This window comes from Mucilaginibacter sp. P2_A4 (assembly GCF_056405015.1).
On sequence record NZ_JBFUCX010000003.1, the window covers coordinates 1 to 57,671 of the forward strand.

The following is a 57,671-nucleotide window of genomic DNA, read 5'->3' on the forward strand; positions in this document are numbered from 1 at the left end:
GGTGAAAGATTGGTGAAAGATTGTTCCTGGGATGATAAAGTATTGAGGAAAAAAGCGGTGATCTGGCTGGCTGACACCATCGGCAAACCGGTATTGAAACTCACCGAAGAGGATTACAATAACCATGGCATGGCACAGCTTGCCGTGGAGCAGGGACCCGTTTACAACATCAACATCGATATTTTTAACCAGATCCAGCATACCATTACCGGCTGGCCGGGGGGTAAACCGGATGCGGATGATTCCCAGCGCCCGGAAAGGGCTTTGCCGGCCAAGAAACGCTCGGTGATCTTTTCCCCGCATCCCGATGATGACGTGATCTCTATGGGAGGTACGTTTATCCGCCTGGTGGACCAGGGGCATGATGTGCATGTGGCTTACCAGACCTCGGGCAATACCGCCGTTTGGGATGATGATGTACTGCGTTACATGGAATTCGCCATCGATTTTACCCACAGTATTGGTGAGGATAATGGGCATCTGACTTCCTTATACGAAGAGATGCGCGCCTTTTTCCCGCAGAAACAGCCTAACCAGATCGATACCCGCGAAATCCGGGATGTGAAAGGTTTTATCCGTAAAACCGAGGCCATCTCGGGTGCCCGTTATGCGGGTTTAAGCGATGACCATATCCATTTTATGGCCCTGCCTTTTTACGAAACGGGCAAAACCAAGAAAAACACGGTTGGCGAGGAAGATATCCAGTTAACCATCGACCTGCTTCAAAAGATAAAACCGCAGCAGATCTTTGCTGCCGGTGATTTCGCTGATCCGAATGGTACGCACCTGGTATGTTTCAACATTATCCTGGCCGCCCTTAACCGTCTGAAAGCAACCGAAGACTGGGTAAAGGATTGCTGGCTGTGGATGTACCGCGGGGCATGGCACGAGTTTGAAACCCACGAGATTGAAATGTCGGTGCCTTTATCACCCGAAGAGGTGATCCGCAAACGGAACGCCATCTTCAAACACCAGTCGCAAAAAGACCGCCCGGTATTCCCCGGTGATGATGCACGCGAGTTTTGGGTAAGGGCTGAAGACAGAACACGTGATACCGCAAAACGGTATGACCGTTTAGGGCTTGCTGAGTATGAAGCGATGGAAGCGTTTAAACGATATATATTTTAAAAACATTCTATTACCCCATCTGCAGTGTCATCACAGCCGATTTACTTTAACAATTCATAATGGAAGCTCCCTGGGCAACGGGGAACCAATGTAATATTAATAGCGCATAGCGATGGGTTTAAAAACTCATCGCTATATTTATAAAATAACAATCGCAGACTATGAGTGCAACCATTACTACCGAAAAGCCGGCAAGGCTTCTCTCTTTAGATGTTTTTAGAGGCCTCACCATAGCTGCCATGATCCTGGTTAACGACCCCGGCGATTGGGGCCATATCTATGCACCATTAGAGCATTCCAAATGGAATGGCTGCACACCTACCGACCTGGTGTTTCCGTTTTTCCTGTTCATGGTTGGGGTATCGGTGGTGTACGCTATGGAGAGTAAGAAGGCGGCTATGCCCCATGGAAAGTTAATTTTAACGGCCCTTCGTCGTACGGCAATCTTGATCGCTATTCCCTGGATCACTCAATTGATATTTCATCCCGATGGGGGCTTCGCACATTTACGCATGCCGGGGGTACTACCTCGTATAGCGCTGGTTTATTTTATCTGTACGGTACTCTATCTAAAAACATCCCAAAAAACACGCGATTGGATTTTTGCCGGCGCATTAGTTGGATACTTTATCATCATGACCTTTATCCCTGTACCGGGCGTAGGTTACGCCAACCTGGAGCCAGAAACCAATATGGGGGCGTGGATAGACAGATTGGTATTTACCACAAACCACCTCTGGCGCGAATCGCATACCTGGGATCCGGAGGGCTTGCTGGGTACTTTGCCGGCAATGGCTACCGGCCTGTTTGGTATAAGAGTTGGCACCTGGCTTAAACGTAAAGACCGTGATGACCAGGTTAAGGTAAGCTGGATGTTTACCTATGGCGTATTAGCCGTTATAGCAGGATTGGCCTGGGACTTGTTTTTCCCCATCAATAAAGCCTTATGGACAAGCTCGTTTGTGCTTTACACCGGCGGGCTTGCCACAATAGCACTCGCCTTAAGCTATTGGCTTATTGATGTACAGGGGCATAAAAAATTTACGTATTTCTTTGTGGTTTTTGGAGCAAATGCCATTACCGCATATGTGCTATCAGGTTTCATTCCTCATTATATGGGTATGATAAAAATTGGCGGAGGATCAATTTATCATACTTTTTTCGCCCCTTATTTTTCACCAATAAACGCGTCGTTGGTCAGCGCCATATTTACAGTCATTATTTTATGGCTGGTGATGTGGATACTGTATATTAGGAAAATATTTATCAAAATATAATAAATGAAACTTAACCTTACCTTTTTTGCCCTTGTTGGCATTATCTTTTTATCAACTACCAGCCTAAAGGCACAAACAACTACCGATTCATTTACGCCATCGCATTTAAAAGCAGCACAGCAATATTTAATTGCAACCGGTATAAACACGCAGTTTGAAGGAATTATAGATAATATGATCAGCGCATCAAGTGCGCAAATTCCAGAAGCACAACGACCAACATTTTTAAAAGTAATGAGAGTGTTTATGAGCAAATATTACACCTGGGATACGCTGAAAGATCGCTTTGCCAAACTGTATGCATCTGAGCTTTCTGAAGTGGAACTTAATCAACTATCTACCTTTTATAATTCACCAATTGGTAAAAAAATAAGCTCAAAAACACCCCTCTTAATGCAAAAAAGCATGGCTATTGGGCAACAAACAATTGCTGTTCACAGGTCAGAACTTGAGCAAATGATGAAAGACGCCTTTCAAACGATAGAAGCCCCTGCTAAACAATAAATTAACCGGCAACAATTTGTAACTAATAATTTCGTTTAGCATCTTAGCATAAAATATTCCCTAAACAATATATGAATTTAAACAAACAACTTTCTGTAGCAGCTATAGCTTTGCTTATAGCCTCGGGAGGTGCTTTTGCACAAGTAAAAAAAAGGCCGGCTCCATCGCCAAAAAGCAAACCCGTTGCAGCACAACTACTTGCAAAAGGCGATGTTTTACCTATTGATAAACAGGTGATCATTGGCAAATTACCAAACGGATTAACTTATTACATCAGGCAAAATGTTGAACCCAAAAACAAAGCCGAACTTTACCTGGTAAACAAGGTAGGATCGGTGTTGGAAACCGACGATCAGCAGGGGCTGGCGCATTTTACAGAGCATATGGCTTTTAATGGCACCCGCGATTTCCCCAAAAATCAAATGGTTGATTACCTGCAAAAATCAGGCGTGAAATTTGGCGCCGATTTAAATGCCTATACTTCATTTAACGAAACCGTTTACCAGTTACCTATACCAACAGATACCGCTGCAATTTTCAACAATGGTTTTAAAATACTGGCCAACTGGGCAGGCTATGTAAGCTTTGATCCTACGGAGATAGATAAAGAGCGTGGCGTTGTTTTAGAAGAAGAACGCTTACGCGGAAAAAATGCACAGGAACGCCTGCAACAACAGGTACTTCCCGTACTGCTTAATAACTCGCGTTATGCTTTACGCCTGCCAATAGGGAAAGAAGATATCCTTAAAAACTTTAAACCGGAAACCATCAAGAGCTTTTACCATGATTGGTACCGCCCAGATTTGCAGGCGGTAATAGCCGTTGGTGATTTTGACCCCAAACAGGTTGAAGCGCTCATCAAACAAAACTTTTCTGGCTTACAAAATCCAGCTGGCGAAAAACCACGTGTAAAATATACAGTACCTGCTACGCCAGGCACCGTTGTTAAAATAGCTACGGATAAAGAGTTCCCTTACACACTTGCTCAAATTGTTGTAAAGCATCCGGGCACAACTGTTAAAAACACTAACGACTATATGCAGAGCGTTAGGGTACAACTATTTAACCAGATGTTAAATTCCCGCCTAGGCGAATTGTTGCAAAAACCAAATCCGCCGTTTTTATTTGGCCGTTCAAGCTATGGTGGCTTTTTAGGGGAGCAGGATGCATTTACATCTATAGCTGTAGCAAAACCGGGTGAACTGGAAGGTGCAATTAAAGCTGTAGTAGCCGAAACTGAAAGAGCACGCAAATTTGGTTTTACACTTACCGAATTGGAGCGCGCCAAGCAAGATGCTTTGGTACAAATGGGCAATGCCTATAAAGAACGTGATAAAACAAGATCGGCAAACTTTGTACGTGAGTACCAGCAGCACTTTTTAGAGGGTGAAGCCATACCGGGTATTGATTTTGAATACAATTTTTACGTAAACAACATTGGTAAAATTACCCTGGCCGAAATGAACGCCCTTGCAGGCAAATTTATTGGCGATCAAAACAGGGCAGTGATTGTTGAAGCTCCCGAAAAAGATAAGGCTACCTTACCATCGGAAAGCACTTTATTGCAATGGATCAGCAGCGCTGGCCAAAATGTTACTGCTTATGTTGATAATGTATCGTCGGACCCATTATTAAGCAAATTACCGGAAGGCACTAAAGTGGTTAACACCGCGGCCGATTCGGCTATTGGTACAACAACCTTAACTTTGGGTAATGGCCTTAAGGTAGTACTTAAACCAACCGACTATAAAAACGACCAGATCCTGATAAACGGCTACGCATTTGGCGGTTCGTCATTGGCCAGCGATGATGATTTTACATCAGCCAACCTGGCGTCGTCTATCATCAGTAACAGCGGTGTTGCCCAGTTTAACCAGGGTATGCTTGATAAAAAACTGGCCGGCAAAAATTTAAATATCAGTCCTTACATCAGCGAGTTTGCACAAGGCATTACCGGGAGCTCATCACCTGCCGATTTTGAAACCGCGTTACAACTCATCTACCTCTATTTTACGCAACCACGTAAGGATAATGATATTTGGCAATCAACAATTTCCCAAACCAAATCTGTACTGGCCAATAGAGGTCTTGATCCGCCGAGTGTGTTCCAGGATACCGTATCGGCCGTTTTAAGTAGCTATAATTTTAGGGGGATGGTAACTAAGCCCGAAAGACTAAACGCCGCTACGCTTGATAAAGCATATACTTTTTATAAAAACAGGTTTGCCGATGCCAGCAACTTTACCTTTACATTGGTGGGTAACTTTGATGTGGAAATGGTGAAACCATACCTGGAGCATTATTTAGGGGGGCTGCCATCAACCAACAGTAAAGAAACTTATAAGAACCTTAAAATTCAACCGCCTGCTGGTGAGATCACCAAAATAGTAAATAAAGGTGTGGCCGAAAAAAGCAGTGTTCAATTGGTTTTTAGTGGAGATTATGACTACAACGATGCTAACAACATCCAGATGGATGCGCTTGAAGAAGTGTTGAACATTAAACTGATTGAGCGTTTACGCGAACAGGAAAGCGGCGTTTACGCTCCTGGTGTAAGGGCGGGTTATCATAAAATTCCTGGCGGCCGATATTCAATCACCGTTTATTTTGGATGCGCTCCTGAAAATGTTGACAAAATGATAGCATCTACTTTAGATGAGATAGCCAAAATTAAACTAAACGGCGCCCAGCCTGCAGATATCCAGAAATTTGTTGCCGAAGAAGCCCGCACAACCCGCGAGCAAATGAAGGAAAACATTTTTTGGGCCGGATACCTTGCTTCATCATCACAAAATGGCGAAAACCCGGATGAGATCCTGAAACATGTAGGCAATCTTGAACAGGTAACCGTTCAAAGCACCAAAGATGCCGCCAACAAATACCTTAGCGGTAAAAACCTGATTAAACTAATACTAATGCCCGAGAAAAAATAACCCTCGCGCTGATACTTAAAAACGCCCTGCCGGATAATCCTGGCAGGGCGTTTTTTGTTGGTCGGTATTTTACGTTAAGCCTGTTTTCTTACTGGCCATTTGTCTCATTAACTATTGCCTACCCTATCCTTCTCATCCGCGGCGCTGCCGTCTGATCGTTTAGCCACCTTGTATGATTTGCCAAAACGATAGGTAAAGGCAAGTGTAAACACCCTTGTATCTCTTCGTAATTTAAAATATTCGGTAGCGTTAGGGAACTGGGTTAGCCCTTCCATCGCATTGGTATAAAAAATATCCCGCGCGCTGAACTTTAAAGTGGCCTTCTTTTTTAACAAGGGCCTTGATATGCCCAGGGATAACTGCCCGGTGGGGGATAATAATTCCTGCACATCGTTGCGGGCCTTTGTGGTATAAAAACCAGAGATCTCGGCGGTATAAATTTTGGCTATGGTAAACTGGTTATTAGCATTAAGATTAAGTTGATCTATTTTACTGGTATAAGTATTGCCGTTAAAGCCTTTCAATTGCTTGTGATTATACAGGGCCTCCATGGTTACATTCCACCAGTTAAACGGCGATACCGAGAGTGTGGATGACAGGCCCAAATTATAAGTACTGCCAACATTGCCTTGCGTATACAAAAGTATTCCCTTGGCGGCATCGTTAAGAAACAGCTGCGAAAAGTAATTTTTGATATTGCTGTAAGATATACTTGTAGTAAGCAGGTTTTTATATTGGTGGCTTAGCTCAAAATTCCAGCTGTACTGCGGCAAAAGGTATGGGTTACCTGTTTGGTAAGTATACTTGTTAATGATAATATAAAACGGATTCAGGTTTTGAAATACCGGTCTGTCAATCCGCCGGCCAGCCGTTAATGTGACGCTGTTGGAAGAATCAGCCTGGTAACTAATGTAACCACTGGGGAAAAAGCCGCCGTAATTGCGGGAGAAGGCCGAATCCTTTTGAATAGCATTCCCCAGCTGATGGGCTTTGTAACTGATATACTCGTACCTGATACCAGCCTGAACAGTTAACTTCGAATACTTCTTTTCAAAAGTGCTGTAAACGGCATTGATATTCTCTTTGTATAAAAAATGATTGCTTTTACTGTAGTCTTCCGTCCACTGCAAATCATCAAGATTTTCATACAATGCTGTATTATCGGTATTACTATAAGATGATTTGTAGCCCGACTGAAATGTGCCACTTTTATCCGTACGCAAGGTATAATCAACCTTTCCCGAAACAATGTTTATGATTGTAGGCACGTTGCCGCGGTATATATCCTGGTACCCGCCTGGAGCAAGCAAGGTATTGTTGAAGCTTTGTTGAGTAAGGAAATTATAATGCAGCCAATCAATATCAGCCCCAAGATCCTGCGAGGGAGATATACTGTGCTGGGCATTTAAATTTATAGAACCGTTTTTAAAATGGGTATGGCTTTTGTTGGTGGTTGCTATGGCAGAATCAACTGCGTTATCAGTATTTAACCAGTTGGCTATCGCCCTGTTATTGCCATGCCTGCCAACAAGAGTACCACTCAATACAATACCTAAAGTTGTTTTAGGGCTAACATAATAATCAAGCCCGGTTTTAATAGTATTGTTTAAAGACGTACCTGATAAGTAAGACGACTGATCAAGCTTTGCTGTTAATATATTGTTGGCATCGTAATATTTTCTGAGCGCATACAGATCTAACAGGTACTCCACAAAATTCATGTTGTAATTAAAAAAGGTATTGATCTTCCCTGTGCGATAATTTAAAACCAGGCTATTGCTGTTTTTGGGATAAACACCTTGCCCAACCGAAGTTGTAAAAGAGCCGTTGAAGCCCTTTTGTTTATTCTTTTTTGTTTTAATGTTGATAATCCCCGCATTGCCGCTTGCATCATACCTCGCAGTAGGGTTGGTAATAAGTTCTATCTGCGCCACCTGTGCCGAGCTCATACTGCTCAGCAAGTTGTTCAGGTCGGCACCGGATAGGTAGGTAGGTTTATCATCTATCATAACCAAAACGCCGGCTTTACCTTGCAAGGCTATGCCTCCGTTCCGATCAACAGTTACTCCCGGCGATTTCTCCAAAACCTCCAGTACGGTTGATCCTATACTGGTAACAGAAGCATCCACATTCAACACCGTTTTACCCTCTTTTTGCTGAACAAAGGAGGTATTGGCAACAATGCTCACTTCCTGCAATGCTGTACTTGATGGTTGTAATATCACGGTATCGGCATATACGTTAACAGGGAAGTGGTAAACACGGGTACTTTGGGGCTTATAGCCTGTATAGGTAATTAAAAATGTATATGCACCAGCCGCAATGTCGCTAAATGAAGCCTCTCCCATTATATTGCTCATGATAGTCTTTACAGGCTTATCACCCTGTACCAATTTTACCGTAGCCCCCGCTGCCGGCTGCGACTTTTCATTTAAAACTGTAATTACAAATTCAGACTTATCCGTATATGCCGGTTGACTATAAACACCTGAACAAAGAAATAACAACAAAATAAAGCAGTACCTTTTTAACATCATATCAACTAATGTAATCAGAAATTCATAACTAAGACGCATACTGTCTTTAAGTGTTACATCGGTTATATGCCGCCCTGCGTAAATGCAATATCTTACGGTACTCCTTTGATCAAATGGCCAATGCGCATTTACAATTGGAAAGCGGAAGGGCTTTAGGGAAGGTAACGCTGGCATTTTAAGTCAACACATCAGGGGGTGATCACCTGCTTTGCCCCTTAAATTTCCTTTTATATATTTGAGTTAAATGCATCTTCTTTCCATCAGCCAACAAATTCTGCAGGGAATTAAGCAAACCAGCTACCTGGAGTGGATAGGGGCTATTACAGGCATTGCCTGTGTTTACCTGGCTGCCAGGCAAAATATCTGGAACTGGTTAACCGGCATCATCAGCGTAACGGCTTACCTCATTGTTTTTTTTGAGAATGGACTGTTTGGCGATGCTTACCTGCAGATTTATTTCCTGGGTACAGGGATTTATGGCTGGTATTTTTGGTTGCGAAAAAAAGAGAGACACGAAAAACCGGTGAGCAGCCTTAGTCCAAAAGAATATGGATTGGTGATCCTGGCTACATTGGCTTTATCATTATTATTGGGCTTATATCTTCAAAAATTCACCTCGAGTACCGTTCCTTATATCGATGGCTTTTGTACAGCAATAAGCTTTGTGGCGCAATTGCTCATGACCCGGAAGATACTCCAAAACTGGGCGCTTTGGGTATTTGTTGATATTTGCTATGTGCCGCTATACATTTATAAAAGCCTGTATCTAACTGCCATATTATATATTGTGTTGCTGATATTGGCTACTATAGGTTATATTGACTGGTATAAGGAATATAAAGCAATAAAACCTGCCGAAGAAGTATAACTTCTACTCAAAAACCATCTCGTCATCAACCCATCCATCCAGTTCATATGGATTATGGCTTACTATGAGGGTTGTTGTGCCCAGTTCCTGCAAAATCATTTTTAATTCGGCTATCAGTTCCGTTTTCATTTTAGGGTCGAGCGCGGAGAAGGGCTCATCCATTAAAAGCAGTTTGGGTTTGGTAGTCAGGGCTCGCAGGATAGCCAGGCGTTGTTGTTGCCCACCAGATAAATACTCCGGCTTATGCGTTTGTAACGTTTCCAGCTTGCCTAATAATAGTAATCGTTTTATCCATTGTGCATCAGTGGTGGCATATTCCAGGTGCTGCCTCACAGTCATATTGGGGAACAGGGCATATTGCTGAAATACAAAGCCCAGATTCCTTTTTTGAGTAACTAAATTAACCTTTGCTGCTGTATCAAACCAGGTAACACCATCGGCAATAATTGTTCCTTTTTCGGGCTTGATTAAACCTGCAATCAATTTAAGGAAAGTGGTTTTACCGGATCCAGAAGGCCCATATATTTTGGTGATACTGCCTGTAATGAATTGCTTATCAATCCGCAATACCTGCTGGCCATGGTAGGCTTTCAATCTTTTTTCGATAGCTATACTGATCATCCTAAAGGGCTTTTGGCTCGATACCTGTTAAACACAAAAACAGCTATTACCAGTACAAACGTAATGGAAAACAAAATGAGCGAATAATTATTGGCCGCCGCATAATCCATTTTCTCTACCGAATCATATACCGCTATGGAAGCTACCCGGGTAACGCCGGGTATGTTGCCACCTATCATCAGCACCACCCCAAACTCGCCCAGGGTGTGGGCAAACGTGAGTACAATAGCTGTTAATAACGATGGCTTAATATTGGGCAATAAAACGCTTTTAAATGTTTGCCACTGGGTTTTACCTAAAGTATACGAAGCCTCTGATAAAGCAGCGGGTAATTGCTGCAAAGCAGATTTTACCGGACCAACCATAAAGGGCATACTGTAAATTACCGAAGCCAGCACCAGGCCCTGGAACGAGAATACAAACTGTACATCAAAACTATCATGCAACCATTTACCCAGGCCGTGCTGCGGACTAAAAGCCAGCAACAAGTAAAACCCCAATACCGATGGCGGCAATACCAATGGCATGGTAATAATAGCTTCAATAATAATTTTAAAAAAAGATGTTCCCCGCGAAAGCCACCAGGCAAACGGCACACCAATAACCAGCAGCAAAGCTGTTGTAATACCGGCCAATTTTAAAGTAAGCCATATTGGGGAAAGGTCCATCAACAAAAATAGGGGTTATTGCATATGGTAACCATAGCTTGTAAAAATACTTTTAGCTGCCGGGCTTAAAATATACCTGTAAAATTTTTCGGCCCCAGCGTTGCCTGCTCCATGTTTTAATATTACCATACCCTGCAATATAGGTGTATAATCCTTAGGGTTGATAACCTTATAATATAAAGCGGTTTTATGTTCTGTTTCCTTAATAAATGATTGTGTGGTAAACCCAATATCGGCAACCCCGGTTGTGATGTAGGTATTTACCTGCGATATACTTTCACCATAAACTGTTTTAGACTTTACATCATCCAAAATGCCCTTCTTTTTTAATACTTCTTCGGCTGCTTTGCCGTAGGGCGCTATTGCCGGGTTGGCTATTGCAATCTTTTTTACCCTGGCGGTTAATAAAAGCCGTTCCCAATTATTAAAGCCGATATTTTGCCAGCTACAGATAATGAGACTACCCTGGGCGTAAACGACCGGTTTATCTGTAGCGAAGCCATTTTTAAACAAAGTTTCGGGGAAACTCATATCGGCAGATAAAAACACATCAAAGGGAGCACCATTACTGATCTGCGCCACCAACTTGCCCGATGAGCCGATGACAGGTTCAATTACAATTCCCGTTTTTTGCTTGAAATCTTTTTGCAATGCCTCAATAACCGATTGCAGGTTGGCTGCAGCCGCAACCCGCACATTTTGCGCATATCCGGGCAAATGTGCCATTATGCTCAAAGCAATAAAAAAAAATATACTTTTTAATGGCTTGCTATTGTATTGTTCGTGCTTCATGGTTTTTTATTTTTATCTACTAAGCCGGCGTCGGTTTCTATTGGTATTAAAGCGTATCAGAAATAAAAAAACAACGGGCTCAACGGTATAACAGCACAAATATATACTTGTTATGCCGTTTATTGATTTATATATTAGTGGAGTTCCGCAGTTAAATAAACCAATTTTACATCAATTTAAAACAAAAAAGCTTTAATAAAGACCTGCCTTTCTATGAAAAAAAATTTCAGTAAAGCCCTTCTGGTACCCCTTATTACACTTGCCATTTTAGGTGCCGAAGCCTGTAGCAAAAAAACTACTGTTGCTACGCCCTCGCCCGTTACACTGGTAACGCCAACACCCTCTTTAACCAGCGATGTTGCCATGTGGCTTACCACTGCAGATCAATCTCAGGCTTTTACTAAACAAAACGTAGCTATAAACTTTGGCACCGGCACAACAGCCGGTACCGTCATTAATATAGATGCCGCTACAACTTACCAAACCATTGAAGGCTTTGGCTATTGCCTTACCGGGGGCAGCGCACAGGTTATTAACCTGATGAACGATGCACAAAAAACCGAGCTGTTAACAGACCTGTTTGCAACAGATGGCACACACATCGGCGTAAGTTACCTCAGGATCAGCATTGGCGCATCAGACATGAGCGCCTTTGATTATACCTATGATGAAGTTACGCCCGGCCAAACCGATATCGACCTTAAAAGCTTCTCTATAGTTCAGGAAAAAACAGATCTGATCCCTGTATTAAAAAAGATCCTCGCTATCAATCCAAACATAAAAATTCTGGCCTCCCCATGGACCGCCCCAACCTGGATGAAAAGCGCCGTAATTGGCGATGGCGGTTTTAAAGGCGGAAGTTTAAACACTGCTTATTATGATGCCTATGCCCGCTATTTTGTAAAATACATACAGGCCATGAAAGCCGAGGGTATAGCCATTGATGCCATTACCCCGCAAAATGAGCCGCTAAATGCCTATAACAACCCCGCGATGACCATGCAGGCCAGCGAACAGGCCGATTTTATAAAAAACAACCTGGGGCCGCAATTTAAAACAGCGGGGCTAAGCACCAAAATTATAGCCTATGACCATAATGCCGACCATACCGATTACCCTACGGATATTTTTAAGGATGCTGTTGCCAGCGCCTATATTGATGGTTCTGCATTCCATTTGTATGCGGGCAATATTAATTCGCTTTTGGCCCTGCATGATGCCTATCCCAACAAGAACCTTTATTTTACCGAGCAGTACACGCCATCAGAAGGAGGTTTTGCCGGCGACCTTTCCTGGCATTTTACCAACTTAATTATTGGGGCTACCCGCAACTGGTGCCGCAATGTATTGGAATGGAACCTAGCCACCGACCCAAGTTACGGCCCTCATACCGGCGGTGGCTGCAGTACCTGCCGTGGCGCTATCACCGTTAACGCATCATCGGGTGTTACCCGCAATGTATCCTATTATATAATAGCCCATGCATCAAAATTTGTAAGGCCCGGCGCAGTGCGGATAGCCTCAGATTACCTATCGGCATTACCTAACGTAGCATTCAAAAACACCGATGGATCAAAGGTGCTCATTGTTTTAAACCCCGGCAGTACACCACAAACTTTCAGCTTTAAAATTGATGGTAAATCAGCGTCTACAACGCTTGCAGCAGGCGCAGTTGCTACTTATGTGTGGTAATTTTCAATACTTTATAAAAGTTTCATTAAAGTTAATTTACTTCAAAAAAATCTTTAAATAACTGTATTATATACTTTTAATAGGATTATAAAAAGAAATATACTATTATTGTATCCGGCCTGACGCTAACCAAACTAACCAGCTTTCGTACCTGCAAAACCAAGCTGCGGGTACGAAAGAAAATTACCCCGTTACCTGCGTATGTATAAACTTTTATCGAGATATTTTACCCTGGCTTTACTGTTATTTTTTTGCCTCATCAATAGCGTATCTGCACAAACTGCCGTACCGCTAAATGATAAAGTTAAGCAGCACATATTTGAATACAAGCAGGTGTATTATTTTGAAGATACTACAGCTCAGTTAAAATTCAGCGAGGCCGATATCTCCGCTTTTGACAAACATTTCCGGGTAAATCCAGAACCTACCCCGGTTACCCGGAACGTTAAATCCGCCTATTGGTACCGTATAAAAATAGGCCATACCGCCGGCACTAAAAACAACTGGCTGCTGGAGTTTTTTGATCAGACGATAGATAGCATTACCGTTTATTCGCCCACCGCTCCCAATAAATATACCCCAACACTTTTGGGCAGCAGCCGTCCCTTTTCGGATAGGTTTTATCACCATAAAAATTTCAGTCTGAATTTAAATACCCCTAAAGACGCGGATGCCATCTATTACATCCGCATCAGATCGCACCATTCTGTAAACGTAATTATGGTTTTGCGTACGGTGAGCTGGTTTATCAGCTACGCGCTTGATGAGTATTTCTTTTTTGGGGTGTTTTATGGAATGATACTGGTTTTCGGCCTGTATAACCTCATGATGTTTATAGCTATGCGCAAGGTGCAGTACCTGTACTACATCGCCTATAACATCAGCATTGGCCTTTATGAAATGTGTGCCGATGGCATAGCCTATCAATACATCTGGCCCAACAATCCGGGCTGGAATCAGTATGCTTATGGCATAGCCTTGTTTGCCGCCAGTATTTTTGCTGTGCTGTTTACCCAAAGTTTGCTCAATTTAAAGGTAAACGCGCCCCGTTTACATCAAGCTACCAGTTTGGTAATAGTATTGCGTTGCTTGTATTTCCTGGCTTGCATCACCATAAACAACAGTTGGTTTAACTATAAAATTATTGAGTTTATACCCCTGCTGCTGGCCTTTTATGCGGGCTGCTATACCTGGGCTACCGGGTATAAACCAGCCCGTTTTTTTGTTATCGGTTATTGCTTTTTGCTGATAGGCTTTGTTATTAAAAGCTGCATTGCCTTAAATATGTGGTTTTTGCCGGTTACCGAGTTTGATTACTATAGCCTGAGCGTTTGTTTTATTACCGAAATGCTTTTCATCTCCTTTGCCATTGGCGATAAAGTGAGGATCCTGAAGAAGGAAAAGGATGATGCCCAGCAGGATATTATTCAACAAATGAAGCAGAATGAGGAATTAAAAGACATTTTGAATAAACGCCTGGAAGAGCAGGTACAGCAACGCACCAAAGAGCTGGTTGAAAAATCATCCATGATTGCCGAGCAGAACGAGGAGCTGCGATCAGTGAACGACCTGCTGCAGCACCAGGCCGAAGAAATTTCGCGCATGAATGTGCTGCTCGAAAAAGACAATGTTACCCTGCATAACAACATCGAGAAGGTAACTCACGACCGTGTAATGTCGGCCGAGGTAGATTTTGAGGAGTTCAGCAGGATTTATCCCGATAGGGAAACCTGTTTCAAATTCTTGTCCGATCTGAAATGGGAGAACGCTTACGCCTGCCGAAAATGTAGTGGTACGCATTATGGCGGCGGGCATTTACCTTATAGTCGCAGGTGTTCAAAATGCGGTTACGAAGAATCGGTGATAGCCTATACCATTTTACAAAACACCCGCATCCCTATCAACAAAGCCTTTTACATGATTTTTTTAATGTACTCTACCAAAGGCAAGATCTCATCCCATAAACTATCCGAAATCCTGTCTATCCGTCAAAGTACCTGCTGGGCCTATAGCACGCGAATTAAAAAGGCAATGGAGGCCCGCAAAAAGGAGATCAAGAACGCAGGGTCAAAGGGCTGGAGTAAATTGGTGATTGATAATTCGGTGGATTGAACGAAGATTAGGTCTTAAAGTGCTAAAAATGCACCTTAATTATGGTGAAAAATACATTTTCCATGATCTAAGGGCTTGATTTTGTGATGTCCCCCGGTCGGGTAACCTCTCCGAGACAAAATATCTTATAACCATCTTTTTCTACAAGCAGGTTATCTCTACGGGATATTTTTTCGTCGATTTACAATTTCTCAGCAATTTCAAATGCCTCGGAGAGGCTACATATTTGTAGAAAAACATCAGAAATATTCTTTTGCTCCATGGGAGCTACCCTAATTTCGTTGTCATTGTACCACTTCCTGAGGTTATCGCTTTAGTCTTTTTCCATTGTTTGTGTCCTCAAACAACGATGAAGATAAATCGATTCTAAGAAAAACAAGCGACCTGACATGGCGTCTTTGCGCGAAACCTATTAACTTAATGGCATCTCAATTATCTTGCTTATAAACACTGCAGTCCTATCGGTCGCGATCATATTTTTTTTCTTTAAAATTAACTGCGACACAAGCGTATCACAAAAAAAATACATCTCCTAAAAATCCTTTAACAAATCATCTAATGGCATATTTTTCAGTTTTATGCCTGCGTTCCAACCGTATTAAAATATACATAATATACTATTAATCAGTTATTTACGAACATTGCTATTGTTATTTACGTTTAAAATAACATAGATTTGTTTTACAATTATAAACCAGACATAAGCCTGTCTTCCTGAAAAACTATTTTGAGCTATGCTATTTTGCCTGCGTTCAAACTACTGTATTTTAAGCATTGATTAAATCAATAAAGCGATTTAGCAGATGCGTAGACAGCTTTTTGCCATGGAATTTTGTGTGCAATCAATTAAACCAAATAATAATTTTATGAAGATCAATTACAAATTCAAGTGGCTGGCAGCCCTCACCCTGCTACCTGCTGTCCTGTTATTTTCCTGTAAAAAGGATGCCAACACCGGAACGGCAAACGCCCAGACAAAAACCGGAACAATAGCCCGTGCCGCCAATGAAGTGGTGAATGCATGGGTAACCACATCCGACCAATCGAAGCTTTTGCAGGCACAAACCAGTTTTAATTTCGCCGCGGACGCGGGCACAAATGCCACAACTGTAACAGTTGACGAGAATACCACTTACCAGGGTATTGATGGTTTCGGTTTTACTTTAACTGGCGGCAGCGCCGGTTTATTAAACGGTCTTGGCGGCAACCAGGCCGCTGTTTTAAGCGAGCTTTTCGGCACAGCGAACGGGCAGATCGGCATCAGCTATCTACGGATCAGCATTGGCGCATCAGACCTGAGTTCCAGCGATTTTACCTACAACCAGGTAGCGGGCGATGTGAATATGACCAATTTCAGCATCAGCCAGGAAAATCAGGATATGCTGCCCATCTTGAAAAAGATTATCGCCATCAATCCATCCATCAAAATTATTGCCACCCCCTGGACAGCCCCAACCTGGATGAAAGTTAACACCACAGGCAACAATGGCTATACAGGCGGTAGTTTAAATACGGCCTATTATGATGCCTATGCCCGCTATTTTGTAAAATACTTACAAGCCATGCAGGCACAGGGTATTACCATTGATGCCATTACCCCGCAAAACGAGCCGCTAAACCCCTACAACAACCCAAGTATGGAGATGCAGGCAACAGAGCAGGCTACTTTTATTAAAAACAATCTTGGTCCGCAAATACGGGCGGCAGGCTTCGCCACCAAGATCATCGCTTATGATCATAATGCCGATGTGCCCAGCTATGCCACCACTGTTTTAGGCGATGCCGGCGCCAATGCTTATGTTGATGGTTCCGCTTTTCACCTGTATGCAGGTGATATCAGCGCGTTAACAACTGTTCATAATGCCTACCCCAATAAAAACGTTTATTTCACCGAGCAGTGGGTTGGCGCGCCAAGCAATTTTGGCGGCGACCTTTCATGGCATGTAAATACCCTCATTATTGGCGGTACCCGTAACTGGAGCCGAAACGTATTGGAGTGGAACCTGGCTGCCGACCCCAATAATAACCCGCATACCGCAGGCGGTTGCAGCACTTGCCTGGGTGGTATAACCGTAAGCGGAACTTCTATTACCCGCAATGTTGGTTATTATATTATTGGTCATGCCGCCCGTTTTGTTAGACCGGGGGCTATGCGTATTTCTTCCAACCTTTCTGGCAGTATCCAAAACGTAGCCTTTAAAAACTCCGATGGCAGCAAGGTGCTAATCGCGCTTAATAATGGCTCATCTGCAGTTAGTTTTAAAGTTAAATGGGGTACAGAATCATTCACTTATTCTTTAGCAGCCGGTGCCGTGGCAACCTTTAAATGGAGTGGTACCCAATCAAGCGGATCATCATCCGGTGCTCCCATTGGCTCTGTTATTACATTGAAAGGCATCAACAACCAATATGTAAGCAGCGAAAACGGCACCGTGGCCATGAATTGTAACCGTCCAACCGCTTCTGCATGGGAGCAATTTACCGTAGTTGACGCCGGCGCAGGCAAGATAGCCTTACAAGGCATGGGCAAATATGTATCATCAGAAAACGGCACACAAGCCATCACCTGTAACCGCGCTACTTATGGCGATTGGGAGAAATTTGACTGGGTGGTTAATGCCGATGGTAAAATATCACTGAAAGGCAACAACGGCAAATATATCTCGAGCGAGAACGGCACACAGGCCATGACCTGTAACCGGGCCACCATATCTGGCTGGGAAGCTTTCGGGGTAAATCAATAATTAAACTTATGTAATTAAAAAAAATGTCATTTCGATAGAGCCAGAGGGGGAAAAGAGTGACGGGGCGAAAGAGAAACTGTTTCTTGAGCGATAGCGAAAAATCTTGTGCAACTTTTCTTGCAAACTTTGCAGATGAGTTTTGCAGAGCGCAGAAGATTCCTCCTCGTACCTCGTTCGGAATGACTTTTTTTTGGGAAGAGTAGAATTAATCATCAAAAATCGCAACCCACCAATTTTATAACACAAAATACCAACCTTATGAATCAATTCTTAAATTATGCAAAAGGAGCCTTTACAATAATGGCCCTTGCCACTTTGGCCATTGCTTGTAAAAAGGACGCGAACAAGCAAGCACCCGCAACCGCGAACACCCAAACCAACCAGGGCACCACCCCGAGGGCGGCAACGCTGGTATGGAGCGATGAGTTTAATGGAACCAGCGTAAACACCGCCAACTGGAACCTGGACAACGGCAACCCAAACGTGAATAACGAGAAGGAATATTACCAATCAGCCAATGCCACCGTATCGGGGGGATATTTAACCATTACTGCCCGCAAGCAAACAGTGGGCGGTCAGCCTTATACATCGGCCAAACTAACCACTGCCGGTAAATTCCAGCCAACTTACGGGCGTATTGAGGCCAGCATTAAGCTGCCTGCTGTGCAGGGAACCTGGCCCGCTTTCTGGATGCTGGGCGCCAATATAGGCACAGCAGGCTGGCCGCAATGTGGCGAAATTGACATTATGGAGCAGGTAAATACCTCGAACACCATTTTAGGCACCATGCATTGGTATGTTAATGGGCATAGTCAATACGGTGGCAGCACTACTACTACACCAACAGGCTTCCATACCTATGCAGTGGAGTGGGATACCAATTCTATCAAATGGTATGTTGATAATACACTTTATGTAACCGGTAATATTGCCAACAACATCAATAATACAGGGGCTTTTCATAATCCATTTTTCATCATCCTTAACCTGGCTATAGGTGGCGATCTGCCGGGCAATACCATTAACGATGGTGCTTTGCCTTGCAACATGGTGGTTGATTATGTACGCGTTTATGATCTTTCGGGCAGTACAACTTCTCCTCCTATCGGTTCAAACATCACCCTTAAAGGTTTCAATAACCAATATGTAAGCGGCGAAAATGGCACACAAGCCATGAATTGTAACCGCCCTACAGCTTCGGCATGGGAAACATTTACGGTTGTTGATGCCGGTGGCGGCAAAGTTGCCTTGCAAAGTATGGGTAAATATGTATCATCAGAAAACGGCGTACAGGCCATTACCTGCAACCGCGCCACTATTGGCGACTGGGAAAAGTTTGACTGGGTGCCCACAACCGATGGTAAAGTAACCCTGCGGGGCAATAATGGCAAGTTTATCTCCAGCGAAAATGGCACACAGGCCATGACCTGCACCCGTGCAACTGCTTCGGGTTGGGAGTCATTTGGGATCAATCAATAGTTATCAATTATATTTAGCCTGCCTTCAACTGCAAGGCAGGCTAATTTTTACCTGATGAAGAAGCTTATAGTTTTTGTTTTAATACTGATGTGCTGCATTAAGCCCCTGCATGCCCAGATGATACAAAAAAAACTACAGGTGGATATATCAACAGGTTACCAGCAGGAAAACTTTCACTGGTCCATATCCGGCAACATCAGCGGGCAAAATCCAAATGTTCTTTCTGAACTTAAATGGACAAAAGTTGCAGGGCAAAATATTGCGGCATCCGCGAGCTGGAATTTTTACAAACGATTAGTTATCTATGCCGATTACTCCCGGCAATTTATATCATCTGGCACGGTAAACGATGTTGACTATAGCGCAGATAACCGAAGCAATTCCACCTATAATGAAACTTTTAATGCCAACAGGGGCAACACCAGTTTATGGAATCTGGGGGCTGGCTATATTATTTTTAATTCGGGTCGCTTCAGCCTTACCTCAGTTTTAGGCTACACCGAAAGTAAAGAGTTACTGCGCCTGCTTGATCGCGGCAACATGTTCCCCAATCTTAATAGTTCCTACTCACCGCGTTGGAAAGGCGGTTTCCTTAAATTGACACCCTCTGTATCGATCATCAAAAAGCTTGAATTTAAAGCTGACATGACTTATCAACAGGTAAGCTACAATAGCAACGGCAACTGGAATTTGATCACCAACTTTCAGCACCCCATCAGCTACCAACACCACGCGAATGGTTACGGCATACAAGCGGGCGGCAAATTAAGTTACCATATTACCAACAATACCGCTATAAACCTTTGCGGCGGCTATTTTACCTGGCAAACCGGTAACGGCACCGATGTACTTTACCTCAGCACTGGCGAGGTTGACAAAACCCAACTGAACAGCGTGTCCCGAAATGGTTTCCAGGTATACGGTGGGCTTAGTTTGATGTGGTAGAGCCAAAAAAGCCTGCCTATTTCTCATCACAATTTGTAGGGAATGCATTATCCTATAACTGAATTTTTGTTTAGTTTCGGATAGAATAAACCACGCTGTTTTAAACCATAACACCTTTCCTGATGAAGATTAAGTTTTTACTCTCGCTTTGCCTGTGTTTTCCTGCTTCGCTATTATTAGCACAATCGGCCAAAAACTATCATGTAAAATCACCTGACGGAAAAATTGACCTGGGCATCACCACCGGCACTACTATCAGCTGGTGGGTAAAGCATCAGGATGCGGAGGTTATCACACCCTCAACCATATCAATGACTTTGGCTGGTGGTGACATATTGGGTAAAAGCACGGTAGTAAAATCGGCAAAGACTTCATCTGTAAATCAGTATTTTAATACCCCCATCTACAAAAAAGACAAAGTACACGATCAATACAACCAGGTTACCCTCAGTTTTAAAGGCGATTACAGCGTGGTGTTCCGGGCTTATAACGATGGCGTAGCTTACCGCTTTATCACCCAAAAAAAGGGAGATATCACCATAGTTAACGAGGAAGCCAACTTTAACTTTAAGGATGATGACAAAGCCTACCTGCCCTTTGTAAACGATTTCAGGAACAAAGATAAATGGACCACCTCCTTCGAGGCCCTGTATGATAACATCAATATATCCGCAGTAAAGAAAGACACATTGGCCTTTTTACCAATTTTGGTTGATGTCGGCAGCCCCCGCAAAGCTGCAATTTTGGAGGCCGACCTGGAAAACTACCCAGGCATGTATTTAACCAGTGATGGTGTAAATGGCAAAAGCCTAAAAGGTGCATTTGCTAAATACCCTACAGTGGAGCAAACCGGGGGCTACGCCAATATGAACTATGTGGTTAATGGTCGTGCAGATTATATTGCCAAAACTACCGGCAGCCGCAATTTCCCATGGCGTGTAGTGATCATCAGCACCGAAGACAGGCAACTGGCCAATAGCGACATGGTGCAAAAACTCGCATCACCCTCACGCGTAGCGGATTTATCATGGATTAAACCGGGCAAAGTAGCCTGGGACTGGTGGAACGATTGGAATATTACTCATGTGGATTTTAAGGCCGGCATCAATAACCCAACCTATAAATACTATATTGATTTTGCATCAGCCAATAAAATAGAATATGTAGTGTTGGACGAAGGATGGTCGAACATTGTGGATCTTAACCAGATTTCGCCGGAGATCAACCTGCAGGAACTGTTAGATTACGCTAAACAAAAGAATGTTGGCCTTATTTTGTGGACCAGCTGGTATGCCCTTACCCGCCAAACGGATGCAGCCTTTGCCAAATTTTCGCAAATGGGAGTGAAGGGGTTCAAGATAGATTTTATTGACCGCGACGATCAGAAAATGGTTTCATCACTATATGAAATAGCACAAAAAGCTGCCGACCACCATCTGATGGTTGATTATCATGGCATGTACAAACCCAGCGGCATCCAGCGAACATTTCCAAACATCATCAATTTTGAGGGGGTAAAAGGCCTGGAGAATGTAAAATGGGGCGTAACCAACCATCCCGGCTATGATGTAAGCATCCCCTTTATCCGCATGCTATCCGGCCCTATGGATTATACGCCCGGTGCTATGAGAAACTCAAGTAAAGCTAATTTCCGCCCGGTTAATGGCAATCCCATGAGCCAGGGTACACGCTGCCACCAATTGGCTATGTATACCATATTTGAAGCGCCACTGCAAATGCTGGCCGATAACCCTACCATATACACCAAAGAGCAGGAAAGTACCGATTTTATAACCTCAGTACCTACCACATTTAATGAAACCGTAGCCCTTGATGGTAAAGTTGGCGAATTTGTAGCCATTGCCCGCCGCAAAGGCACTACCTGGTATACAGGCGCCATGAGCAACTGGGATGCGAGGGAACTGAGTATTGACCTCGCGTTTTTAGGTGATGGCGACTATAAGGCAACCATATTTGAAGATGGCGTTAATGCCGATAAGGATGCCACCGACTATAAACGAACAGTGGTGAACGTTACATCGAAAGATAAATTACCGGTTAAGCTGGCACCTGGCGGTGGCTGGGCAGCGAGGTTTGAGAAAGTAAATTAAAATACATAAGTAACTAATATTCAATGCGATTAAAACTTAGATTAAGCACTTAACGACTACCGTAGTTTAAAAGATGTTTTATAGTTTATAATTAAAGTGCTTATTTTGCGCCAATCTATAAATTATGATTAGGAGAATACATCGGCATGTGAGGACTGCCCGTTTCATTGTTTATAAAGAAACGCTTGTTGATTATAAAGAACATCTGTGGACTTTTATCGGTTCGTTTTTAGGAATAGGAATTATAGGCTTTTTTAGCAGTTTTTATTTTAGCGCTGCAGATAATTTATTCCTCATCGGTTCATTTGGAGCATCGTCGGTATTAATTTATGGCATTATTAATAGCCCGCTGGCGCAACCGCGTAATTTAATTGGCGGGCACGTGATATGCGCGCTTGTTGGTGTTACCATGCATAAGCTCATTCCACATGAAATATGGCTGTCATCGGCCCTGGCGGTGTCTGTTTCAATCGTATTAATGCAGATCACCAAAACATTGCATCCCCCGGGCGGGGCTACGGCTTTGATTGCCAATATTGGTTCGGCTAAAATTCAGGCTTTAGGATACCTGTATGTATTAAGTCCGGTATTATCTGGCGCGATAGTATTATTACTTGTTGCCCTGCTTGTTAACAACATGACAAGCCACCGTAAATATCCAAATAATAAAAAATGGTATAAGGTATGGCGCAGGTACCAGCGATAGTTGAAACTAAATGCTTGTTTCCTCGGTAAGCTTAATCAACATATTTTCGTTTTTTATGAGGATGCTTTTCCCGGCAACTTCTATGATTTTTTCTTCAATCAGGTCGTTAATGGTACGGAATAGTGATTCATACGCGGCGCCTGTAAAAGCAGCCAGGTCCTGCCTGCTGAGGTCGATATTTAAAAAACCTTCCCCATTTAAACCAAATTTATTTTTCAGTGATATCAGTGCCTGTGCAACACGGCCTTTAACCGGCATGTGGGCTAAATTCCGCATTCTCTTTTCTGACTCCTGCAGCTCATTGGCAAAAAATCGCATGAGTTTTATCACAAAGTTATTGTTAACGTTCAGGGTAGATTCCAGGAAATCCATACCAATATAACAGATCATCCCAGCCTCGATAGCCGTTGCCGATACCGGGTAAAAACCGGTATCGCCCAGCCCAAGATGACCAACTATATCGCCTTTTTGTGCAAAACGTAATATCAGCTCCTTTTCGGCATCCCACTTTTTATGAACCTTTATTTTGCCCTCATAAACAAAGTAGATTCCCGTAACAGGGTCGCCTTCCTTAAAGATCACCTCCCCTTTTTTTACCACATGGTTTTCCCTGCGGGCCGCAATAACGGGGCTCCAATCACTTAAACAATGCATGCATAAAAAGCAGCTTTTTAAATCACAGATGTTTTTACTTTTCGCCATTTATGAATGCCTGTTGTCGGGGTGTAATTAAGTATGCTAAATTATTAAAAGTAACGGCCTTTTGGTTGCTCCCATGTAGCCATGTTAAAAATAGCTCCCAATATCACAATTACCGATCCTGCAAATACCGGCCATGGGAACGATCTTATCCCATTAATATAAATTGTCCACCTGTGGGAGTCAACGGCGTTAACGGTATTTAAATTGGTAAAGGTTAAAAAACCTATAATAATGATAATAACTCCTACAGCCATTAATACAAAACTGAATTTCCTCATGATGCTACCCTCGTCATATTTTTAATGAATAAAGGCCCAAATCTTGCAATAAAATATTGCACATGCAATATAAATTTGAAAAAATAAATTTAAAAAATCATTTTTTTATTACCTTTGCAATAAAATAGCAATTAATTACAAAAGCTACTATCATTCCAGGTGTTGGTCATGAAACAAAAAGAAACAGGTATCCCAATCTCTCCCTCCTTAAATTACATCAGTAAAGTATCCATAAGTCACGCCGCCAAAAAAAGGCTTTTTTATATATCCATCTTATCGGTTATTGTGGCTATGGCCATAAGTATCATAGCCAAAGGATTAGTTTTCCTCATCAACATAGTAACCAATATTTCATTTTACGGATTACTGGATATTCATTTTCATAGCCCGGCTGCAAATCATTTAGGGTTATGGGTTATTTTAGTACCCGCAATAGGGGGCATCGCAGTAGGTATAATGGCACTATATGGTTCAAAAGCCATCAGGGGGCATGGTATACCCGAGGCCATGGAGCAAATACTGGTAAATCAAAGTAAAATAAAGCCTTCTATCACTTTTTTAAAGCCTATATCGTCGGCAATAGCCATTGGTACTGGTGGCCCCTTTGGCGCTGAAGGACCTATAATTGCAACAGGTGGCGCGCTGGGTTCTACCCTGGGCCAGTTACTAAAAATCACCGCTAACGAACGTAAAGTTATACTGGCAGCAGGCGCAACAGCGGGTATGTCGGCAATATTTGGTACACCTATAGCGGCAGTGTTACTGGCCATTGAGTTGTTGCTGTTTGAGTTTTCGCCAAAAGCGATTTTACCAGTCGCGTTGGCTTGTATAACAGGTGCCGCGGGGCATCATTTCCTATTTGAATCCGGCCCGGTTTTCCCTATGCCCAATTTGACTGCACCCACAAATGGCGCATTGGCTATTTACAGTGGCATTGGTTTGGTGATTGGTTTTTTATCACTGGGGGTAACCAAAATTGTTTATTTGATAGAAGATTGGTTTGAAAAATTGCCCATACACTGGATGTGGTGGCCCGCTATAGGCGGTTTAGCCGTAGGTTTGATTGGCTATTTCGCACCACATACATTAGGTGTAGGCTATGATAATATTATCAGCATTTTATCAGGAACGCTCTCGCTTGTACTGATAATCCGGCTGTGCTTTTTTAAGTTTCTTTCATGGGCCATTGCCTTGGGCAGTGGAACATCTGGCGGAACACTGGCTCCCTTGTTAACTATAGGCGGAGCAACGGGGGCTATATTAGCCGCTGTTATTTTAATGTTTTTCCCTAACGCAGGCATCACCATCCCTATGGCAGCGTTGCTGGGCATGTCGTCTATGTTTGCCGGGGCATCAAGAGCTTATTTAACCAGCATCACTTTTGCCCTGGAATCAACCATGCAATCAAACGCCTTACTTCCATTGCTTGGCGCTTGCACAGCATCCTACCTGGTATCGTTCTTTTTAATGGAAAATACCATCATGACCGAAAAAATAGCCCGCAGAGGAGTAGCTACCCCTGTTTCATTTGAGCCGGATGTGCTTAGTAAACTTTCTCTTGCAGAAGTAATGAACAAGGATGCCATTATATTAAGTGCCGAAAACTTGATCAGGGAGGTAAAAGAACGGCTATTGACCAATAAGCCAGGCGTCAACGATTTTATTGTTGTAGATAGCCAAGGAACTTTTATGGGAACCGTTAAACTGGCAGATATCTATAACAACGAACAGGGCAATAAATTAACCATCGGTAACATTATAAATTCGCCCGAACTGGTTATAAACAGCGAAACAACGTTACGGCATGCGGTAGAATTAATGGCAAAACATAAAGTAGACCTTGTACCTGTTATATCGGCAGATCATAAGATCACCGGCACTTTATCTTATAAGGAGATAATTGCTGCATATGGTTCGCATATTCATGACGGGGATAAAACCGGGTTATCTATCTCCCTAAAACGACAACGATTAAAGATCCTGATCAAAGGGCGCAAAATATTGAACATCGAAAATTAACGTGCCCTTTAATTAAATGTTTAAGCGTTATTCGTTCTTCTGTCCTAATAATATTATCTGTTATATTGCACAGGTTATTTCCGCAGTCCTGAGCATATATAAATGAAGAGAATACTTCCTGTAATTGTAATATCGCAGTTTTTTTGCACATCGTTGTGGTTTGCAGGCAATGCCATCATGGGCGATATTGCTAAACAATTACAACTTGAGCCAGCTTATTTAGCCCATGTAACAAGCGCTGTACAATCAGGATTTATTATTGGAACATTATTGTTCGCGGTTCTAAGCATATCTGATCGTTTTTCATCTTCTAAGGTTTTCTTTGCCTGCGCCATCATAGCGGCGGTCATCAATTTAGGGATATGCGCAACAGGCTTAACACCAGCCATGTTATTAACCTTTAGGTTTATGACCGGTTTTTTCCTGGCAGGCATTTATCCTGTTGGGATGAAAATCGCTTCAGATCATTATCAACAGGGGCTCGGAAAATCCTTAGGGTTTTTAGTAGGTGCTTTAGTTATCGGCACAGCATTTCCGCATTTGCTAAAAAGCATAACAGCAACTTTACCCTATAAATATGTCATATTTTCAACCTCATTGCTATCCGCAATTGGGGGGCTGGCTATGCTTTTGCTGGTACCCGACGGCCCATATCGTAGCCCCTGTCAAAAATTAAAACCGAGTGTTTTTTTGAAAGGATTTGGTAACAGAAAATTCAGGGCTGCTGCTTTTGGTTATTTTGGGCATATGTGGGAGCTGTATGCCTTTTGGATGTTTGTACCGATAATATTAACTACCTATAAAAGCCATTACCCTTTAGCAGATTTTAATATTCCGTTTTTATCATTCCTGATCATTGCAGCCGGATCTGTATCCTGCGCTTTTAGCGGAATTTTATCGCAATACTTCGGGGTAAAGAAAACGGCAACCGTCGCGTTGTTTTTATCATGTACCTGTTGTTTGATCTCTCCCTTGTTGTTGCTTACCAAATCGGCAATTATATTGATCGTATTTTTATTTATCTGGAGTATGGCTGTTATAGCCGATTCGCCTATGTTTTCAACATTAATTGCCCTTAATGCGCCGCAGGAATCAAAAGGTACTTCGCTAACTATTGTAAATTGTATAGGTTTTTCTATCACCATTATCAGCATTCAATTAATTACGGCTTTATTGAATGAAGCAAATGCCCGGTACATTTATATGCTATTGGCAATAGGACCAATACTGGGACTGCTTGCATTGATGCCAAGGAAAAGTGCCGGGCAGAGCAATCCAATATAAAACTAAATTATGGATCCAATTACAACAAAAAATGGAAGCCCAGGTCATTTGACCCAGGCTTCCATTTTTGTTACTTTAATTTGTTGGCTTAATTAAATCTCAAATTAATGTTTCCGCTGGATGCGTCTGCGGTTACCGGTATGCCACCGCCATTTACGCTTCCCTTTATGTGATCTTTATCCCATTGACCACTAAAGCCACTTATTTTTGAGGGATGCTGGTTGATGGCATCAGCCCGGATATCCAGATCAAGTCCTTGTTTAAGCGGCAACTCCAGATCGATATTGCCCGAGCTTACATCCAGTTTCAGGTATTTACCTACCTTATTAATTTGTGCATGCAGGCTACCCGCGCTGGTGGATGCACTCAGGCTACAGTTCATCTGTTTAAGATCAATACCTCCGCCAGATGTACTGGTGATCAATTCGCCTTCTATATTATTGCCTTCAACCCCGCCACCACTGGTTTGCGCATTAATGGTTCCTTTTAAATTTTCCAGGCGCAACCCGCCACCGCTGGTTTCAAGTTTTATTTTGCCGGTACAGTTTTTTGCAATAATGCCGCCACCGCTGGTCTGCAGGTTGATGTCATCGCCAGAGTTGGATACAATTATGCCTCCACCCGATGTATTACCGCGAATGGTGCCGAAAAGCTTATCAACTTGTAAACCGCCGCCACTGGTAGTAAACTTTTCATTCCCCTTTAGGTTATCTAACATGATACCGCCGCCGCTGGTTTTCAGATCTGTAGCTGTTTGCGCCGGCACATATATTTTAAACGAAATACTGATCGACCGTTTCCAGTTAAAATTTTCGTGTTTGTTTTTTGCGATAGCCCGTACCTCATGGCCGGTAACAGCAATACTCAGATCGTAATCTTCATCCAAGCGTTTTTTAACCTCTTCCTTTGAAAGCTCACGCCCGTTATTCCCCCTGATGTAAACCTCTACTCTTGGTGTTTCACCGCTTCGGCCACTTACAGATATACCACCTGCAGATGTGTTTACAACTACACTATTGATAGCATCATTTGCCAATGATTTGGTAAGATATGGTGTTTTGCCTTCACTATCCTGTGCTAAAGCAGCAACAGTTTGGCCGGCAAGGAAAAATAATAAAAGATACTTTTTCATATGCATTGAATTGGTTTGTATATAAGACATATACATAATCCAATTCGTTGCAGAGACAGCCAATTTTATTTGTGATATAACCGGACAGAAAGCTTCTTAGTTCAAATCCAGGTATCCTTATTCCTTATGCCTTTTTATTTGTGGCCCGTACTTTTGCTACTTCGGTCGCCTTTACAGCGCTCGCCTTATTACCAAAACTACTCCTTACATAAGTAAGCACATCGGCAATTTGTTGATCTTTTAAATCATCATGAGGCGTCATCGCATTTGAATAGGTATTCCCGTTTATTTCCACATCTTCATTAAACCCGTTCAATACAATTTTTATCAAGGTGGTTTTATCCCCAAGTACGTAGGATGTTTTAACCAAGGGCGGATTTAAGTTTTGCACCCCGCCACCGTCGGCCATGTGGCAGGGCAGGCAAACACTTGTATAAACAATTTTACCGCGCAAAACAGATGTTCCCGAAACCGGGCGATGCTGTGCTTTTTTTACCTGTGCCAGCGAACAGTTTATGGATAGGGGTATTAATGCCAATAATATGCCAACTACTTTGATCTTCATTAATTATTTTTTATAGGTGATTTTATAAATTGTTCCTCTTGAATCGTCGCTTACATATAATGATCCGTCGGCGCCTTGAGCCAGGCCGCATGGGCGGTGTTCTGCTCTGCCGGCGGCAGCCTGTTCAGGTGTACCTGCAAAACCATCAGCAAAAACTTCCCATTTACCATCGGGCTTACCATTTTTAAATGGCTGAAAAACAACAAAATATCCAGCTTGAGGCTCCGGTGCCCTATTCCATGATCCGTGGAATGCGATAAAAGCGCCATTTTTGTATTTTTCTGGGAACTGGTTGCCTGTATAAAACAACAATCCATCAGGCGCAAGGTGGCCAGGGTAAGCTGCTACGGGATCTAAGTATTTAGCATCCGCCTCTTTTTCGCCATCGCCGCCGTACTCGGGGCCCATCATTTTTTTATGCTTTACATCGTCATAATAAAGGTATGGCCATCCGGCATTATCACCTTCTTTTAGCGCATACATACATTCGGCAGGCAAAAGAGCCGATTGTTGAACGGTATAATATTTAGGGAAAAGATCATGCAATGCATCTCGGCCATGTTGCATTACAAAAAGCTGATTATTCTCCTGGTTCCAGTCCAGCCCTACAACATTACGTAAGCCGGTCGCGAAACGCACGCCGTCACTTTGTTTTTGGTTTAATTTGTCGGTTTTAAACCTCCAGATCCCTCCGGCCGAATCTAAAATGGGGCAGCCCTTTTTCTCCGGGTCAAACTCACTGCAAATGTTTGAATATGCGCCTATGTTCACATATAAATTTCCATTATCATCCAATGCAATTGCCTTGGGCCTGTGCCCTCTTTTGGTAACCAGGTTACCAACCACTTTTTCAGGATGTTCGGGATCTATAACCTCGTTGTTACTGTTTAGTTTAAAACGGTAAACATCCCTATCAGATGATGCATATAAATACCCGTTCTTAATGCGGATGCCGGTTCCGCCAAATGCGCCGAAGCTTGTTTTTATAGCAGCCTTATCGCCATTATCGTGTAGCACAACTATACCCTTCCCATCTTTGGGTCTATCAAGATGTACATAAATATCCCCTTGTGGAGTTGCAACAAGATGCCTTGCGCTGCCCAAATTATCGGCAATGATACTGGCGCTAAAGTTATCCGGAAGTGTTAAACCTCCATTCACTAAATCACCTTTATGTTTTACGGTGCCTTTCTTTTCAATTTTGAACGATTGCAGCCCCACCGCTACAATAACGCTAAGGCAAAAGGCAATAGTTGTTTTTCTTTTCATGACAGGTTGAATTTTCAAGGGTAAAAATAACTTTTAGCTTCATCAGTAAAAAGCATGCATTAACTAATAAATCAATTAGTGTAATACAACGCAATTTAAAGCCACAATGACTCAAATTTGTGAGCAATTTAAAGGACTTAAAAATGTAGATGTAATATGTGATACCAGCTTTGCATCTGCATAATCAGGTATCGAACTGATTTTTTTCCATTCAGCATCGCCGCCAAAAGCTTTCCAGTTACGGTCATGGGCTGCCATATCATCAAACGTAACCATATAAATAAGGTTGGGCCTGTGATCACCAATGATAGTTTCGCCAAAAAATACCGGGTTAAAACCCAGGCGTTTAAAAATATCTATCTCCCCGGCATCATTAAACATTTCCAGCTTTTTTTTACCGGCGCTTTCCGTAGCATGTTCATAACGGCGCAGTTCAAACAGGCGTTCTTTTTTTGCAGGCACATTCATTTTTGGCATGTGGGCAAATGCCGTTAACAGCGAGCTTTCTATCCTGTCATAAGCAGGTTCGGTAGCCGGCGCATTTAAATAAGCAGCGCCTGCATCCATGTACGCTTTATCAGTTTCAAGTTTTTGATTTATTGCGATAAACGAGTCTATTGAACTGTACGGAATAAGTGCATATATTTTGGTTTGTCCTGCCGGTTTAAGCTCTTTAAAAACACCAACATTGGTTACACCAATCCTGTTCAATGCCGGAATTGCCGCTTTTTCAAAATAGTCTTCTACCAGTTTCTGCTGTCGTTCGCTACTCAAATTATAAGTCCTTAGTTCATAAAACTCCGAACTGTTTTTCTTTAAGCTGTCGGCCGACATGGCAATTGATGGGAGCATGGCACCAGAAGTTGTAATTATTGTTGTTGCTAAAAATGAGCGTCTTTTCATAAATTCAATTGTTTATCAGGTTGAAATCGACACAAGCTAAACAATTAAAATTTATCATCATTAACTTCTATCCAATAATTATCAGGATCCTGCAGATAGATCTGCTTTATACCGTCGGGTCTTATTTGCGGAGATTGTGAATCGCCTTTCCAATTTCCATACTTGATTTTCATTTGATCGAGGTGCTTTGCAAAATTTGGAATATTAGTTACAGCATATGCAAAATGACTATTTATATCATGATCGGTAACGGCAGCGGCTCCTTGTATAATGTGCAACTGGCTATGCTCGCCTGTTCTGAACCATACATGTTTACCATCATGAAATGGTTCGGGTATTACTTTAAGTTGCATAACATCCCTGTAAAACACCTCACTTTTACTTAAATCCTTTACATAAAGAGCAACGTGATTTGCCCGCGGCCCGGTTTGGCCAAATACATTTACACCTGCTATTAATAATAGCGTTAAAAAAGTTATTCTCTTTATCATGATTATTGACTTGTTATAGATATGGAACTGAATTTTGGACCATTTTATAAACGGGTGTTAAACATTATGGCTCCGCCTGTTTAACATTCTATTAAACATTTAGTACATAAAGTAAACTTAGGCAAATTCTTTATCAGAAAAAAAATGCGGTTAACTAATAAATAAATTAGCTGCCTAAAAAGCATTTCAAAATGGCACGGGTAAATCTGTAAAAAAAGAGACGCTGGATTTTACACCAGCATCCCTGCATTCATAGGTAATTAAGTTGTTAAGTTATATCATTAAGATACCAGCTCCAGTTGGTTAAGATATCCGGAAATTATGGCCAGTTCGTCCTCTGTCAGTTCGATATCAAGTGCGCGGGCATTTTCAATAGCCTGCTCACTATTTCTGGCCCCTACCAGGGCAATGGTAATTCCGGGTTGTTGTAAGGTCCATAAAATAACCAGTTGGCTAAGTTTAATTTGCCTTTCTGCAGCAATTGGCTTTATCATGCCCAGGAAATCATCAGTCCTTTTTATATTTTCATCTTTAAAAAAAGACACATCTTTACGGTGATCGCCGCTGGCAAACTGATATCCGGGTTTTATTTTGCCGGTAAGCAAACCGCGCTCTAACGGGCTATACGCTAAAATAGATTTTTGATTGCGAAGGCAGTAGGGCACCAACTCATCTTCAATACCACGTTTTACCATGCTATACGGAACCTGGTTAGATGCCAGTGTAACGTATTTTTCAGCTTCGGCCATTTGGGCGGCATTATAATTGCAAACCCCGGCATAGCGTACTTTTCCCTGTTCAATTAACCGCTCAACCGCTTCCATGCTTTCAGCAATGGGCGTGGTTGTATCTGGCCAGTGTATTTGGTACAGATCTATGTAATCGGTACCTAATCTTTTTAAGCTGTCTTCACATTCTTTAATGATGCTTTCTTTTCCGGCATATTTATAAATGTCAATATCATCTCCATTATTCATTTTACTGCTAAAAGCAAAATCGCCCCTTTTAAGGTCCCAGCGCATGCCATACTTTGTTAATAGCTGAAACTTATCGCGCGGTAAACCTTTTATCGCCTCGCCAACAATATCTTCGCTTACACCCTGGCCATAAATAGGCGCAGTATCAATAGATGTAACACCAAGCGTATAAGAAGCCCTGATGGCATCAATGGCTTCCTGACGTTCGGTACCTCCCCACATCCATCCCCCGGCCGCCCATGCACCAAAAGTTACTTCAGAAAGCCATAGGTCTGTGTTTTCTAATTTGCGGTATTTCATAGTTGTTCTTTAATTAAATTCCTTTTTTGTTTATTGCGTACAATAAACCATTTACATTCCCGTACATAATGTATTATGTTACAAGGGACTCAAAGGAACAATAAATGATTTTTTATTTCAATATCTTATCAAGTAATTAGTACCTCATTAATAAGTTAGCATGACCGGAAGAAAACTTAGTTCAACCAATTTTCACAATCAATCATTCCTGGAAGAGAAATGTGCCTTAAATGAACTTATCTATTTATTAAGCAAAAGGTGGATGACCGAGGTACTTTTCAGTGTAGAGGAGGGCAACTCGCGTTTTACCACTTTAAAGGAAGATTTAGAGCACATCAGCGATCATATTCTTGCCGATAGGTTAAAGTTTTTGGAACAACATGAGCTTATACATAAAAGCTATATTCCGGCAAATCCTCCAAGAACCGAGTATACCCTTACGCCTAAAGGAGCAGAGCTCAGTTCATTGCTGGAAGGCTTATGCCAGTTTTCGGAAACTAAAATGCACTTTTAACAATCCCCTCCCGCAAAACAGCTAATTGATTTGTTAGCTGCGCTGCTTTTTGTTCCTTTATTCAATAAACTTACTTTTACCGGCATACATCTCTTACTACAGAGGTAGTGTTTAATAATTATTAACCGTTTAATTGCCTAAAAAATTTGATTATGAAATCTCAATCGTTCCGATTTGCTTTGTGTTCCTGTTTATCTGTACTCTCGCTTTTTGCATCTGCTGCGGCATTTGCAAAGTCTCCCACCAGGAATTATTACCAAATAAAAATATATCATTATAAAACACAGTTGCAGGAAGAAAAAATTGAGCATTATTTGCAAAACGCCCTTATGCCGGCATTGCACCGGGCAGGTGTAAAAGCAGTTGGCGTATTTAAGCCCGTTGCGCAGCAGGATACGAGCAGACTAATCTATGTTTTTACTCCTTTTAGCTCCCTGGAAAAACTTTCAGCTAACGAGCGTGAATTACAAGAGGATGCTAAATTTTTAGCAGATGGCTCAGATTATATCAACGCGGATTATAAGGATATCCCTTACACCCGGATAGAAACTATAGTTTTGGAAGCTTTCCCGGGAATGCCCGGCACTGCAGTGCCCCAACTTGCAGCCAGTAAAAACGAGCGGGTTTATGAACTGCGCAGTTATGAAAGCGCTACCGAGAAATATAATGTTAATAAGGTAAAGATGTTTAATACTGGCGACGAGATCAGCATTTTTAAAAACCTGGGATTTAACGCTGTTTTTTATGCCGAAGTTATTGCTGGCAGCCACATGCCCAACCTCATGTATATGACTACCTTTAACAGTAAAGAAGATAGGGATAAGCACTGGGATGCATTTAATAATGACCCACTATGGAAAGCCCTGGTGAAAAAAGCAGAATACCAGCACAATGTTTCGCATGCTGATATTATTTTTCTTCGTCCGGCTACTTACTCAGACTTTTAAACCATTATCAACAATTGATTTTACCCGATCATTATTGATAGTTTTAAAACTTACATTATTTAAAAATTGCAAGCGCTTGTTTAATTTCACAAGCCATATATTAAAACATGACCGATTACAAAGTAGAGGCTGCAAAAGCAGCCATGGGATTTATACAAGCCGGACGAACGATTGGCCTGGGAGCCGGCACTACGGTTTCGCACTTAGTAGCTTTGATATGCCAGGATAAAGACCTGGCCGACTCCCTCATTTTTACGTCATCCTCCTTTAAAACAACAAACTTATTGTTGGAAAATAAATTAAGGGTACAATCGCCTTCACTGTTAAAGCATGTAGATATCTATTTTGATGGATGTGATCAGTTTGATACCGAACTTAATGCTTTAAAAAGCGGAGGGGGTATCCATACTACCGAAAAAATACTGGCTTCAATGGCCGATGAATTTATTTTAATGGGCGATGAGGGAAAGTTTGCGGATAAACTCGATAATACTTACCCTGTTGTAATTGAAATATTACCCCAGGCTTTACAGGTTGTACTTCATCAATTAAAATTATCATACCCCGGCGTTGAAGTAAAACTGCGTATGAGTACTCAAAAGGATGGGGCAGTTATCTCAGAAAATGGCAATTTACTTGCAGATGTGCATTTTGCCATTATTATGGAGCCCCAAAAATTGAACATCCAACTAAAGTTAATCCCCGGAATTGTTGATCATTCCCTGTTTTATAGAATGGCGACCAAATCTATAATTGCAGGAAAACTTGGCGTAAGCATCATAACACCGGTTTATTTATAATGCGTAAATATCCTCCACCCACGGGTGGAGGCTTTAAATAAATCATAAAACCTATTGCTTTTTTTGTTCCTTATCTTCGTTGCCTACAGCTTTCAAAAATGGCATGCCTTTACCTGTTGCCAGGTAAGTTTGTAAACTCACCAGAAACGTATCCCAGCCTGCTTCGCACACGTTGTAACATTCAAAATTTTGATTTAAGCCCTCATGCAAAAAAGTTAAGGTAGCACCCTGGTCGGCAGCACTTAATGTCCAAATCAGCTTAGTACCTACCCATTCTGCCTTGTTGTTCAGAGACGGCAGGTCGATATAAGCTTTAACACATTTCCATACTACTTGCTTATTGGGTATTGCTTCCACAATATTCATTGTTTTTCGGGTTTCGCCAAACGAGATGGTAAAACTGTCGCCCGCGCTGATCGCAGCCCCGGTCAGGTCATCGCTCCACCAGTCCGAAATATGTTCGGTAATAGCGGCGTAGACTTCCCTTAATGGTTTGTTTACTGTAATGCTTTTCTGATAATCGTTCATGTGGATCTTTTTTGGTTTTAATATAGTTTACTGTTAGCGTTGGGCTGCCCTGTGGTAACCAAACTGTCAAACTGTTGTTATCATCTGTTAATCAATATTATTACTCCAGTTTCCATTTTTGAGCCAGCTCTGCATTGTAGCCATCATCTTCTTTAGGGTTGGGCTGCCCTTTGCCGGAAGTGATCAGATCTCGTAAACTGACGGTTATATAATTAGTCCATGCTTCTCTGCAGATCTCATAACATTCATATTGAGGAACCAAGCCTTCATGAGTGAATCTGACCTCTGTTTGATTACCTTTTTCTGTAACATCAAATACAATTTTGGTGTCTTTCCATTCGCTTTTGTCCTGAGTGAATTTGAAATCATTATCCAGCACCAGCCAAACCGCTTTTTGATTCGGAACCAGTTTAATCAACCTCATTTTACAGTAATGAATATCTTTATAGTGATAGATAAATTCATCATTAAGTTTGTCTGTACCTCCTTCAATTTCTTCCGACCACCATCCGCGAACATTAGTGATGGCATCGAAAGCTTCTTCCGGGGTTTGGTCTACCAATATTGTGGCAGTGAAATCTGATGTTTTCATTTTTTATGAATTTAAATTTTAAAAGTTTAACTTTTAATAAATCAAAAATAAACGGATTTGCAGAGATATCGGCGTGGCGGAAATGACAATTAAATTAGTTGATATTGCCATGTGAGTAATACCTTTATAAGTATTTATTGACCACCTTTTACCTCAAAATAATTTTATGCGTATAGCAATACTTAATTACGAACACGCCGTGGCTACTTGTGTAACCGGACCAGCGGAAATATGGAGTACATTAAATTATCTGCGGCCGCTACTTACTGATACCTCTTTAAAACACAATATCGGGATTGACTATGTAAGAGAGCATAAAAAAAAGTTATGGCGCAAACCATTAGATACAGGCAAAGAAGAACAACTGGCCGTTGAAGAGGTATATGACCTGGTGATCATTCCAGCTATGCGTTCCGCCAAAATTGATGATGTTATAAATCGTGAGCGTATGCTTGTTGACTGGTTAAGCCAACAGCACAAAAAAAATGCTGATGTAGCCAGTATTTGCATAGGGGCTTTTTTACTTGCAGAAACCGGATTACTTAGAGGTAAAAAAGCAACAACAAATGTAAGATTTGCTGATCTGTTTAGACAAAGGCACCCGGAAGTAGAGGTACAGGATGATAAAATTATTGTTGACCTGGGTAATATTTACACTTGCGGCGGGGCTTTCGTTTTTACAACTTTTATGATTTACCTTATTGAAAAGTTTTTTGGACATGAAGAGGCTATGATGGTGTCAAAAATTCTGATGATTAATACCCATCAGCAACCCCAGTATACATTCTCCGTTTTTCAGCTTCAACGAAATCATTCGGATGAAAAGATTATGGAGGCGCAGATTTTTATTGAAAAAAATTATCAGCATACCATATCTATCGAAAAATTAGCTGGAAATTCCTACATGAGCCCCCGGAATTTTATTCGCCGTTTTGAAGGGGTTACCAGTAATACCCCTCTTGAATATTTGCAGCGTGTACGCATAGAAGCGGCAAAAAAAATGCTTGAAAACAGTAATGATAGTATTGAGCAAATAGCAATGAAATGCGGTTATGATGACACTGGGTTTTTCAGAAAGATATTTAAAAGACATGTTGCCATAAACCCAAAGGAATACCAGAAAAAATATGGGAAAGGGGGATTAACGATAAATGCATATACGTAACATTGGCGCAAATATAGATAGCCAACCTCCGGTTTGGGGGTAATGGCTTTTCAGATGAACAATTAGTATTTCCGCTTTAAATGAAAAAAGCCTTTGTTTTAAACCAAAGGCTTTGGAGCTGGCAGGAGGCAAATCCTAACCTTGATACTGTGTTTTTTGCGACCTGAAAGAATGTTAAATAACTGCTGCGTACGCAAAAGCATTAAGGTAAAAGTATTATTATTTATAAGTCATCATTCTTTCTTATAACCTTTCGGAATAATCAAGTAAGGTATCGGCTGCCAAAATAGATGAGGCAGGATTTTGCCCTGTTATGAGTAAACCTTCGCGTGTTACAAAAGGCAACCAGTCTTCTCCTTTTTGAAAATTGGCACCTCTCTCTTTCAGCATATCTTCTAGAAGGAAAGGCACCACCTTTGTCAGCTGGACGGCCTCTTCTTCCGTATTGGTAAATGCGGACACTCTTTTCCCCTTGATGAGCCATTCGCCATCAGGAGTCTTTACATTTTTTAAAGCTACCGGTGCATGGCAAACCAGCGTAACGGGTTTGCCGCTATTATAAAAAGATTCGATGAGTTTTATGGAGTCCTTATCATCAGGAAGATCCCACATCGGGCCATGTCCTCCCGGATAGAAAATTGCATCAAAGTCACTTGCAGAAACAGTACTCAACAATACTGTATTGCTTAGCTTTTCCTGTGTCTCCTTATCACTATAGTATCTCCTTGTGGCTGCCGTCTTATTTTCGGGAAGATCGCTCTTGGGATCAATCGGGGCCTGCCCCCCTTTAGGCGATGCGATAACAATTTCTTTTCCAAGATCATGAAACTTGTAATAAGGTGCTGCAAATTCCTCAATCCACAGACCTGTTTTTTTGCCGGTGTTGCCCAACTCATCATGAGAAGTGACGACGAATAGAATTTTGTCGATTTTCATAATTGTTACATTGATAGTTTAATATGTTATTTATTAAATTTTAGTAGCCCACATACCTGTTGTAAAGATTACTCTCCAATACTTGGCCGAATTAGCCGAATGTGAAATCGTAGACTTCCACCTCCTGATCTAAAAATTCAATTTGAAATTCCCGGTCAATAATAGGTCCCTGCTGGCGAATCAGCTGGTACATACGCTGCTCAGTTACGGTCCCATTCCCACTGCTGTCAACATCCAATCCATGCGCTGTACCGGGAGGGTTCCCATCAATGAGCACACGAAATTTTATCGCAGTTCCTGGCATTGCCGGCCCCATAATTAAGTGAAGGTCGCGGGCATGAAAACTATAAATGATCTTGCCCCGTGCTTTGTTTAAGAAAAGACTCTCTTTTTTCATGCTCCACTCTCCCGAAAGTCCCCATTGATTAAGTTTCAGCTGTTTTGGTGCAAAATAAAGTACCTGCTTATCTGTATCCAACTCCACAGGGGATGCAAAACCATGCGTACGATTATAGCCAACATAATTTTCGGCCGATTCAAGATTACGCCAGTCGGCGGCGGCTTCAAATCCCTGAGGCTGAAGTGCCACTATTTTGTTAGAAACAGTTTTACCAGAAACTTCTTTTAATAGGTGCTGAATTTGCAATTCAGATTCATGATAATCACCCTCGCCAAATTTTTGATACCGGATCCGCCCCTTCGCATCAATCAGATACAGCGCCGGCCAATACTCATTTTGGAAAGAATTCCAAATTTCAAAATTGCTATCTACCGCTACGGGATAGCCTATATCCATTTCCTTAATGGACCTGCTTATATTCTCCAATCTTTTTTCAAATGGAAACTCGGGCGTATGAACCCCAATAACAACCAGCCCCTGATCTTTGTACTTTGATGCCCATTCTCGGATATAGGGAAGTGTGCGTCGCCAATTAATGCAGGTGTACGTCCAGAAATCAATAAGAACGACTTTACCGCGGAGATTTGTCAGCGTTAAAGGCTGGGCGTTGAGCCATCCGGTTGCACCACCGAGCGATGGCTCCATTTTTTTTGCGGACCCTTTATGTACTTGCGCCGTAGCCACGAAAATCGCCGCAAACAATATCGTGGAGGCAGTCAAAAACATAGTTCGCATATAAGTGAATTGTTTAGACATTTTTTTTAGGGATTTGTGAATAGTTAGTTTCAAAGGAGTTGAATACTCCCTGTATGTTTTTTGATTCATGAACCCAATGACCGTACCCCGGGCAATGATAAAATCACCTCACCAGGCGATCATTTGACCAGCGTAACAAGTGGCTTTCCTTTTTCCACTACATAGGTGCCAAGCTCCTTCGCCTTACCTGTGCCAACGTTCTTTGCCGCATGAATCACTCCAGCCGGGATAAATAAAACTCCGCCAGCCTTGAGCGTTACTGGCGGCTTGCCCTCCACCTGATACTGCAACGAGCCTTCAAGTACATAGATAATCTCTTCGCCAGGATGTGTGTGTTTACCAAACGCAGCTCCGGGGTCGAAGTCAATACGTACCTGGACCGCCTCGTGCCCGGGGGTGCTCAGATCGTGGCGCTGGAGCTCGGTGCGCTTAATTCCCGACTGTTGTGCAAGGGCCGAATCAGGGATGATAAACACTGCCAGTCCAACAAATGCAATAGCACTGGCGAAGAAGTTTTTTTTGTTTTTCATTTTTCTAATGTTTTTATGGGTTTATGTTGGACAGTAAAATATATCCCCGATAACGGGCCTCTGCGTAGCATTACGGAACGCCTTAACGTGTGACATTTAAGATTGGTAGTATCCAGCCCGAGCTCAAACCATTTTGAGTTTTCATCTCTTTGCGTTTTTAAATTACAATACTAGGCACGGCGGCGTTATTTAAGGGGATACGTCGTCTCCATTACATTTAATCAGACGCATGACTCAATAAGATCGATTGAATCATTTTTATTTTTGGCGGACCATTTCTAAATGGCTATATAATTGGTCCTTGCAGTTTAAAGAAATGTCTAAAATATTAGAGATCATAAAATTAGGAAAATCGGCCCTCATTATTTCGATAAAAAAACAATTAGAAGGCGTAATTTGATAATCATGAGCAACGATTATCAAGTTTGGGTTTAGCAGACGAAAAAAGCACGACCTAGGTGTTACGTTTAGGTAACGAAACACCTTAAATCTTAATAAAAGGTTCCCTGGTAAAGCGGTATGTATTTCCATCATCTGATGGGTTCACATGACGAATGATTTCTCTATTTGATTAGCCCATATTAAAACAAATAAGTTTATCAATTAACTACATTCGTTACCTGGCCTTTGTGCCAATAGATCATATAGCGGGCATCATGTAATTTGTAAAACGGAATAAGTTCAAGGTTTTTAAATTTTGCCGGTCTGATCAATTCTGCAGCCGTAAATGTTTGATCCTTTCCTTTCACCGGTTTTAGGTACTTTGTCAAATCAGATATGTTACTGGTTAGCACAGGCGCCGAATCAAGGGGATACATTTTACCCCGGGCACGGTAACCGCCAAACTGGTCCGCATCGGCAATTAAATTATCCAGGTTGGTAGTATCGGTCTTTGCGGCTAATACAATCGGGCCATGCAAAAAGGCAACATAGTTGGAGCTATCTGGCAATTTTTCTGTACTTAAACCCATTGGCAGGCGTACGTCAATTACATCGCCTTTTTTCCACACGCGGGTTAGGTTTATATATGACCCAGGCAGGGCGTCAACATTTACGCGAGCTCCGTTAATTTTTATCTGTAGCTTACCCGCGGCTACCCAGTTAGGGTAACGAACTTTAATACTAAAAGAACCCTGTTTTACGGACTCAATCAAAAGGCGGGTAGTTTCATTATCCGGGAACTTAGTTTGTTGAGAAAGAACCAATCCCTGTGCTGCCCAGTTAAGCCGCGATGCAATAAATAGGTTCACATAAACATTTTTTTGCTGATAGCTATAAATTAGCTCGCCATATTTACCATGATTTTCCATGCCCGAGCCTACACAACACCACATGGTTTCCTGCGGCTGCGAGTAAACACGGTAATGCTGGGGTCGCATTGACGTATAGTAAACAAAGCCCCCGTGTGTAGGGTGCTGACTTGATAGAATATGATTATATAATACCCGCTCATAATAATCCATATATTTTACCTCTCCCGCATTTTCAAACAGGTGCCGGGTCAATTTCAGCATATTATAAGAATTACAGGTTTCAGGGCCTGCAATATCGGTGATCATTTTGGTGAAATTGCCGGTTGGATTAAAATGCTCATTCACACTGTTGCCGCCAATAACTACAGTACGGTTATTGACCACCGTTTCCCAAAAAAACTGCGCTGCTTTCCCATAATCCTTATCACCGCCAACTTCCGCTATTCTTTGAAAGCCCACAGCTTTGGGTATCTGCATGTTTGCATGTAAGTTATTCAATCGGTCCTCACCCAATATCAAGGAGTTTAAAATCTCCTTATGAGAAAACCTCCGGGCCAGTATTAAATACTTATCCTGGCCGGTAATAACGGATACATCGGCAAAAACCTCGTTTAATCCCCCATGTTCTGAAATCAGCATGGTTTGTATCTGTTCATCAGTTAAGCCACGGGAAACCCCGTCAATGTAATCTGTCAATCGCACCAGTATTTCCTTTGCCATTGGCTTTCCAGCAATTAAATAGGCATCCCGTAAGCCTGCAAAAAGCTTATGAATATTATAAAGCGGAACCCATTTTTTATTTAGCGCAAAGGTATCAGCCTCAATTTTACCGGCGGCAATATCCTTCCACATCGCTGTCCCTCCGGGCGTACCTCCCAGGTAGCCACTTCCTATTTTATCCTGGCAGCGTTTTAATTCCACAAGCATATAATCCAATCGCCTGTTTATCTCCGCATCATTGGTAGCAGCATACATATTGGACAGCGCCGATAAATAATGGCCGCCAATGTGGCCATCTAAACCCGTGTTTTCCCAGTTACCATAGTTTTTCTTTTTGGGTGTTAAACCAGCTTCTGTAAGGTAAGGAGCCAATAAACGGTCGGGGTCTAACGCCAGCATATAAGTCTTATCCGTTTGTTGCGCATCCTTAAAAACTCCGGGCAATAAAGCAACCTGCTGCAGTTTGAATGCATGGAGCGAAGATTGTGCAGATGCCAATATTGGTTGAGCAAAACACACAACTATTAAAAGAAAGCGGGTCATTTTCCTGGATATCATACTAAAGTATTTAAGTAATGCGGAATTACGGATTGGTTAGCCAATACCAAAGTTAGCAAAGTTTAATAATTATTGTTATTATCACACTTATAATTCTTAACCGCCTGCCAGAGTAGTAAATGTTTTAGACACAATAAATCTGCAATTAACAGGGTTAATTCCTCCAGGGTCAGCACTTCGCTTTTGTCCTGCAGGAGAAACAATTCCGATCTCTTTTATAGGTGATTTGGATTAATAGTTTAATGTACAATAGCAGTAATTTGTTTAAATTCGAACTCTGTGCATAAAAAAAGCAAACGTGTCGATAGAGAAACTAAGCCAACATTTTGATAATTATTTTCCGCTCAACGCTCAGGAACGAGATGAGCTGAATGCGCTTTTTATCGAAAGAAGTATTAAACGGCGGCAATTTGTATTGCAGCACGGTGATGTTTGCCGTCACTTTACATTCGTTGTGTCCGGTTGCCTGAAAATGTATGCTGTTGATATCAATGGCAAAGAACATAACATACAATTTATTGCTGAAAATGACTGGGCTACCGATCTGAGCAGTTTTTATTCGGAAAAGCCAAGTCAACTTTATATAGAAGCTGTAGAACCAACCGCAGTGTTGCAAATCAGGCATGATGATGTATTACATCTATATACGACCTACCATAAATTCGACCATAATTTCAGGGTGATCATAGAGCAAAAATACATCGAATTACAAAACAGGGTGCTCCAAAATATCAGCTTTTCGGCCGAAGATCGTTATGAATACTTTCTAAAGCAATACCCTAAGCTGGCTGCCCGGCTCCCTAATACGCAGATTGCTTCTTACCTCGGCATTACCCCCGAATTTCTAAGTACCATCCGTAAAAACATCGCATACAAAGGATAAGCCTTAAATTATCTTAAGGGTATTTCTTAAGATACCTTATGGGTAGTTTGTTGAACTGTAGCTGACCTTTGCTTTCATAAATTAAATCATTAATGAAAGCAGCGATCTTGAGACATGCGGGAGGCCCCGAAAATTTTTTAATAGAAGAAAGAGCTATACCAACACCAACAGATGGCTGGGTTTTGGTTAAGGTAAAAGCTTTTGGACTCAATCGTTCAGAACTAATGACCCGTAAAGGACTGTCACCCGGCGTGAGCCTTCCGCGTATATTGGGTATTGAGTGTGTGGGTGAAGTAGAGAATGATCCTTCAAGAGAGTTTAAGCCCGGACAACAGGTAGCCGCTTTTATGGGTGGCATGGGCAGAGATTTTGACGGCAGCTACGCTGAATACGCTTTGATACCCAAATCATTGCTCAGCTCCTTTGAAAGCACACTTTCCTGGGAACAGTTAGGCGCTATGCCAGAAATGTTTCAAACTGTATATGGATCGCTCCATTTGGCACTAAAGATCCAACAGGGCGAAACCATTTTAATCAGGGGCGGCACTTCCTCTATCGGTATGCTGTCCACCCAACTGGCCAAAAACAGTGGGATGACCGTAATTGCTACAACAAGGAACCCGGATAAAAGGGAGATGCTCATCAAAAACGGCGCAGATCATGTTGTGATCGATGACGGCAATATCATGGATAAAATAAATGCCATCAGTTTGACCGGTGTAAATAAAATATTGGAACTGATTGGTACATCCACCCTGAAAGATTCACTGGCTTCTGCCGCACCTGGTGGAATTGTTTGTATGACAGGCATGCTATCCGAGCAATGGTCCTTCCACGAATTTGCTCCAATGGAGTATATCCCGGCAACAGTTTGCCTAACCGTTTATGACAGCGGGCAGATCAGGCTAGATCAACGTAGTTTTCAAAAATTCATTAATGACGTGGAAGATGGTAAAGTTAATCTAAGCATCGGCCGCACTTTTCGGTTAGAGGAAATCGCTGCGGCACACAGTTTAATGGACAGCAACACTGCCGGTGGCAAAATTGTTGTATTAACCTGACCCTGTTATAAACACCCGCATATAACTTATAAGGCGGTAATTTGGTTTACCGGCCTCATCGATCTAAAAATAAGGAGGGCTTTGTCAATCTTTTATCATAATCGACTCAAATAAATACCTTTGAGCCCATTACGACGTAAGTATTCATGATGAAGAAAATATTTCTGTTAACCACGCTATTATTTATCTCCGGATTAACCGCCTTTGGAAACCATTTGTCAAAGCCTCCAAAAAAGGGATTAGATACGGCCACCTTTGCTACCGGCTGCTTTTGGTGTACCGAAGCAAAGTTTAAACAATTAAAAGGTGTAAAAACGGTCATATCCGGCTTTTCTGGCGGAACAGTGGCTAACCCAACTTACAAACAAGTTTGCACCGGTAAAACAGGACATGCTGAAGCCTGCAACATCATTTTTGACCCTTCGGTAATTTCATTTGATGAGCTGCTTGAAGCCTTTTTTGTAGCCCATGACCCTACCCAACTGAACATGCAGGGCAATGATGTAGGTACCCAGTACCGGTCCGCGATTTTTTATCATAACCAGGTCCAAAAACAAAAAGCTGATTATTACATCGGCAAGTTAAATGCAGAGAAAGCTTATAAGAATAAAATTGTTACTGAGGTTACTCCCTATAAGGTTTTTTACAAGGCAGAGGATTATCATCAAAACTATTTTGCGCAAAATGGGGGGCAGCCTTATTGTAAATATGTGATCCAGCCCGAACTGGATAAGTTTAAAAAAGTATTTAAAGACAAACTGAAGAAATGAGATCACTAATCATTGCATTTGCATTGGTAGCAGGTTTGTTTGTTACGGCAAGTGCCCAAAATATCAAAACAACAAAAGGCCACGAAAACAACCCCTATTATTCCAACACCGATACCAAACACCTGGATGTATCAGATGCGGAATGGAGGAAAATTTTACCAAAGGCCCTGTATGCTACAGCCAGGGAACAAGCTACGGAACAACCTTTTACCGGGCAGTATTGGAACAAGAACGCCAAAGGGACTTACTATTGCGCGGTGTGTGGTAACCAGTTATTCCGTTCGGATGCTAAGTTTGCCAGTAATTGCGGCTGGCCCAGTTTTTATGAACCGGTGAGAAAAAACAGCGTGATCTATAAAGAAGATGAATCATATGGAATGCAACGCACCGAAGTGATTTGTGCCAGGTGCGATTCGCATCTGGGCCATATATTTAACGACGGCCCGGCACCTACGCATAAAAGATTCTGCATGAATTCTGTTTCACTGGATTTTCAACCGGATGGTTTAGGAAAATAACCTCTTTGGCATTACACTAAACTGTTCGCTTAATTCAGCATCCGGTACTCATTGGGTGTAGCACCGGTGTGTTGCTTAAAAGACCGCGTGAAATGCTGAGGATATTTAAAGCCTAACTCGTAAGCGATTTCACTTACAGATTTAGAGATATCAAATATCTTCTCCTTTGCTACATCCATTGTTTTCAATTGAATGTATTCCTGGGCTGATTTGCCTGTTTCTTTTTTTATCAGATCGCCAAAATAATTGGCAGATAGATTTAACTGATCAGCGCAGTAATTAACAGATGGAAGGCCAAGTTCTTTTGGCTTATCTGACGTGAAATAGTCATTCAATAACTCCTCGAACCTTTGCAGAATACCTTTGTTGACATTTTCGCGGGTGATGAACTGCCTGTCGTAGAAACGCAGGCAATAATTCAGTAAAAGCTCAATATTACTTACAATCAATGTTTTGCTGTGCTTGTCTATCCCCCGTTTCAATTCGTACATGATCTTTTCATAGCAGTCGTAAATGATTTTCCGCTCACTTTCAGATAAGTGCAGCGCCTCATGCACCTCATAGGAAAAGAAATTATATTCGGCAATGTGGCGGCCAAGCGACGTGCCTCTGAGCAAATCAGCATGAAAAACCAAAGCCTTGCCTTTGGGCTGGTAAAGTTCGCCATTGTTTTCTATGCCGATAACTTGCCCCGGTCCAACAAATACTAAAGTGCCTTCCTCGTAATCATAATAGTTACAACCATAATGCAGGTCGCCACATTTGATCTCTTTCAGAAACACAGTATAAAACCCATAATTTATCCTGCGGTTCAATCGTTTGTCGGCCTTAGAGAGATCAACAATATTAACCAGTGGGTGCAGGGTTTCATTATTATTAAGTGCATTATACTGCCCTACCGTATCTATGCGGGTTACATTTTCCATTTATTCATCCTTTAACATACTCAAAGATAATTCATTGACAGCCCGTTTGCATGGTGTGATACCCCAATCAGTAATAATGGTAGGTAATCCAGTAATTGGTATAACTAACGCGTCACAATTACGCCCGACATTTGTATTTATTAATCACTTACCAATAATAAATTTCAATCAATGAAATATAGAAAATTAGGCAAAAGCAACCTGGAAGTATCCACGCTTGGATTAGGTTGCATGGGTTTAAGCTTTGGCTATGGGCCCGCCGCAGATAAAACAGATGCCATTAAACTACTGCGTGCAGCAGTTGAGCTGGGCGTCACTTTTTTTGATACCGCAGAAGCTTATGGCCCTTTTGCCAATGAAGAATTATTGGGCGAGGCGCTGGAACCATTTCGCGACCGATTAGTAATTGCCACTAAGTTTGGATTTGCCGGCGGCGACTCTAAAGCAGGTTTAGACAGTAGTCCAAAACGTATCAGGGAAGTTGCTGAAGCGTCGCTTAAGCGCTTAAGAACCGACCGTATCGACTTGTTTTACCAGCACCGCGTAGATCCAAACGTGCCTATGGAAGATGTTGCCGGCACCGTTAAGGATTTAATACAAGAAGGCAAAGTTAACCACTTCGGCATGTCTGAAGCTGGCGTACAAAGCATTCGCAAAGCACATGCAGTACAGCCGGTGGCAGCCTTACAAAGTGAGTATTCGCTTTGGTGGAGAGAACCTGAAAAAGAAATCATACCTGTTCTTGAAGAATTAGGGATAGGCTTTGTGCCATTCAGTCCGCTTGGAAAAGGTTTCCTTACTGGGGCAATTAATGAAAATACAAAATTTGACAGTACGGATTTCCGCAATATTGTACCCCGCTTTTCAACCGAAGCCAGAAAGGCAAATCAGGCGATGGTCGATCTTTTAGCAAGCATCGCCCAGGAAAAGGAAGCAACACCGGCACAAATTGCTTTAGCGTGGTTACTATCACAAAAACCATGGATAGTCCCAATCCCCGGCACAACTAAATTACATCGTTTGGAAGAGAACTTAGGCGCGGTTGAGATTGAGTTGACGGCGAATGATCTTGCCCAAATTGAAGAGGCTGCATCTAAAATTGAAATTGAAGGCGCCAGGTATCCCGAACATCTGCAAAAGAGGGTTGGGAACTAAACGGCCTTGTAACGCAAGCCTATGAAAACATTATCGCAATTAAGTTTTTAATTCTGACACTGACGGTTTTATCAGCAAATTGCGCTAAGGAATAGTAGGTAAATACCCAAAACAAGGTTCACCTAATAGAAATGTACCAGTTGTTTATTTGGAGCAAGACTGGATGAAGGCCTGCTTTCTATGTCTGAAAATTAACAGCACTCGTTTATACGAAGAGGGGCAACATGAAAAAAATACTTATTATGGGAGCCAGCGGAAGTCTTGCGCAATATGTAGTCGAGGCAGCGAAACAGTTGGAAAACGTCGCGCTCACCTTATTTGTAAGGGATAAGAACAGGCTTTCAAAAAGCAACATCAACCATTGCACTATCATCCAGGGCGATGCAATGGATTATAATGATGTAAAAAATGCTGTTTCAGGTCAGGACCTAATATACGTAAACCTTGCCGGTGATCTTGAGGTAATGACAAAGAATATTGTAAAGGCCATGCAAGAAAATGGTGTCAAAAGAATAATTGCGATCAGTTCCATCGGTATTTATGATACCCCATTGAAACCGGTATTAGGCCCGTACCTGAAATTGGCAGATGCTATCGAAAAATCCGGCCTGGTTTATACCATTTTACGGCCAGACTGGTTTACAAATGCCAATGAAGTGGACTATGCACTTACACACAAAGGCGAGCCGGAAACTGGCGCAGCCATTTCCAGAAAGAGTATTGCTGCATTTATTACCACTATTTTTAAGGATCCTGAATTGCACAAGAACGAAAATCTGGGTATCAGTAAACCAACTAAATAATACCTCAAACAATAAATTAAAGACGATAGCATCATGAAGATATGAAAAGGAATACTGATAGCTATATGCTTATTATGTTCAGTTCTGCAAATGATGGCTTAAATCAAAAACGACAATAAAAAAAAGCAAAATGACTTCTATAACAGCAAAAGGTGAACCTGCACCTAAAGAATATTTCACAGGCAACGTTTGGGTAAACATGGTAGTAAAACCCGATGATCACCTAAACAGTACAATAGCCAAAGTGACTTTTGAACCGAAAGCACGTACAAACTGGCATAGCCACCCTTACGGTCAAATTTTAATAGTTACTGACGGTATTGGTTACTACCAGGAAAAGGGGAAACCCATCCAGATTATTAACACAGGGGACGTGGTTAAGATTCCTGTGAACGTGGAGCACTGGCACGGCGCTTCGCATGAAAGTGCGATGACGCATATCGCTATTGTTCCCTCAGATCAAACTGGTACCATATGGCTGACGCCCGTTACGGATACTGATTATAACAAAGAATAAATCAGAAGATTTTATTAAGAAATATCCAACTCTATCAGATTGTGTTGCATTTGAATATGTTATTCTAATGCAACACAATTTTTTAATACCCCGCAAGATTACTGCTTGCCACTCAACTTTTCGACTGATTCATTATTACCCACCATTTTTTGAAGCCGATTTGATGCTTGCGGCGACAATGAATGATGATGCCGAGGCCCTTAGATGATACTTCATCATAACAGCTGTAATCAAATAATAGGGTGGAATAGTACACAGGGTTTGATGATCGACTGTTCTATGCGAAAGTTAAATTTATTTTGAACCTCTTAGCGCCCCAATAACTCCATTTAACTGATCAACGCTGTTTGGGCTATATGACGCTAATATAAATGCAACACGCCCATCTTTGACAACAATATTGGTAGGGAAAAACGAAATACCATATTGTTTAATCAGTGCGGCCTGATCCGCTATTACATTGAAGTCGAATTTTGTTTTAGCCAGAAAATCCTTTACCCTTGCAGCAGGGTCCCGGGTTATAGCTATGAAAACTACATTTTCATCTTTCTTATATTTTTCAACAAGCTTGTTTAACTCCGGGATTTCTATCCTGCAAGGCGCACAGCTTGTAAACCAAAAGTTTAACACTACTACTTTGTCTTTAAGTTCGCTTAACGTGTATTCCTTGCCATTTAAATCAGTTGCAGAAAAAGCAGGTGCGGTACCTCCTGGTTTTACAACCTTCTCTGATTTTTTCAGCCGCATGCTTTTTAATATACCATTGACTACGTTTGGCTCGAATGAAAATTGACCAGTCTGTAGTTTAGTGGTGAATTGTGCAGCGTCAATCTTCCGATTGTCTTCGTCGAAGTAAGCAGTGTTCGCATTCGGCTGTAACATTACATGGCTTGTATCTGCAGCCGTACCGGAAGATTGGGATGCATTTTGCGCATGGGTTGCTAAGCGTAAAAATAGCATCGCCGCTACAATTAAATATATTCTTTTCATGTTTTTATGATTTTTCTCAAAATTACAGATGTCCTTTTTACAGTTTTGTTAACGTAGTACTAATTAGTGTTAAACACTGTTAACCGAAACATATATAAAAAACATTTCACGTACCTTGGTTGCTGAAGTGTGTGCCCAATGAACAAGCGATTAGGTTTTATTTTTATAATAGCAATATGCACGGGTGCCGGGATCATCATTTTTCAGGTCTATTGGATGTGGCATACATTCAAAATAACCGAAGATAATTTTTATACAATTGCTTCAAATGCCTTGCAAAAAAGCATCAACAGCTACCAGATTAAACAAAACAACCGGTATCTGAATTTTAAACCAGGAGATTCCACCGTTTCAGTTTCTATGGATGCAAAGCAGTTCCCAGATAGCCGGTCTCCCATAAAAAAGACAGCCTCAATTAACAACGCGGTTATAAATAACCTACCCTTTCAGCCCTCTCAAGGCAAAGTGCACTTAACAGGTGCTAATATGGAAATGGTCAAAACAATGATGGCCCGGATGATGGCGCAGTTAATGGCCAAACCGGTAGACTTGAATGACTTAAAACCCATTTTTGCAAACGAGCTAAAAAAAAACAAGATCGATCTGCCGTTTTTTCTCTCGCTTAAATCCATTAGTAATACCAGTAAATTATATGCACATGTAGTAGTGGGTTACCCTGACTTCTCAAAGAATAGTTCTCTTGTTTATGCTGATTTCAAATTAAGCAGGTATTATTTCATCAAGCATGATCTTGTTTCCCTTTCCGTTTCCTTGTTCCTTATTATTTTGACGGCAGGTTGCCTTTGGTATATGTGGTATGTAATAAGGCAACAGGTAAGATTAGATGATATTAAGAATAACTTTATCAATAACATGACTCATGAGCTGCGCACGCCCGTTTCTATTTTAAAATCTACCCATGAAGCATTGGATAAATTTGGTGAGGTTGAGGATAAGGAAAAAACATTACGTTATTTGAAGATCAATCAGTCAGTTTTAATTAAACTGGAAAACAATATCGACCGCATTCTGGATATCACCCGGTATGAGAGGAATAAAAAGCTTGCCAATTTAGAGCCAATCCAGCTCAAATCATATATAAAAGAGATCATAGACAGGTTCTATTTGAACATTTCTTTTACTTATGAGTTGGACGCTGCAATAATAAGTGACAGGTATATTATTGATACCATTGTTTCAAATTTGATTGATAATGCCTTGAAATATAAGGCTACCACCGACCCTGAAATTAAATTAGCAATAAGCCGGATCACTAACGGATGGGAATTAAAGATACAGGATAATGGTTTAGGAATAGATGCTCAATATCTTCCTTTTATATTTGATAAATTTTACCGGGTTCCAACCGGTAATTTACATGATGTTAAAGGTTTTGGACTTGGGTTAAGCTATGTGAAAGAACTCACCAGCTTGCTAAACGGGAAGATTTTTGTTCAAAGTAAACCGGGTGTTGGCACAACCTTTACAATTCAATTCCCATCGATATGGAAAAAATAAAAATACTATTGGTCGAGGATGAGGAAATATTGGCAATGGTTGTTAAAGAAACGCTGGAAAAGCGCGGTTTTGAAATTGCTATTGCAACAAATGGAGTAGACGGCTGGAGTAAATTTAATTATGACAAGCCTGATATTTGTTTAATTGACATTATGATGCCTCGAAAAGACGGTTTATCGTTAGTTGCGGATATTAGAAAAGTGGATGAACTTGTGCCGGTTATTTTTCTTACTGCCAGGACACAAACCGCTGATGTGCTTAAAGGCCTGGAAATTGGCGCTGATGATTATATAAAAAAGCCCTTTAGCATGGAGGAGTTGATCCTTAGAATAAAAGGCCTTATTCGCAGAACAGCCAAGGCAACCAAAGAGGTTATTATAATATCAGAACAGGAATCCAATGCCACTATAGGCGATTATCATTTTAATTATACCCGCCTTAAACTTATTTATAAAGCTGATGTAGTTACAAACCTTTCACAACGGGAGGCGGAACTGCTCAAACTATTGCTTGAAAATAAAAATGATTTGCTTGATAAAAGAACAGCCCTGTTAAAGATCTGGGGTGAAGACACTATTTTTACTTCAAGAAGTATGGATGTGTATGTTACGCGATTACGCAAATATTTATTGAATGACGCCAGGGTAGAAATTGTTAACGTTAGGGGAAGAGGATATAAACTGGTGGATTAAAAAAACAGTTTAGTAATGAATTGACCCCTGATTTACGGTATGTCTAACTTGTGCAGCATTTTTACAACCATAAATTCAACAGCCTGAAATACCCCAGGAGGAATGAAATTAACATATTCGATTACAATTCTTTTATGACAGTCCCTTCCCATCAAGAGTAAGTCTCGCCGATAGCAATTACCGGAGAGGCCGCAAATAATTCGGGTGTTATCTGCTTGTTTTTCGTACAAAATGTCACCGAAACAATATCCAAACTCCGAAGACAACTGGAAATTGCGGTAGTTTTACGGGAGCTACAGAACAGCGCCTGGGGAAATTTGAGCTCGCCAATAACAGCATGCTTTTTTTAGATGAAATTGGCGAGATGCCGCTTGATTTGCAAGTAAAGCTGCTTAGGGCTTTGCAGGAAAAAGAAATTGAGCGCGTTGGGGGAAGAAAAACGATAAAGGTTGATGTAAGGATCGTAGCAGCCACAAACCGGGACCTTGAAAAAGAAGTTGCTGAGGGAAGATTTAGAAGCGACCTTTATTACCGATTAAATATATTTCCAATTTCCTTGCCTGCATTACGTGATCGTAGGGAGGATATTCCTCTTTTGGCAGGCTATTTTATTCGCCGGTTTGCGAAAAAAGCGGGGAGGCAAATCACGACCCTGAGTAACCGCGCTTTACAGGATATGGTTTCCTACAATTGGCCGGGTAATATCCGTGAGTTGGAACACCTGATTGAACGAAGTGTACTGCTTTCGTCCGGAGATACAATTAAACAGGTCCATCTTCCTTCAAGCAAGCAGATAGCGCAAACTACCGGTCCGGATGAAGTTTCTTTAAGGACAATAGATGAAAACGAACGGGATCATATCTTAAAAATATTGAAATATTGTGGTGGTAAATTATCTGGCGAGGGCGGAGCTGCCCAAATACTCGGCGTACCAGCCGGTACCCTTTATTCGAAAATGAAGAGACTTGATATCAAACGGGAACATGCTTGAATAAATTAAAGCAAATTCTATATCCTTCAACGCTATTAAAAGCTATTTCTTTATGATTTTCCGATTTTAACCTCGGTTAATATTATCCGGGATGGCAAACCCGATGTTTGTGGTGTCCTAAACAATTAGGCATCTCAAATCATGAAAAAACTCTTATTAATCTTACTTTCTGTAGCTACAGCTACGCTTTTGTTTTCATCTTGCTCAAAAAAGAATGATGTAAAACCAATTTCCAAAAACTATGTCCTTGTTCATGGTGCGTGGCAGGCTCCCTATGTATGGGACGCTGTAAAGACCGCCCTGATCAATGAAGGTAACCATGTGACCGTTGTAGAACTACCGGGCCACGGGAGTGATCAAACTGCTCTATCAGCAATTACATTAAATCTTTACACCACTACTGTACTTAATGCTATCTCCCAAATTAACGGTAAAGTTATCCTGGTTGGTCACAGTCTGGCTGGTATGGTTATTTCGTCTGTTGCTGAACAAATACCAACAAAAATAGAGAAGTTAGTTTATCTATCTGCTTATTTGCCAACCTCTGGCCAATCGTTATTTGCCCTTGCCAGTACTGATGCCGGGTCGGCGCTTGGAGGTAAAATTAATGGAACACCAATACTTAATATAGATACTGTTAATGGAACTCTTGATGTGCTACACAACCAAATTGTGAACGTTTTTATACAGGATGGTTCAACTCAGGCTCAAAATCTTGTATTACAAAATTATCGCATCGAGCCTCTAATCCCATTCAATACTCCGGTAACGCTCACAGCCGCAAATTTCGGCTCTGTTGAGAAGGTTTATATCAAAACTTTACAGGATCACGTGGTTTCTCCGGCTCTTCAGAACAGAATGATTGCAGCATCCAACGTAAAAACAGTATATCAATTGAATACCGGTCACTCATCATTCCTGGTAAAACCAGATTCAGTGGCGATATTGTTAACTAAATAGGCCAATAGCCAAGCACAAGAACAACAATAGAGATTCAGGAAATAATTCTTGCAACATAATATTTGTTGCAAGAATTATTTTGGCGTTTCAATAACCTGCTGTTGTATAAGCATTGCCGAAAAAAGTATCAGCAAATTGTAAACTGTCTTTTTATGCTTTCAATTACACCTATCACGGATCTATTAAAACTAACTTATACTTACAAACTTGAACTACGTTTTTTTCCGGGCCTGATGAAAAATATCCAGGGAAACATTAGTTGCGACTTTTAATATATTCCGATTTAGGTAAAATTGATGTATGTTAACTTTATATTTAGCAGATGAGAAAACTGACCAATATGCTTAGAATTAAAGCTGTATGCTTTCTTTTGTTCTATTTGTTTGTCACGCCATGCATGGGCCAAATCAAATGGCCACATGGTCAGCTGCTTCCATCTTTCCCCGCGCCTGCACAGGTTCAAGATTTAATTACGCTCCGCCAAAACTCTCCTTACTCTTCAGCAGAAATGTACCTGTTTGCTTCGTTGAAGGGTATCGTAAACAAGACTAAACCACGTATATTCTCATATGAGGGTGATGCTTTTGCTGAAGGGCCACACACCTGGCTGCAGTCCCTGGGTTTGAGTTGGTCTGAACCTGCAGACAAATGGGACTTGATTACTAAATACCGGAGTGAAATTTCAGGTTTGATCGTTTATGATCCCGCCCAGGAACATACAATTAACCTGGCCACAGTACTTGCAAAAAGCAAAGGTGCACTGATTGCCTCACCTTTATTGTTGTCCAAACTAACTGCTCCCCCTTATAATTTGCCCGTCTTACTTGATTTGCAGGGGAAATTTAGCAGTAAGCTGGAAGTTTATCAATCGCTATATGATATATATTGGCCCCATCTTGATCACCGTTTGTTAATCGGATTAAATCCTAATGCGCATAAAGCGGCCCTTCGTGAATATGCAGTAGCATTGGGCTCTGCAGTAATATGGCTCGATCCTGAAGTAGCGGGTGAAAGTGAATTGCTAAACAAATTTCTATCTTCAATGTCTCCCGGGTCAATCTTTATGGGCTGGTGGCCACAGGAAGGGCCAGGGGTGGAGAGGGCTTCAAGGTATGGTATTGCAACTGTAGCAAGTGATTGGTGTTCTAACCTAACGGTACACAGTGGGACTTCCAGAGTTGTAAAAATAAAACCAATCCCCCCAAAACCAACACTCAAAAACAAGATCTATGTTGCATTTATATTGAGCGACGGAGACAATTTACAATTTACGGAGCATTTGATGCGTAAACTTTGGAATAATCCAGACCGGGGTGCTGTTCCAATGGGGTGGACTGTGTCACCTGCTATGCTGGATGCAATGCCTGGTGCTCTTAACTATTATTGGCAAACGTCCACCAGCAATGATAATCTGATTTCGGGACCTTCTGGCTATGGTTATACTTATCCTAATACCTGGTCTGATGAAAATTTGCTAAAACAGTTCGTTTCTAAAACCGAGGACTATAATCACCGTGCTGGTTTACGGGTAATTACCATCTGGAACACTATCGTTGGCGGTATTAACTTAAATGTTGGGAAGATCTATGCCAGTCAGGCAAAATCGTTGCTTGGTGTAACAGCTCAGAATACAGGAGGCGGGCTTACTATTTATAATGACAGCTTACCGGGAATGGCACTTTCCTGTAATTATTGTACTATTGAACAGGCGATGAAAGATCATATCGCCAGAGCTGCCGCTGGTTGGAACAGAACCTCACCACGTTTCATAATCATACAGGCCCAGCCGTGGACGAATATATCGCCAACAAGTTTTAAAAACGTGGCTAGTTCGCTAACTGAAGATTATGTAATAGTTCGTCCTGATCACCTTTTTCAGCTAATTCGAGAGGAAAAGGGCATTTCATTTAATCCGAAATAGAAATATATTAGAAAAGATGAGCAGCTCTTTAATAAGTTAAGTTGGGGATGAAATGCCGCTTTCTTAATTGTTCGCTTGTTCGGTCTCAAAATCTTCTTTTCCTTTTTTAATACCTTGTCTTAACACCAGGTAAAATTAGAAGTGAACAATTTTTAACTGGCCAATCACTTCAAATCACCCAAAAACCGGCTCGTATTCCTTTTTAACAGATTTAAGATTGTTGGCCGCGTGTTGATGAATATAAAATATTAATTTATAGTGTTTTAAAAATACTCTTCCAATCGCAGAGGCTTGTTTTTATTTAACATAATATGTATCGTGCTGGTCATAACTTTAATAAAAGGCTTGCTTTAGGCAAATAAAAAAATCGGCATACATAGCTTGTTATTCTGTCTTCAAACTTTTTATCGGGTTTGCCAATGCGGCTTTTATGGACTGGAAGCTTACCGTTATTAATGTGATTAGTATAGCGCCAATAGCTGTAACGATAAATATCCACCATGCAACATCGGTGTGATACTGATAGTTATGCAGCCAGTTGTGCATAAAATAATAAGCCACAGGCGAGGCTATAATTATTGAAATAAGCACCAGTATGGCAAAATCTTTCGATAACAATTGCCACAGGGCGAACACTGAAGCACCAAGCACCTTGCGTACACCTATTTCTTTAACGCGCTGTTCGGCCATGAATGATGCCATACCAAACAGACCGAGGCAGCTGATAAATATAGCCAGGCCGGCGAAAACAGTAGCCAGCTTACCTATGCGTTCTTCATTACCGAATTCTTTGGCGTATTCCTGGTCAACGAAGTGATACTCAAATGGCTGTTGGGGATTCTCGGTTTTTAACACCGAAGCGATGTTGCTAATAGCTTTACCTGCACTCATTTTCGGGTTTATCTTTAGCAGTAAACAGCCTCCTGGCCATTTCGCCAAAAAATAAACCATAGGTTGCACCTGTTCATAAGGCGACCGGTTAATGATGTCTTTAGTCACCCCTATGATCTTAAACTGTTGGCCATAAAAGGTGATGTAGTTTTCTGTCGGTTTTTTCATGGACATAAAATCTGCTGCTGCCTGGTTGATGATCACCGCTGCTGAATCGGAAAGGAATGACCGTGAGAAATCACGACCTCCGCTAAATTCCCAACCAATGGTTTTGCCATAATCGTATGAAATATCCTCCTGGCCGAAATTGATATCCAGATTAGGGTTTTCTCCAGGCCA

51 protein-coding genes (1 of these 51 running past the window's edge) are annotated in these 57,671 nt (G+C 41.6%); 30 read left to right on the forward strand and 21 right to left on the reverse strand.

Annotation, left to right across the window (positions count from 1 at the left end):
* The 4 genes from AC1DYB_RS06575 to AC1DYB_RS06590 form a co-directional block, all read left to right on the forward strand.
* Positions 1-1,128: PIG-L family deacetylase (locus tag AC1DYB_RS06575; protein ID WP_477433422.1), on the forward strand; the 1,128-nt coding region annotated here is incomplete at its 5' end.
* Between the two features lie 161 nt (positions 1,129-1,289).
* Complete coding sequence (locus AC1DYB_RS06580; protein ID WP_477433424.1) at positions 1,290-2,405, forward strand: acyltransferase family protein; 1,116 nt, start codon at positions 1,290-1,292, stop codon at positions 2,403-2,405.
* Between the two features lie 3 nt (positions 2,406-2,408).
* Entirely contained in the window at positions 2,409-2,909 is a 501-nt protein-coding gene (locus AC1DYB_RS06585) for a DUF2059 domain-containing protein (protein WP_477433426.1), read from the forward strand.
* Positions 2,910-2,980: 71 nt separating this feature from the next.
* Positions 2,981-5,842, forward strand: coding sequence for a M16 family metallopeptidase (locus AC1DYB_RS06590; RefSeq protein ID WP_477433428.1), 2,862 nt, complete (start codon positions 2,981-2,983; stop codon positions 5,840-5,842).
* A gap of 107 nt (positions 5,843-5,949) precedes the next feature.
* On the opposite strand, the gene AC1DYB_RS06595 is transcribed toward AC1DYB_RS06590, so the two are convergent.
* Entirely contained in the window at positions 5,950-8,379 is a 2,430-nt protein-coding gene (locus AC1DYB_RS06595) for an outer membrane beta-barrel protein (RefSeq protein ID WP_477433430.1), read from the reverse strand.
* A 244-nt stretch (positions 8,380-8,623) separates the two neighbouring features.
* Here AC1DYB_RS06595 and pnuC point away from each other — a divergent pair, with 244 nt between their 5' ends.
* Entirely contained in the window at positions 8,624-9,247 is a 624-nt protein-coding gene (pnuC, locus tag AC1DYB_RS06600; RefSeq protein ID WP_477433432.1) for a nicotinamide riboside transporter PnuC, read from the forward strand.
* Positions 9,248-9,250: 3 nt separating this feature from the next.
* Here pnuC and AC1DYB_RS06605 read toward each other — a convergent pair whose 3' ends face one another.
* Genes AC1DYB_RS06605 through modA form a run of 3 tightly spaced genes read right to left on the reverse strand, consistent with a single transcriptional unit; the run spans position 9,251 to position 11,328 of the window.
* Positions 9,251-9,868, reverse strand: coding sequence for an ATP-binding cassette domain-containing protein (locus AC1DYB_RS06605; protein WP_477433435.1), 618 nt, complete (start codon positions 9,866-9,868; stop codon positions 9,251-9,253).
* Positions 9,865-10,536: a molybdate ABC transporter permease subunit gene (modB, locus tag AC1DYB_RS06610; protein ID WP_477433437.1), complete on the reverse strand. Its 672-nt coding sequence runs from the start codon at positions 10,534-10,536 to the stop codon at positions 9,865-9,867. The genes AC1DYB_RS06605 and modB overlap by 4 nt, the downstream gene beginning before the upstream one ends.
* Before the next feature lie 15 nt (positions 10,537-10,551).
* Positions 10,552-11,328 (reverse strand): molybdate ABC transporter substrate-binding protein, encoded by a 777-nt coding sequence (gene modA / locus AC1DYB_RS06615; protein ID WP_477433439.1) that lies wholly within the window; start codon positions 11,326-11,328, stop codon positions 10,552-10,554.
* Between the two features lie 213 nt (positions 11,329-11,541).
* Here modA and AC1DYB_RS06620 point away from each other — a divergent pair, with 213 nt between their 5' ends.
* The 7 genes from AC1DYB_RS06620 (at position 11,542) to AC1DYB_RS06650 (ending at position 23,117) form a co-directional block, all read left to right on the forward strand.
* Positions 11,542-13,020: a glycoside hydrolase family 30 protein gene (locus AC1DYB_RS06620; protein WP_477433441.1), complete on the forward strand. Its 1,479-nt coding sequence runs from the start codon at positions 11,542-11,544 to the stop codon at positions 13,018-13,020.
* A gap of 201 nt (positions 13,021-13,221) precedes the next feature.
* Positions 13,222-15,132: a 7TM diverse intracellular signaling domain-containing protein gene (locus AC1DYB_RS06625; RefSeq protein WP_477433443.1), complete on the forward strand. Its 1,911-nt coding sequence runs from the start codon at positions 13,222-13,224 to the stop codon at positions 15,130-15,132.
* A gap of 866 nt (positions 15,133-15,998) precedes the next feature.
* Positions 15,999-17,876: a glycoside hydrolase family 30 beta sandwich domain-containing protein gene (locus AC1DYB_RS06630; protein WP_477433445.1), complete on the forward strand. Its 1,878-nt coding sequence runs from the start codon at positions 15,999-16,001 to the stop codon at positions 17,874-17,876.
* A gap of 258 nt (positions 17,877-18,134) precedes the next feature.
* Positions 18,135-19,355 (forward strand): family 16 glycosylhydrolase, encoded by a 1,221-nt coding sequence (locus AC1DYB_RS06635; protein ID WP_477433447.1) that lies wholly within the window; start codon positions 18,135-18,137, stop codon positions 19,353-19,355.
* Positions 19,356-19,409: 54 nt separating this feature from the next.
* Complete coding sequence (locus tag AC1DYB_RS06640) at positions 19,410-20,300, forward strand: hypothetical protein (protein WP_477433449.1); 891 nt, start codon at positions 19,410-19,412, stop codon at positions 20,298-20,300.
* A gap of 122 nt (positions 20,301-20,422) precedes the next feature.
* Positions 20,423-22,411: a glycoside hydrolase family 97 protein gene (locus tag AC1DYB_RS06645; RefSeq protein ID WP_477433451.1), complete on the forward strand. Its 1,989-nt coding sequence runs from the start codon at positions 20,423-20,425 to the stop codon at positions 22,409-22,411.
* Positions 22,412-22,535: 124 nt separating this feature from the next.
* Positions 22,536-23,117, forward strand: a complete 582-nt coding sequence (locus tag AC1DYB_RS06650) for an HPP family protein (RefSeq protein ID WP_295717931.1) — start codon at positions 22,536-22,538, stop codon at positions 23,115-23,117.
* Positions 23,118-23,123: 6 nt separating this feature from the next.
* Here the strand turns inward: AC1DYB_RS06650 and AC1DYB_RS06655 are convergent, their stop codons facing one another.
* Together AC1DYB_RS06655 and AC1DYB_RS06660 are read right to left on the reverse strand one after the other, a co-directional pair.
* The gene (locus tag AC1DYB_RS06655) at positions 23,124-23,771 is read right to left on the reverse strand and encodes a Crp/Fnr family transcriptional regulator (protein ID WP_477433454.1); all 648 of its coding nucleotides are present in this window, start codon (positions 23,769-23,771) and stop codon (positions 23,124-23,126) included.
* Between the two features lie 92 nt (positions 23,772-23,863).
* Positions 23,864-24,097 carry a hypothetical protein gene (locus AC1DYB_RS06660; protein WP_477433456.1) on the reverse strand — a complete coding sequence of 78 codons (234 nt, stop codon included), beginning with the start codon at positions 24,095-24,097 and terminating at the stop codon, positions 23,864-23,866.
* 168 nt (positions 24,098-24,265) lie between these two features.
* Here AC1DYB_RS06660 and AC1DYB_RS06665 point away from each other — a divergent pair, with 168 nt between their 5' ends.
* Together AC1DYB_RS06665 and AC1DYB_RS06670 are read left to right on the forward strand one after the other, a co-directional pair.
* A complete protein-coding gene (locus AC1DYB_RS06665; protein ID WP_477433458.1) occupies positions 24,266-26,116 on the forward strand; it encodes a chloride channel protein in 1,851 nt (616 codons plus the stop codon).
* Positions 26,117-26,218: 102 nt separating this feature from the next.
* On the forward strand, positions 26,219-27,400 hold the full coding sequence (locus AC1DYB_RS06670) for an MFS transporter (RefSeq protein WP_477433460.1): 1,182 nt from the start codon (positions 26,219-26,221) through the stop codon (positions 27,398-27,400).
* An 88-nt stretch (positions 27,401-27,488) separates the two neighbouring features.
* Here the strand turns inward: AC1DYB_RS06670 and AC1DYB_RS06675 are convergent, their stop codons facing one another.
* From AC1DYB_RS06675 to AC1DYB_RS06700, 6 genes are all read right to left on the reverse strand, one after another.
* Complete coding sequence (locus AC1DYB_RS06675) at positions 27,489-28,532, reverse strand: DUF4097 family beta strand repeat-containing protein (RefSeq protein ID WP_477433462.1); 1,044 nt, start codon at positions 28,530-28,532, stop codon at positions 27,489-27,491.
* A 124-nt stretch (positions 28,533-28,656) separates the two neighbouring features.
* Complete coding sequence (locus tag AC1DYB_RS06680) at positions 28,657-29,097, reverse strand: c-type cytochrome (RefSeq protein WP_295717944.1); 441 nt, start codon at positions 29,095-29,097, stop codon at positions 28,657-28,659.
* 3 nt (positions 29,098-29,100) lie between these two features.
* The gene (locus AC1DYB_RS06685) at positions 29,101-30,366 is read right to left on the reverse strand and encodes a PQQ-dependent sugar dehydrogenase (protein ID WP_477433464.1); all 1,266 of its coding nucleotides are present in this window, start codon (positions 30,364-30,366) and stop codon (positions 29,101-29,103) included.
* 111 nt (positions 30,367-30,477) lie between these two features.
* On the reverse strand, positions 30,478-31,269 hold the full coding sequence (locus AC1DYB_RS06690; protein WP_477433466.1) for an NIPSNAP family protein: 792 nt from the start codon (positions 31,267-31,269) through the stop codon (positions 30,478-30,480).
* A gap of 44 nt (positions 31,270-31,313) precedes the next feature.
* Complete coding sequence (locus AC1DYB_RS06695; protein WP_477391905.1) at positions 31,314-31,760, reverse strand: VOC family protein; 447 nt, start codon at positions 31,758-31,760, stop codon at positions 31,314-31,316.
* Positions 31,761-32,041: 281 nt separating this feature from the next.
* Entirely contained in the window at positions 32,042-33,037 is a 996-nt protein-coding gene (locus AC1DYB_RS06700) for an aldo/keto reductase (protein ID WP_477433468.1), read from the reverse strand.
* Between the two features lie 160 nt (positions 33,038-33,197).
* Here AC1DYB_RS06700 and AC1DYB_RS06705 point away from each other — a divergent pair, with 160 nt between their 5' ends.
* The 3 genes from AC1DYB_RS06705 (at position 33,198) to rpiA (ending at position 35,298) form a co-directional block, all read left to right on the forward strand.
* Positions 33,198-33,551 (forward strand): winged helix-turn-helix transcriptional regulator, encoded by a 354-nt coding sequence (locus AC1DYB_RS06705; protein WP_295717956.1) that lies wholly within the window; start codon positions 33,198-33,200, stop codon positions 33,549-33,551.
* Between the two features lie 152 nt (positions 33,552-33,703).
* Complete coding sequence (locus tag AC1DYB_RS06710; RefSeq protein WP_477433471.1) at positions 33,704-34,498, forward strand: NIPSNAP family protein; 795 nt, start codon at positions 33,704-33,706, stop codon at positions 34,496-34,498.
* A gap of 107 nt (positions 34,499-34,605) precedes the next feature.
* Positions 34,606-35,298: a ribose 5-phosphate isomerase A gene (gene rpiA, locus AC1DYB_RS06715; protein ID WP_477433473.1), complete on the forward strand. Its 693-nt coding sequence runs from the start codon at positions 34,606-34,608 to the stop codon at positions 35,296-35,298.
* A 51-nt stretch (positions 35,299-35,349) separates the two neighbouring features.
* Here rpiA and AC1DYB_RS06720 read toward each other — a convergent pair whose 3' ends face one another.
* Together AC1DYB_RS06720 and AC1DYB_RS06725 are read right to left on the reverse strand one after the other, a co-directional pair.
* A complete protein-coding gene (locus tag AC1DYB_RS06720; RefSeq protein ID WP_477433475.1) occupies positions 35,350-35,826 on the reverse strand; it encodes an SRPBCC family protein in 477 nt (158 codons plus the stop codon).
* Positions 35,827-35,926: 100 nt separating this feature from the next.
* Complete coding sequence (locus AC1DYB_RS06725) at positions 35,927-36,418, reverse strand: SRPBCC family protein (RefSeq protein ID WP_477433477.1); 492 nt, start codon at positions 36,416-36,418, stop codon at positions 35,927-35,929.
* A gap of 166 nt (positions 36,419-36,584) precedes the next feature.
* Between AC1DYB_RS06725 and AC1DYB_RS06730 the strand changes: the two genes are divergently transcribed.
* Entirely contained in the window at positions 36,585-37,583 is a 999-nt protein-coding gene (locus AC1DYB_RS06730; protein ID WP_477433479.1) for a GlxA family transcriptional regulator, read from the forward strand.
* A 243-nt stretch (positions 37,584-37,826) separates the two neighbouring features.
* Here the strand turns inward: AC1DYB_RS06730 and AC1DYB_RS06735 are convergent, their stop codons facing one another.
* From AC1DYB_RS06735 to AC1DYB_RS06750, 4 genes are all read right to left on the reverse strand, one after another.
* Positions 37,827-38,519, reverse strand: coding sequence for a type 1 glutamine amidotransferase domain-containing protein (locus AC1DYB_RS06735; protein WP_477433481.1), 693 nt, complete (start codon positions 38,517-38,519; stop codon positions 37,827-37,829).
* Positions 38,520-38,610: 91 nt separating this feature from the next.
* The gene (locus AC1DYB_RS06740; protein ID WP_477433483.1) at positions 38,611-39,675 is read right to left on the reverse strand and encodes a thioredoxin family protein; all 1,065 of its coding nucleotides are present in this window, start codon (positions 39,673-39,675) and stop codon (positions 38,611-38,613) included.
* Between the two features lie 119 nt (positions 39,676-39,794).
* Complete coding sequence (locus tag AC1DYB_RS06745) at positions 39,795-40,205, reverse strand: cupin domain-containing protein (RefSeq protein ID WP_477433484.1); 411 nt, start codon at positions 40,203-40,205, stop codon at positions 39,795-39,797.
* 599 nt (positions 40,206-40,804) lie between these two features.
* The gene (locus AC1DYB_RS06750) at positions 40,805-42,736 is read right to left on the reverse strand and encodes a glycoside hydrolase family 127 protein (protein ID WP_477433485.1); all 1,932 of its coding nucleotides are present in this window, start codon (positions 42,734-42,736) and stop codon (positions 40,805-40,807) included.
* Between the two features lie 298 nt (positions 42,737-43,034).
* Here AC1DYB_RS06750 and AC1DYB_RS06755 point away from each other — a divergent pair, with 298 nt between their 5' ends.
* From AC1DYB_RS06755 to msrB, 4 genes are all read left to right on the forward strand, one after another.
* The gene (locus AC1DYB_RS06755; RefSeq protein ID WP_295717969.1) at positions 43,035-43,619 is read left to right on the forward strand and encodes a Crp/Fnr family transcriptional regulator; all 585 of its coding nucleotides are present in this window, start codon (positions 43,035-43,037) and stop codon (positions 43,617-43,619) included.
* A gap of 92 nt (positions 43,620-43,711) precedes the next feature.
* Positions 43,712-44,680 (forward strand): zinc-binding alcohol dehydrogenase family protein, encoded by a 969-nt coding sequence (locus tag AC1DYB_RS06760; protein ID WP_477433486.1) that lies wholly within the window; start codon positions 43,712-43,714, stop codon positions 44,678-44,680.
* Positions 44,681-44,826: 146 nt separating this feature from the next.
* Positions 44,827-45,450, forward strand: a complete 624-nt coding sequence (msrA, locus tag AC1DYB_RS06765; RefSeq protein ID WP_477433487.1) for a peptide-methionine (S)-S-oxide reductase MsrA — start codon at positions 44,827-44,829, stop codon at positions 45,448-45,450.
* A complete protein-coding gene (gene msrB, locus AC1DYB_RS06770; RefSeq protein WP_477433488.1) occupies positions 45,447-45,968 on the forward strand; it encodes a peptide-methionine (R)-S-oxide reductase MsrB in 522 nt (173 codons plus the stop codon). Before msrA ends, msrB begins: the two co-directional genes overlap by 4 nt.
* Before the next feature lie 29 nt (positions 45,969-45,997).
* On the opposite strand, the gene AC1DYB_RS06775 is transcribed toward msrB, so the two are convergent.
* The gene (locus tag AC1DYB_RS06775) at positions 45,998-46,894 is read right to left on the reverse strand and encodes a helix-turn-helix domain-containing protein (protein ID WP_477433489.1); all 897 of its coding nucleotides are present in this window, start codon (positions 46,892-46,894) and stop codon (positions 45,998-46,000) included.
* Between the two features lie 171 nt (positions 46,895-47,065).
* Between AC1DYB_RS06775 and AC1DYB_RS06780 the strand changes: the two genes are divergently transcribed.
* The 3 genes from AC1DYB_RS06780 (at position 47,066) to AC1DYB_RS06790 (ending at position 49,369) form a co-directional block, all read left to right on the forward strand.
* A complete protein-coding gene (locus AC1DYB_RS06780; RefSeq protein ID WP_477433490.1) occupies positions 47,066-48,049 on the forward strand; it encodes an aldo/keto reductase in 984 nt (327 codons plus the stop codon).
* Between the two features lie 224 nt (positions 48,050-48,273).
* Complete coding sequence (locus AC1DYB_RS06785; RefSeq protein ID WP_477433491.1) at positions 48,274-48,852, forward strand: NAD(P)H-binding protein; 579 nt, start codon at positions 48,274-48,276, stop codon at positions 48,850-48,852.
* A gap of 130 nt (positions 48,853-48,982) precedes the next feature.
* On the forward strand, positions 48,983-49,369 hold the full coding sequence (locus AC1DYB_RS06790; RefSeq protein ID WP_477433492.1) for a (R)-mandelonitrile lyase: 387 nt from the start codon (positions 48,983-48,985) through the stop codon (positions 49,367-49,369).
* A 294-nt stretch (positions 49,370-49,663) separates the two neighbouring features.
* On the opposite strand, the gene AC1DYB_RS06795 is transcribed toward AC1DYB_RS06790, so the two are convergent.
* Complete coding sequence (locus AC1DYB_RS06795; protein WP_477433494.1) at positions 49,664-50,359, reverse strand: peroxiredoxin family protein; 696 nt, start codon at positions 50,357-50,359, stop codon at positions 49,664-49,666.
* 138 nt (positions 50,360-50,497) lie between these two features.
* On the opposite strand from AC1DYB_RS06795, the gene AC1DYB_RS06800 reads away from it, so the two are divergent.
* The 5 genes from AC1DYB_RS06800 (at position 50,498) to AC1DYB_RS06820 (ending at position 56,441) form a co-directional block, all read left to right on the forward strand.
* The gene (locus AC1DYB_RS06800) at positions 50,498-51,877 is read left to right on the forward strand and encodes a sensor histidine kinase (protein ID WP_477433496.1); all 1,380 of its coding nucleotides are present in this window, start codon (positions 50,498-50,500) and stop codon (positions 51,875-51,877) included.
* Positions 51,865-52,569 (forward strand): response regulator transcription factor, encoded by a 705-nt coding sequence (locus tag AC1DYB_RS06805; protein ID WP_477391929.1) that lies wholly within the window; start codon positions 51,865-51,867, stop codon positions 52,567-52,569. Before AC1DYB_RS06800 ends, AC1DYB_RS06805 begins: the two co-directional genes overlap by 13 nt.
* Before the next feature lie 307 nt (positions 52,570-52,876).
* The gene (locus AC1DYB_RS06810) at positions 52,877-53,560 is read left to right on the forward strand and encodes a sigma 54-interacting transcriptional regulator (RefSeq protein ID WP_477434212.1); all 684 of its coding nucleotides are present in this window, start codon (positions 52,877-52,879) and stop codon (positions 53,558-53,560) included.
* Between the two features lie 141 nt (positions 53,561-53,701).
* Positions 53,702-54,520, forward strand: a complete 819-nt coding sequence (locus tag AC1DYB_RS06815) for an alpha/beta fold hydrolase (protein WP_477433498.1) — start codon at positions 53,702-53,704, stop codon at positions 54,518-54,520.
* Positions 54,521-54,842: 322 nt separating this feature from the next.
* Positions 54,843-56,441, forward strand: a complete 1,599-nt coding sequence (locus AC1DYB_RS06820) for a hypothetical protein (RefSeq protein WP_477433500.1) — start codon at positions 54,843-54,845, stop codon at positions 56,439-56,441.
* 384 nt (positions 56,442-56,825) lie between these two features.
* On the opposite strand, the gene AC1DYB_RS06825 is transcribed toward AC1DYB_RS06820, so the two are convergent.
* Positions 56,826-57,671 carry the 3' portion of an FtsX-like permease family protein gene (locus tag AC1DYB_RS06825; protein ID WP_477433502.1) on the reverse strand. 2,568 nt of this gene lie beyond the right edge of the window, so only the last 846 of its 3,414 coding nucleotides appear in the window; the start codon falls outside the window, past its right edge; the stop codon is at positions 56,826-56,828.

Coding starts and splice junctions, on each gene's coding strand:
- AC1DYB_RS06580 (WP_477433424.1), top strand. CDS start 1,290: ATGAGTGCAACCATTACTACCGAAAAGCCGGCAAGGCTTCTCTCTTTA.
- AC1DYB_RS06585 (WP_477433426.1), top strand. CDS start 2,409: ATGAAACTTAACCTTACCTTTTTTGCCCTTGTTGGCATTATCTTTTTA.
- AC1DYB_RS06590 (WP_477433428.1), top strand. CDS start 2,981: ATGAATTTAAACAAACAACTTTCTGTAGCAGCTATAGCTTTGCTTATA.
- AC1DYB_RS06595 (WP_477433430.1), bottom strand. CDS start 8,379: ATGATGTTAAAAAGGTACTGCTTTATTTTGTTGTTATTTCTTTGTTCA.
- pnuC (WP_477433432.1), top strand. CDS start 8,624: ATGCATCTTCTTTCCATCAGCCAACAAATTCTGCAGGGAATTAAGCAA.
- AC1DYB_RS06605 (WP_477433435.1), bottom strand. CDS start 9,868: ATGATCAGTATAGCTATCGAAAAAAGATTGAAAGCCTACCATGGCCAG.
- modB (WP_477433437.1), bottom strand. CDS start 10,536: ATGGACCTTTCCCCAATATGGCTTACTTTAAAATTGGCCGGTATTACA.
- modA (WP_477433439.1), bottom strand. CDS start 11,328: ATGAAGCACGAACAATACAATAGCAAGCCATTAAAAAGTATATTTTTT.
- AC1DYB_RS06620 (WP_477433441.1), top strand. CDS start 11,542: ATGAAAAAAAATTTCAGTAAAGCCCTTCTGGTACCCCTTATTACACTT.
- AC1DYB_RS06625 (WP_477433443.1), top strand. CDS start 13,222: ATGTATAAACTTTTATCGAGATATTTTACCCTGGCTTTACTGTTATTT.
- AC1DYB_RS06630 (WP_477433445.1), top strand. CDS start 15,999: ATGAAGATCAATTACAAATTCAAGTGGCTGGCAGCCCTCACCCTGCTA.
- AC1DYB_RS06635 (WP_477433447.1), top strand. CDS start 18,135: ATGAATCAATTCTTAAATTATGCAAAAGGAGCCTTTACAATAATGGCC.
- AC1DYB_RS06640 (WP_477433449.1), top strand. CDS start 19,410: ATGAAGAAGCTTATAGTTTTTGTTTTAATACTGATGTGCTGCATTAAG.
- AC1DYB_RS06645 (WP_477433451.1), top strand. CDS start 20,423: ATGAAGATTAAGTTTTTACTCTCGCTTTGCCTGTGTTTTCCTGCTTCG.
- AC1DYB_RS06650 (WP_295717931.1), top strand. CDS start 22,536: ATGATTAGGAGAATACATCGGCATGTGAGGACTGCCCGTTTCATTGTT.
- AC1DYB_RS06655 (WP_477433454.1), bottom strand. CDS start 23,771: ATGCATTGTTTAAGTGATTGGAGCCCCGTTATTGCGGCCCGCAGGGAA.
- AC1DYB_RS06660 (WP_477433456.1), bottom strand. CDS start 24,097: ATGAGGAAATTCAGTTTTGTATTAATGGCTGTAGGAGTTATTATCATT.
- AC1DYB_RS06665 (WP_477433458.1), top strand. CDS start 24,266: ATGAAACAAAAAGAAACAGGTATCCCAATCTCTCCCTCCTTAAATTAC.
- AC1DYB_RS06670 (WP_477433460.1), top strand. CDS start 26,219: ATGAAGAGAATACTTCCTGTAATTGTAATATCGCAGTTTTTTTGCACA.
- AC1DYB_RS06675 (WP_477433462.1), bottom strand. CDS start 28,532: ATGAAAAAGTATCTTTTATTATTTTTCCTTGCCGGCCAAACTGTTGCT.
- AC1DYB_RS06680 (WP_295717944.1), bottom strand. CDS start 29,097: ATGAAGATCAAAGTAGTTGGCATATTATTGGCATTAATACCCCTATCC.
- AC1DYB_RS06685 (WP_477433464.1), bottom strand. CDS start 30,366: ATGAAAAGAAAAACAACTATTGCCTTTTGCCTTAGCGTTATTGTAGCG.
- AC1DYB_RS06690 (WP_477433466.1), bottom strand. CDS start 31,269: ATGAAAAGACGCTCATTTTTAGCAACAACAATAATTACAACTTCTGGT.
- AC1DYB_RS06695 (WP_477391905.1), bottom strand. CDS start 31,760: ATGATAAAGAGAATAACTTTTTTAACGCTATTATTAATAGCAGGTGTA.
- AC1DYB_RS06700 (WP_477433468.1), bottom strand. CDS start 33,037: ATGAAATACCGCAAATTAGAAAACACAGACCTATGGCTTTCTGAAGTA.
- AC1DYB_RS06705 (WP_295717956.1), top strand. CDS start 33,198: ATGACCGGAAGAAAACTTAGTTCAACCAATTTTCACAATCAATCATTC.
- AC1DYB_RS06710 (WP_477433471.1), top strand. CDS start 33,704: ATGAAATCTCAATCGTTCCGATTTGCTTTGTGTTCCTGTTTATCTGTA.
- rpiA (WP_477433473.1), top strand. CDS start 34,606: ATGACCGATTACAAAGTAGAGGCTGCAAAAGCAGCCATGGGATTTATA.
- AC1DYB_RS06720 (WP_477433475.1), bottom strand. CDS start 35,826: ATGAACGATTATCAGAAAAGCATTACAGTAAACAAACCATTAAGGGAA.
- AC1DYB_RS06725 (WP_477433477.1), bottom strand. CDS start 36,418: ATGAAAACATCAGATTTCACTGCCACAATATTGGTAGACCAAACCCCG.
- AC1DYB_RS06730 (WP_477433479.1), top strand. CDS start 36,585: ATGCGTATAGCAATACTTAATTACGAACACGCCGTGGCTACTTGTGTA.
- AC1DYB_RS06735 (WP_477433481.1), bottom strand. CDS start 38,519: ATGAAAATCGACAAAATTCTATTCGTCGTCACTTCTCATGATGAGTTG.
- AC1DYB_RS06740 (WP_477433483.1), bottom strand. CDS start 39,675: ATGTCTAAACAATTCACTTATATGCGAACTATGTTTTTGACTGCCTCC.
- AC1DYB_RS06745 (WP_477433484.1), bottom strand. CDS start 40,205: ATGAAAAACAAAAAAAACTTCTTCGCCAGTGCTATTGCATTTGTTGGA.
- AC1DYB_RS06750 (WP_477433485.1), bottom strand. CDS start 42,736: ATGATATCCAGGAAAATGACCCGCTTTCTTTTAATAGTTGTGTGTTTT.
- AC1DYB_RS06760 (WP_477433486.1), top strand. CDS start 43,712: ATGAAAGCAGCGATCTTGAGACATGCGGGAGGCCCCGAAAATTTTTTA.
- msrA (WP_477433487.1), top strand. CDS start 44,827: ATGATGAAGAAAATATTTCTGTTAACCACGCTATTATTTATCTCCGGA.
- msrB (WP_477433488.1), top strand. CDS start 45,447: ATGAGATCACTAATCATTGCATTTGCATTGGTAGCAGGTTTGTTTGTT.
- AC1DYB_RS06775 (WP_477433489.1), bottom strand. CDS start 46,894: ATGGAAAATGTAACCCGCATAGATACGGTAGGGCAGTATAATGCACTT.
- AC1DYB_RS06780 (WP_477433490.1), top strand. CDS start 47,066: ATGAAATATAGAAAATTAGGCAAAAGCAACCTGGAAGTATCCACGCTT.
- AC1DYB_RS06785 (WP_477433491.1), top strand. CDS start 48,274: ATGAAAAAAATACTTATTATGGGAGCCAGCGGAAGTCTTGCGCAATAT.
- AC1DYB_RS06790 (WP_477433492.1), top strand. CDS start 48,983: ATGACTTCTATAACAGCAAAAGGTGAACCTGCACCTAAAGAATATTTC.
- AC1DYB_RS06795 (WP_477433494.1), bottom strand. CDS start 50,359: ATGAAAAGAATATATTTAATTGTAGCGGCGATGCTATTTTTACGCTTA.
- AC1DYB_RS06800 (WP_477433496.1), top strand. CDS start 50,498: ATGAACAAGCGATTAGGTTTTATTTTTATAATAGCAATATGCACGGGT.
- AC1DYB_RS06805 (WP_477391929.1), top strand. CDS start 51,865: ATGGAAAAAATAAAAATACTATTGGTCGAGGATGAGGAAATATTGGCA.
- AC1DYB_RS06815 (WP_477433498.1), top strand. CDS start 53,702: ATGAAAAAACTCTTATTAATCTTACTTTCTGTAGCTACAGCTACGCTT.
- AC1DYB_RS06820 (WP_477433500.1), top strand. CDS start 54,843: ATGAGAAAACTGACCAATATGCTTAGAATTAAAGCTGTATGCTTTCTT.